53 protein-coding genes and 1 riboswitch (2 of these 54 only partly in view) are annotated in these 57178 nt (G+C 46.1%); of the genes, 30 read left to right on the top strand and 23 right to left on the bottom strand.

Annotated features, from left to right (window positions below; genetic code table 11):
* Positions 1-17, top strand: the 3' portion of a protein-coding gene (locus PKOR_RS13055; protein WP_046311300.1) for a DUF2461 domain-containing protein. Its footprint begins 670 nt before the window's first position; only the last 17 of its 687 coding nucleotides appear in the window; its start codon lies beyond the left edge, outside the window; the stop codon is at positions 15-17.
* Between the two features lie 53 nt (positions 18-70).
* On the opposite strand, the gene PKOR_RS13060 is transcribed toward PKOR_RS13055, so the two are convergent.
* The 3 genes from PKOR_RS13060 to PKOR_RS13070 all read right to left on the bottom strand — a co-directional run bounded on the left by PKOR_RS13060 (position 71) and on the right by PKOR_RS13070 (position 2450).
* Positions 71-1375 (bottom strand): voltage-gated chloride channel family protein, encoded by a 1305-nt coding sequence (locus PKOR_RS13060; protein WP_046311301.1) that lies wholly within the window; start codon positions 1373-1375, stop codon positions 71-73.
* A 44-nt stretch (positions 1376-1419) separates the two neighbouring features.
* A riboswitch (Fluoride riboswitch) is annotated at positions 1420-1484 on the bottom strand.
* Positions 1485-1662: 178 nt separating this feature from the next.
* The gene (locus PKOR_RS13065; RefSeq protein ID WP_046311303.1) at positions 1663-1860 is read right to left on the bottom strand and encodes a hypothetical protein; all 198 of its coding nucleotides are present in this window, start codon (positions 1858-1860) and stop codon (positions 1663-1665) included.
* Between the two features lie 47 nt (positions 1861-1907).
* Positions 1908-2450: a hypothetical protein gene (locus PKOR_RS13070; RefSeq protein ID WP_046311305.1), complete on the bottom strand. Its 543-nt coding sequence runs from the start codon at positions 2448-2450 to the stop codon at positions 1908-1910.
* Between the two features lie 469 nt (positions 2451-2919).
* Here PKOR_RS13070 and PKOR_RS13080 point away from each other — a divergent pair, with 469 nt between their 5' ends.
* Complete coding sequence (locus PKOR_RS13080) at positions 2920-3873, top strand: sugar phosphate isomerase/epimerase family protein (protein WP_046311309.1); 954 nt, start codon at positions 2920-2922, stop codon at positions 3871-3873.
* 64 nt (positions 3874-3937) lie between these two features.
* On the top strand, positions 3938-4723 hold the full coding sequence (locus tag PKOR_RS13085; RefSeq protein ID WP_071843150.1) for an NIPSNAP family protein: 786 nt from the start codon (positions 3938-3940) through the stop codon (positions 4721-4723).
* 285 nt (positions 4724-5008) lie between these two features.
* On the opposite strand, the gene PKOR_RS13090 is transcribed toward PKOR_RS13085, so the two are convergent.
* Complete coding sequence (locus PKOR_RS13090; RefSeq protein WP_046311311.1) at positions 5009-6346, bottom strand: MptA/MptB family glycosyltransferase; 1338 nt, start codon at positions 6344-6346, stop codon at positions 5009-5011.
* 62 nt (positions 6347-6408) lie between these two features.
* A complete protein-coding gene (locus PKOR_RS13095; RefSeq protein ID WP_046311313.1) occupies positions 6409-7101 on the bottom strand; it encodes a glycosyltransferase family 2 protein in 693 nt (230 codons plus the stop codon).
* A 154-nt stretch (positions 7102-7255) separates the two neighbouring features.
* Between PKOR_RS13095 and PKOR_RS13100 the strand changes: the two genes are divergently transcribed.
* On the top strand, positions 7256-7747 hold the full coding sequence (locus PKOR_RS13100) for a peroxiredoxin (protein ID WP_046311315.1): 492 nt from the start codon (positions 7256-7258) through the stop codon (positions 7745-7747).
* A 75-nt stretch (positions 7748-7822) separates the two neighbouring features.
* Here the strand turns inward: PKOR_RS13100 and PKOR_RS13105 are convergent, their stop codons facing one another.
* The 5 genes from PKOR_RS13105 to PKOR_RS13125 form a co-directional block, all read right to left on the bottom strand.
* A complete protein-coding gene (locus PKOR_RS13105) occupies positions 7823-8404 on the bottom strand; it encodes a hypothetical protein (protein WP_046311317.1) in 582 nt (193 codons plus the stop codon).
* A gap of 332 nt (positions 8405-8736) precedes the next feature.
* Positions 8737-8970, bottom strand: a complete 234-nt coding sequence (locus PKOR_RS13110) for a hypothetical protein (protein ID WP_046314461.1) — start codon at positions 8968-8970, stop codon at positions 8737-8739.
* Positions 8971-9247: 277 nt separating this feature from the next.
* On the bottom strand, positions 9248-12877 hold the full coding sequence (locus PKOR_RS13115; protein WP_046311319.1) for a T9SS-dependent M36 family metallopeptidase: 3630 nt from the start codon (positions 12875-12877) through the stop codon (positions 9248-9250).
* A gap of 677 nt (positions 12878-13554) precedes the next feature.
* A complete protein-coding gene (locus PKOR_RS13120) occupies positions 13555-14940 on the bottom strand; it encodes a neutral/alkaline non-lysosomal ceramidase N-terminal domain-containing protein (RefSeq protein ID WP_046311320.1) in 1386 nt (461 codons plus the stop codon).
* A gap of 57 nt (positions 14941-14997) precedes the next feature.
* On the bottom strand, positions 14998-16323 hold the full coding sequence (locus PKOR_RS13125) for a mechanosensitive ion channel family protein (protein WP_046311321.1): 1326 nt from the start codon (positions 16321-16323) through the stop codon (positions 14998-15000).
* A 323-nt stretch (positions 16324-16646) separates the two neighbouring features.
* On the opposite strand from PKOR_RS13125, the gene PKOR_RS13130 reads away from it, so the two are divergent.
* From PKOR_RS13130 to PKOR_RS13145, 4 genes are all read left to right on the top strand, one after another.
* Positions 16647-18911: a Tex family protein gene (locus tag PKOR_RS13130; protein WP_046311323.1), complete on the top strand. Its 2265-nt coding sequence runs from the start codon at positions 16647-16649 to the stop codon at positions 18909-18911.
* Positions 18912-19141: 230 nt separating this feature from the next.
* Complete coding sequence (locus PKOR_RS13135) at positions 19142-19786, top strand: porin family protein (RefSeq protein ID WP_158453774.1); 645 nt, start codon at positions 19142-19144, stop codon at positions 19784-19786.
* Positions 19787-19928: 142 nt separating this feature from the next.
* Entirely contained in the window at positions 19929-20678 is a 750-nt protein-coding gene (locus PKOR_RS13140) for a YgaP-like transmembrane domain (RefSeq protein ID WP_046311325.1), read from the top strand.
* A 44-nt stretch (positions 20679-20722) separates the two neighbouring features.
* Positions 20723-21892, top strand: a complete 1170-nt coding sequence (locus PKOR_RS13145; RefSeq protein ID WP_046311328.1) for a zinc-dependent alcohol dehydrogenase — start codon at positions 20723-20725, stop codon at positions 21890-21892.
* Positions 21893-22002: 110 nt separating this feature from the next.
* Here the strand turns inward: PKOR_RS13145 and PKOR_RS13150 are convergent, their stop codons facing one another.
* Together PKOR_RS13150 and PKOR_RS13155 are read right to left on the bottom strand one after the other, a co-directional pair.
* Entirely contained in the window at positions 22003-22428 is a 426-nt protein-coding gene (locus tag PKOR_RS13150; protein ID WP_046311329.1) for a hypothetical protein, read from the bottom strand.
* Positions 22429-22474: 46 nt separating this feature from the next.
* A complete protein-coding gene (locus PKOR_RS13155; protein ID WP_046311331.1) occupies positions 22475-23878 on the bottom strand; it encodes a high affinity choline transporter 1 in 1404 nt (467 codons plus the stop codon).
* A 199-nt stretch (positions 23879-24077) separates the two neighbouring features.
* Between PKOR_RS13155 and PKOR_RS13160 the strand changes: the two genes are divergently transcribed.
* The 9 genes from PKOR_RS13160 to PKOR_RS13200 all read left to right on the top strand — a co-directional run bounded on the left by PKOR_RS13160 (position 24078) and on the right by PKOR_RS13200 (position 31705).
* The gene (locus tag PKOR_RS13160) at positions 24078-24986 is read left to right on the top strand and encodes a M48 family metalloprotease (protein WP_046311332.1); all 909 of its coding nucleotides are present in this window, start codon (positions 24078-24080) and stop codon (positions 24984-24986) included.
* A gap of 105 nt (positions 24987-25091) precedes the next feature.
* Positions 25092-25814, top strand: coding sequence for a head GIN domain-containing protein (locus PKOR_RS13165; RefSeq protein ID WP_046311333.1), 723 nt, complete (start codon positions 25092-25094; stop codon positions 25812-25814).
* 8 nt (positions 25815-25822) lie between these two features.
* Complete coding sequence (locus PKOR_RS13170) at positions 25823-26407, top strand: hypothetical protein (protein ID WP_046311335.1); 585 nt, start codon at positions 25823-25825, stop codon at positions 26405-26407.
* Between the two features lie 157 nt (positions 26408-26564).
* On the top strand, positions 26565-26768 hold the full coding sequence (locus PKOR_RS13175; protein ID WP_148561687.1) for a hypothetical protein: 204 nt from the start codon (positions 26565-26567) through the stop codon (positions 26766-26768).
* A gap of 118 nt (positions 26769-26886) precedes the next feature.
* Positions 26887-27819 (top strand): M28 family peptidase, encoded by a 933-nt coding sequence (locus PKOR_RS13180; RefSeq protein WP_046311338.1) that lies wholly within the window; start codon positions 26887-26889, stop codon positions 27817-27819.
* Positions 27820-28139: 320 nt separating this feature from the next.
* Complete coding sequence (locus tag PKOR_RS13185; protein WP_084694923.1) at positions 28140-28907, top strand: outer membrane beta-barrel protein; 768 nt, start codon at positions 28140-28142, stop codon at positions 28905-28907.
* A 93-nt stretch (positions 28908-29000) separates the two neighbouring features.
* A complete protein-coding gene (locus tag PKOR_RS13190; RefSeq protein WP_046311340.1) occupies positions 29001-30020 on the top strand; it encodes an SDR family NAD(P)-dependent oxidoreductase in 1020 nt (339 codons plus the stop codon).
* A gap of 90 nt (positions 30021-30110) precedes the next feature.
* Positions 30111-30626, top strand: a complete 516-nt coding sequence (locus PKOR_RS13195) for an NUDIX domain-containing protein (RefSeq protein WP_046311341.1) — start codon at positions 30111-30113, stop codon at positions 30624-30626.
* Positions 30627-30817: 191 nt separating this feature from the next.
* Positions 30818-31705 carry a dienelactone hydrolase family protein gene (locus tag PKOR_RS13200; RefSeq protein WP_046311343.1) on the top strand — a complete coding sequence of 296 codons (888 nt, stop codon included), beginning with the start codon at positions 30818-30820 and terminating at the stop codon, positions 31703-31705.
* Between the two features lie 73 nt (positions 31706-31778).
* On the opposite strand, the gene PKOR_RS13205 is transcribed toward PKOR_RS13200, so the two are convergent.
* Both PKOR_RS13205 and PKOR_RS13210 read right to left on the bottom strand, forming a co-directional pair.
* Positions 31779-32492 (bottom strand): hypothetical protein, encoded by a 714-nt coding sequence (locus PKOR_RS13205; RefSeq protein ID WP_046311345.1) that lies wholly within the window; start codon positions 32490-32492, stop codon positions 31779-31781.
* A gap of 38 nt (positions 32493-32530) precedes the next feature.
* Positions 32531-34396, bottom strand: a complete 1866-nt coding sequence (locus PKOR_RS13210; protein WP_052739131.1) for a glycoside hydrolase family 3 protein — start codon at positions 34394-34396, stop codon at positions 32531-32533.
* A gap of 184 nt (positions 34397-34580) precedes the next feature.
* Here PKOR_RS13210 and PKOR_RS13215 point away from each other — a divergent pair, with 184 nt between their 5' ends.
* From PKOR_RS13215 to PKOR_RS13240, 6 genes are all read left to right on the top strand, one after another.
* Positions 34581-35405: a rhomboid family intramembrane serine protease gene (locus PKOR_RS13215; RefSeq protein ID WP_046311346.1), complete on the top strand. Its 825-nt coding sequence runs from the start codon at positions 34581-34583 to the stop codon at positions 35403-35405.
* Positions 35398-36189, top strand: coding sequence for a TVP38/TMEM64 family protein (locus PKOR_RS13220; protein ID WP_084694792.1), 792 nt, complete (start codon positions 35398-35400; stop codon positions 36187-36189). Before PKOR_RS13215 ends, PKOR_RS13220 begins: the two co-directional genes overlap by 8 nt.
* A 77-nt stretch (positions 36190-36266) precedes the next feature.
* Positions 36267-39440 (top strand): S41 family peptidase, encoded by a 3174-nt coding sequence (locus tag PKOR_RS13225; protein WP_046311348.1) that lies wholly within the window; start codon positions 36267-36269, stop codon positions 39438-39440.
* A gap of 338 nt (positions 39441-39778) precedes the next feature.
* Positions 39779-40279 carry an RlpA-like double-psi beta-barrel domain-containing protein gene (locus PKOR_RS13230; RefSeq protein ID WP_148561688.1) on the top strand — a complete coding sequence of 167 codons (501 nt, stop codon included), beginning with the start codon at positions 39779-39781 and terminating at the stop codon, positions 40277-40279.
* A gap of 84 nt (positions 40280-40363) precedes the next feature.
* Positions 40364-41209: a potassium channel family protein gene (locus PKOR_RS13235; RefSeq protein WP_046311351.1), complete on the top strand. Its 846-nt coding sequence runs from the start codon at positions 40364-40366 to the stop codon at positions 41207-41209.
* Positions 41210-41272: 63 nt separating this feature from the next.
* Complete coding sequence (locus tag PKOR_RS13240) at positions 41273-41836, top strand: HD domain-containing protein (RefSeq protein ID WP_046311353.1); 564 nt, start codon at positions 41273-41275, stop codon at positions 41834-41836.
* Positions 41837-41979: 143 nt separating this feature from the next.
* On the opposite strand, the gene PKOR_RS13245 is transcribed toward PKOR_RS13240, so the two are convergent.
* Positions 41980-42171, bottom strand: a complete 192-nt coding sequence (locus PKOR_RS13245) for a hypothetical protein (protein WP_046311355.1) — start codon at positions 42169-42171, stop codon at positions 41980-41982.
* Positions 42172-42367: 196 nt separating this feature from the next.
* Between PKOR_RS13245 and PKOR_RS13250 the strand changes: the two genes are divergently transcribed.
* Positions 42368-43324, top strand: a complete 957-nt coding sequence (locus PKOR_RS13250; RefSeq protein WP_046311357.1) for a sterol desaturase family protein — start codon at positions 42368-42370, stop codon at positions 43322-43324.
* Positions 43325-43344: 20 nt separating this feature from the next.
* On the opposite strand, the gene PKOR_RS13255 is transcribed toward PKOR_RS13250, so the two are convergent.
* The 3 genes from PKOR_RS13255 to PKOR_RS13265 all read right to left on the bottom strand — a co-directional run bounded on the left by PKOR_RS13255 (position 43345) and on the right by PKOR_RS13265 (position 45600).
* A complete protein-coding gene (locus PKOR_RS13255; protein ID WP_148561689.1) occupies positions 43345-43791 on the bottom strand; it encodes a hypothetical protein in 447 nt (148 codons plus the stop codon).
* 228 nt (positions 43792-44019) lie between these two features.
* Positions 44020-44454, bottom strand: a complete 435-nt coding sequence (locus PKOR_RS13260) for a hypothetical protein (RefSeq protein WP_046311361.1) — start codon at positions 44452-44454, stop codon at positions 44020-44022.
* A 96-nt stretch (positions 44455-44550) separates the two neighbouring features.
* Positions 44551-45600, bottom strand: coding sequence for a nucleoid-associated protein (locus PKOR_RS13265; RefSeq protein WP_046311363.1), 1050 nt, complete (start codon positions 45598-45600; stop codon positions 44551-44553).
* 279 nt (positions 45601-45879) lie between these two features.
* Between PKOR_RS13265 and PKOR_RS13270 the strand changes: the two genes are divergently transcribed.
* Together PKOR_RS13270 and PKOR_RS13275 are read left to right on the top strand one after the other, a co-directional pair.
* Positions 45880-46602, top strand: a complete 723-nt coding sequence (locus tag PKOR_RS13270; protein WP_046311364.1) for a porin family protein — start codon at positions 45880-45882, stop codon at positions 46600-46602.
* A 366-nt stretch (positions 46603-46968) separates the two neighbouring features.
* Positions 46969-47964 carry an alpha/beta fold hydrolase gene (locus tag PKOR_RS13275; protein WP_046311366.1) on the top strand — a complete coding sequence of 332 codons (996 nt, stop codon included), beginning with the start codon at positions 46969-46971 and terminating at the stop codon, positions 47962-47964.
* Between the two features lie 6 nt (positions 47965-47970).
* On the opposite strand, the gene PKOR_RS13280 is transcribed toward PKOR_RS13275, so the two are convergent.
* The gene (locus PKOR_RS13280) at positions 47971-48198 is read right to left on the bottom strand and encodes a hypothetical protein (RefSeq protein ID WP_046311368.1); all 228 of its coding nucleotides are present in this window, start codon (positions 48196-48198) and stop codon (positions 47971-47973) included.
* 150 nt (positions 48199-48348) lie between these two features.
* Between PKOR_RS13280 and PKOR_RS13285 the strand changes: the two genes are divergently transcribed.
* Together PKOR_RS13285 and PKOR_RS13290 are read left to right on the top strand one after the other, a co-directional pair.
* Positions 48349-49086 carry a DUF547 domain-containing protein gene (locus tag PKOR_RS13285; protein WP_052738850.1) on the top strand — a complete coding sequence of 246 codons (738 nt, stop codon included), beginning with the start codon at positions 48349-48351 and terminating at the stop codon, positions 49084-49086.
* Between the two features lie 98 nt (positions 49087-49184).
* On the top strand, positions 49185-49553 hold the full coding sequence (locus PKOR_RS13290) for a hypothetical protein (protein WP_046314469.1): 369 nt from the start codon (positions 49185-49187) through the stop codon (positions 49551-49553).
* A gap of 123 nt (positions 49554-49676) precedes the next feature.
* On the opposite strand, the gene PKOR_RS13295 is transcribed toward PKOR_RS13290, so the two are convergent.
* From PKOR_RS13295 to PKOR_RS23520, 3 genes are all read right to left on the bottom strand, one after another.
* Positions 49677-50054 carry a hypothetical protein gene (locus tag PKOR_RS13295; protein WP_046311369.1) on the bottom strand — a complete coding sequence of 126 codons (378 nt, stop codon included), beginning with the start codon at positions 50052-50054 and terminating at the stop codon, positions 49677-49679.
* A gap of 306 nt (positions 50055-50360) precedes the next feature.
* On the bottom strand, positions 50361-50768 hold the full coding sequence (locus PKOR_RS13300; RefSeq protein ID WP_046311371.1) for a response regulator: 408 nt from the start codon (positions 50766-50768) through the stop codon (positions 50361-50363).
* Positions 50768-54118, bottom strand: a complete 3351-nt coding sequence (locus PKOR_RS23520) for a PAS domain S-box protein (RefSeq protein WP_052738851.1) — start codon at positions 54116-54118, stop codon at positions 50768-50770. Before PKOR_RS23520 ends, PKOR_RS13300 begins: the two co-directional genes overlap by 1 nt.
* A gap of 372 nt (positions 54119-54490) precedes the next feature.
* Between PKOR_RS23520 and PKOR_RS13310 the strand changes: the two genes are divergently transcribed.
* Positions 54491-56725, top strand: a complete 2235-nt coding sequence (locus PKOR_RS13310; protein ID WP_148561808.1) for a heavy metal translocating P-type ATPase — start codon at positions 54491-54493, stop codon at positions 56723-56725.
* Positions 56726-56763: 38 nt separating this feature from the next.
* Positions 56764-56973 (top strand): heavy-metal-associated domain-containing protein, encoded by a 210-nt coding sequence (locus PKOR_RS13315; RefSeq protein WP_046311373.1) that lies wholly within the window; start codon positions 56764-56766, stop codon positions 56971-56973.
* 75 nt (positions 56974-57048) lie between these two features.
* On the opposite strand, the gene PKOR_RS13320 is transcribed toward PKOR_RS13315, so the two are convergent.
* A protein-coding gene (locus PKOR_RS13320; protein WP_046314473.1) for a transmembrane 220 family protein crosses the window boundary here: on the bottom strand, positions 57049-57178 show its 3' end. 230 nt of this gene lie beyond the right edge of the window; 130 of the gene's 360 nt are visible here — the last part of the coding sequence; its start codon lies off the right edge, out of view; it ends in the stop codon at positions 57049-57051.

Here is a 57178-nt window from a genome sequence, read left to right on the forward strand (position 1 = left end):
TGGGAGAGGAGGACTAGCAAGCTGCCAGAATCTCTTTTGCTGATTAAAGAGCTAAAGATGCGTGCTAAGGCTACTTACTGTTAGGTTTAAACTTTATCTCGGAGAGAGGTAGGCCTTTGTGCCTTCCAAAAAGCATGTGTTTGGGGCTGCCTACTATTTGTGAGGAATATATACCCGTATGGCCGGAGAAAAGGTAAGCTGTAATACAGGCTATAGCTATAAATACGCCTCCCTCTATGCCGAAAAGCTCAATGCCCATTATGGTGCAGGCAATGGGTGTGTTGGTGGCTCCTGAGAAAACCGCTACAAAGCCCATTCCGGCTAATAGAGCAATAGGAAGTGGTACAAACCAAGCCAAAGCATTGCCTAAAGTTGCCCCGACAAAAAACAATGGTGTTACCTCGCCTCCTTTAAAACCTGCCCCTAAAGTGAAGGTCGTAAATAGTATCTTCAGCAAGAAGTCATAACTGGGCAGGTCTGCCTGAAAAGCATCTACAATGGTAGGTATCCCTAAGCCGATATATTTTGTCGTGTCCATGGCAAATACCAATGCAGCCAATACGCAGCCACCTACAACTGGGCGCAGCGGTGGGTAGTTAATTTTTGCTTTAAACAAGCTGCTCCAGAAGTGCGCCAGTTTTGAAAACAGTAAGGCTGCTAAACCAAAAATCATTCCTGCAAAGAGCGCCCACAGCAGGTTTACCGGAGTTAGTGCGGGTACAATATCAATTGCATAGTGCGTGTGCGGTACATGCCAAAGGTGTCCTACATAATCGGCAAGTATGGCTGCCAGAAAGCTTGGAATGATGGCGTCAAAACGAATCCGGCCCAGGATGAGAACCTCCAGCGCAAAGATGGCTCCTGCCAGTGGTGTACCGAATACGGAGGCAAAACCGGCACTTATACCTGCTGTAAGCAATACCCTCCTGTCATCTGGGTTCAGACGCAGTAGTTTAGTAACTCTGTCGGCAATAGCACCTCCCACCTGCACAGCAGTACCTTCTCGACCTGCTGAGCCGCCGAATAAATGTGTTAAAATGGTGCCAAACAGCACTAGCGGTGCCATTCGGAAAGGAATAATGTCTTTGGGTCGATGTAGCTCCTCGAGCAGCAGGTTATTGCCTTTAACTACACTGTCTCCCCACAGGTGGTAGAACAAGCCTATAATGAGGCCGCCCAAGGGCAGGAGTGCTATAACCCATACATGGCTCTCGCGCCAGCTGGTGGCCCACTCCAGCGAGTACAGAAAAAAGGCTGAGGCAGATCCTACTAGTATGCCCAAAAATGTGCATATCAACAGCCATTTAAGCAGGTATACCAGTGCGGGGATTTGTTCAATAGAAGCAAGATGCCTTCTAATTTCCTTGAAATTCATTTTACTAAGTATAAGCGATTCTACATTGACCTCTTATCAGAGGCCTTAAAGTAGAAGTCATCAGCTCTGGGTAGAGCGGTTCAAGGCAGACATCATTGCCGTTTGTAGCTGCTAATTTAGTGTATTTTCTGAAAGTGATAAATTTTTATGGCTAGAGCAGATCGTTTAATTGCTCCTTTGGGCTGGTTCATACTTTATCAGAAGAGCTTCGACTCTTAAACTATTAGGTTAGCTATTACCAGATATTCATAAACTTCCTGCGTCATTCAGTAACCTCAATTATTACATCAGTAGTTATCAGCAACCAACTGGTGCCATCCTTCTTCAGAGACACCAAGAATCTTCTCAAAATTGGCATAAGATCTTATAAATTCGGCTAATTTTTGTTTGCCCCATTTATGCACCAAGTATTCGATTATTGTATAACCTACATTGTAGATCTGCTGGCTGTTATTTAGCTGCTGTAGGGAGGGAGAGTTCCTCATGCCATATACTTGTTTACCATGTTAGCTTCGTAACCGCCTACTGCCTCTCAAAGCCATTGAGGATAGTTTGTCGCAAACTGCTCCTCGAAATTCTTATCAAAGCCAGGTGAGTTTGTATTTTCTGCTTTATCCAAAGCTTCCTGAATAAGGATGTTGAGCTGTATGCAGTGCGTAAATTCATGTACTGCTACTTTCTCCATATCCTGAGGAAAGACGCTGTTATACCAAGTCTCGTACTTTAGGTGGAATGCCAAAGGACCACGACTAGTGCCGTTAGCAGTGCTGTTTAATAAGCCAGTTGCATCATTAAATTGTTCCTGAGTAGGATGTATAAAAACAGCTATAGTATCATGTAGAGGGGCTTCTAAAGTGGTTCTGATGCTGGCATAATTGCTTTCAAGCGAACTAGCTATGGCTGCAGCTTCCTCTTTTAGAATTCCTCTGTACAAGATCTTAAAGTAGTTGGTGTGCAGCTCAGTAGGCTCGTCTGTTATTCTTACCTGGCGTATCAGGCAGAAAGAAAGGTATACAAGTGCAAAGCAAGCAACTATTATTAATGTTGCTTTTGATATGCCTCTTAGAATTTTCATCTATCAGACTTTACGATTTTCAATAAAAGTGCCTTCATGTTCATTTTAACTGATGTAAGTGCTCCTAAGTAAGGCAACATGCGGCCAGCGTAATCTTACTTAGTACCATCAGTTCTTAAACGAGGAAAAACCATTTCATCGGGGACAACAGTTTTAACGATACGCTCTGCTGCTTTGTATTCACACTGTTTTTCTGATCCAGGCTATCAAGGGAATATGTTTCTGAGCTTTTGGTATGTATGGTAAAAAGATGAAGCAGAAGAATGTGATTTTTCCCTGCATATTTATCAAGGTACAAAAAAGCCACCATTGGTCAAATCTCTAAAGTCTATTAGCGTCAGATACTTAAATTATATGAGATACATACTTTCCAGAATTTTAAAATGGTTTCTAAGGTACAAGCATACTGTAAAAGTGCTATATTGTATAGCTAACAGCTTGTCATATCCATTCACCTAAGAGATGCATCATGTCTACAAATCGACGCCATTTTTTAAGAAACCTTGGAGGTTTAGCCGCCGGAGTGGCAGGACTCTCTGTTTTTGGTACTGAATCCCTGGCCATGGAGCCGTCAAAGAAATTGTTCTTCAAGATGTCTTTAGCGCAATGGTCGCTCCACAAGGCCTTATTCAGTAAAGAAATTGATACACTTGATTTCCCTGGATTAGCCAAAAACACCTATGGCATTGATACGGTAGAATATGTAAACCAATTCTTTCAGGACAAGGCTAAAGACAAGCAGTACCTTAACCAGTTGCTGTCCCGGTCTAAGGATCATGGTGTAAAGAATAACCTGATCATGATTGATGCTGAGGGTGACATCTGTAACCCAGATAGTAAAGAGCGTTTAACAGCAGTGGAAAACCACTACAAATGGGTTGATGCCGCAAAGTTTCTGGGGTGCCAATCGGTGCGGATAAACATGTTTGGTACAGGACCCAAAGAAGATGTGAGACTTGCCGGTATAGATGGCTTGGGGCGCTTGGCTGAGTATGCTGCGAAAGCTGGCATAAATGTGCTGGCAGAAAACCACGGGGGATACTCCTCTGATGCTGTATGGCTTGCCTCTATCGTAAAGCAGGTTAACATGAAAAACGTAGGTACTCTCCCGGACTTCACGAACTTCTGTATAAAGCGCGAGGGTGAGAACTTTTGGGAAGGCAAGTGTATAGAATCTTATGATCCTTATAAAGGTGTAAAAGAGCTTATGCCGTATGCTATGGGTGTTAGTGCCAAAGCTTTTGAGTTTGATGCCCAAGGCTTTTGTAAGGTAACAGACTACACCAGAATGATGCAGATAATTAAAGACTCCGGCTTTAAAGGTTACATCGGAATTGAATATGAGGGAGACCAGGTAAGCGAAGAAGTGGGTATAAAAAAAACAAAGGCTCTTCTAGAGAAAACCGGCCTTGCTGTAAGTTAAGCTGCTTATATTGCCAGAAGCATTATGAATGCTTTTAACCAGTTTAGAAATACAAATTATACTTATGTCACAAACACGTACGCTAAACCCACGTCACCTAGGACAGATGATCCTGGTTCTTCTATTTTCTTTCATTGTTCTCAGTACTCAGGCTAAACCTAAACAGGAATACTACGAGCTTAGGACTTATACACTTACCTCTCCAGAGCAACGGCAGGGGGTGGAAGCTTACTGGCAAAATGCAGCCATACCTGCCCTTAATAAAATGGGTATAAAAAACGTTGGGGTGTTCAGAGAGATGGAGCCCGGCGAAACGCCTAAATTATATGTTCTGATCCCTTACAAATCTCTTCAGCAGTTTGAGGCAGTACAGAGCAAGTTCTTTCTGGAGCCTGCGCACCAGAAGGCAGGCGACACATATATCAACGCTCCATTTAAGCAACCTGCCTACCAGCGTATAGAAAGCTCACTTATGAAAGCTTTTACACACCTGCCTGAACTGGAGGTACCAGCGAAAAAAGACAGAATTTTTGAGTTGCGTGTCTACGAAAGCCACAGCGAAAAATTTGCCAAGCAAAAGATCAAGATGTTTAACGAAGGAGGTGAAATAGAAATCTTTCGCAAAACAGGTCTGCAGCCTGTCTTCTTCGGTGAAACGCTGGTGGGTACACAGATGCCTAACCTTACTTACATGATAACAGCTCCAAGCATGGAAGCCCACAAGCAGCACTGGAAACAGTTTGGGCAGAGCCCAGAATGGAAGGAGCTAAGCAGCTTACCAGAGTATGCAGACACCGTTTCAGAAATAACAAGTGTGTTCCTGGTGCCAACCAGCTTCTCTCAAATTTAAAATTACATGGGCTGTATCTGTAAAGTATGACCTACAAATTGAACTATGTGCAATGCAGAAAAGGGGCAGCAGTAATGCTGTCTCTTTTCTTTTATGAAGCCGTTGCTTAAAGTTATTTTTCTACTAAAAGCATGTAGTAGTATACTTGTGCAGCCTGCAGTAATTAAGGAAGAGTATGAATGAGCTGGTAGTTAAGCCTGTAGCTTTTGTGGCACCTAAAACCAGTTGCATGTAGTATAAAGATGATGTGTAGAGCGGTTTTGATCTCTAACTATTGAACACTTGTTACCCGTTCAGGTTCGCATGGTGGCGACGCTGTCGGTAGAGGTGTAGTTCTACTAACAGCCAAAGTAAAACCATGGCATACTCCAGTGTTACTAAAAGCAGATCTTCCTGGTAATCAGGGGAGCGGTAGGCAGCATAAGTAAGTATAACCAATCCAGACCAAGTAATCGCAAAGCGGAAGTGACTCATCGCAGTTAGAGCCAGTAAGGTAGTAAGGTACCAGGGGTGCACCGTCGTAGCAAGTAATAGATATATTGTTAGAGCAGTTGCCATATAACCTGCCACCCTTCTTACTGAGCTAAGCTTTATAGCAGAAGCCATACTTAGTATAACCACCAGCGTAATGAGGGATAACAGCGGACCAAGTACAGAAATGGTGTTATAGCCTGCCAACCGGAAGCCAATCCAACGCAATATGTAATAGATGCTGGCGTTAAACTCAAATTTCTGAATGTATAAGTCGAGGCTCTGAAGAATGTTCTGGAGTACGCCTTGGCTTGATAGGGGAGCAGAAAGTATAAACAGTGTCACAAAAACTGCAGCCCCATATAATGTAAAGCGTCGTGCACCAAGCTTGCTTAGCAGGAAGGGTAGAAACATCAGAGGCAGTAGCTTGGTGCCTACAGCCAATCCGAACGCTATTCCAGACCAAACAACCCGCTGGTAGAAGAGTTGGTACAGAGCCAGCAACAGGAAGAAGATTATTAGTGCCTCGAAGTGCAGGTTACCAACAAGTTCTATGATTACCAGAGGGTTTAAGGCATAGAACAGTACGTGTTTTTCTGATAGCCCCATCTTGCGAAGCAGGCGCCAAAGCAATAGTATACTTCCTATTTCAGCGGAAAGGAGAACCAGCCGCATCACTATAATGCTTCCCATTATACTTTGCGGAGATAACTTTGCTGCCAGCCAGTATACCGCCTGTGATACCGGCGGATACACGCTGTAGTAATTGGCAGAATTAAGCTGGCTGAATAACTTTTGCGTAATACCCGACACCTGCGGCGCTTCCGGCTGCATAAAGAAAGTTGGCAAGTATAAGTAAGGGTTGATACCGGCAGCTAAAAGTCGCCCGTCCCAGATAAACCTGAAATAATCGTCTGACAAGGCAGGTCTTGCAAACAGAAAAAGCAGCCTGAAAAGTATGGCTGCGGCCACACCATGCCAAAGGTTAAAACGCAGGTTACAAGTGTACAGGTAAGCTATAAAAACAACTGTGTACAGAACGAGCAGTTGTGTAAAGGCTGTTCGTGGGGTGGCATAGGCCAATATAATATAAGCCACAGCCGATAGGGCTAGCGCTGCATAACCAAGGGTGTTATTTTTTTGCGGAGCCATACTAGCTAGGGCACAACTTAGGCTTCTGTTGTCATAACTTAACCCGATACGGTAAAAACCGCCTACAGGTACTTAAATATAGTCAGGATGATTTTATATCCCGCCATGATTGTACCTTTTACTGTGCCTGAAACTTTAGAAGTGCCAATGCGCTTGCGATAGGAAACAGGTACCTCTGTATACTTTACATTTTTTCTTGCGGCCTTGGCCTGCATTTCTACTGTCCAGCCATAGGTGCGGTCGCGCATACCCAGAGCCAGTAAGGTATCCAGCTTTATTGCCCTGAATGGTCCAAGGTCTGTAAAATGGGCACCGTAGAACAGGCGGAGCAACGTGGTGGCTAGCCAATTACCGAAAACCTGCTGTGGCATCATTGAGCCTCGTGCTCGTTTACCCAATGCCCTGGAGCCGATCACCATATCTGCCTGGTTCTGTAGTATAGGCTGCAACAGCCTTGTTACCTCTTCGGGGTAATCCGAATAATCTCCATCCAAAAATACAATGACATCCGGGCGGGTTTCTGATGGCTTGGCAGCTGCATAGGCTATACCTTTTAGGCAAGCATTTCCATAGCCAGGCCTAGGTTCGTGCAGCACGGTAGCACCTGCGGCAGCGGCAGCTTCTGCAGTGCGGTCGGTGGAGTTGTTGTTCACCACAATCACCTCCTCTACAATATTGCTAGGTATATCGCCCACCACCTGAGAAATGGATTTTTCTTCGTTGTAAGCGGGTATAATTATGTTTACTCGGGCCATAGGTAATATAGGAGCGGCAAAGATGCCCAATTTCCTCTAGACCTCCCTATTAATGCTGTTTTTCTTTGATAATCTGCCCTATACGGCACTACCTTTGCAGTGAACTATTTGCCTGCATGCAGGTTTTTATAATGTTAATACATTCACAACTAGTATGAAAGAGGAAGCCATAAAGGTAGGAGATAAAGTCCCTGATTTTGAACTGGAGCGTCAGGATGGAGGCTTTTTTCGCCTGTATGATCTTTTAAGGGAGAAAAATGTTGTGCTCTACTTTTATCCGAAAGACAGTACTCCTGGCTGTACAAAGCAGGCCTGTGAGTTTCGCGACCAGTACGAAGTTTTCAAAGAGCAAGGTGCTGAGGTGGTAGGTATAAGCTCTGACAGTGTGGAGTCGCACCAGCGTTTTGAGAAAAACTACCGCCTGCCTTTCAAGCTACTTAGCGACAAAGGTGGTCAGATCAGGAAAATGTTTGGTGTGCCGCGCAAGTTGGGTTTGTTACCTGGCCGTGTAACGTACATTATTGACCAGGATGGTATTGTGCGCTATGTTTTCAACTCTATGTCAAAGCCGCTGGAACATGTTAGTATAGCCTTGGAAGTGCTTCGTGAAATCAACAGCGAGCAAAAGCACTACAACAAAGCTTAGTTAGTTTGAAAAGAGAAAACAAAATGGGCAGCCAAAATTACTTTGGCTGCCCATTTTGTTTTCTCTTTAATACTTTTATTTCCTGTTAAATATATCGATCAGCTCAAACCTATTGCCATTGTTCAGCTCCACCATCAGAAATCCTTTTTCCTTGTTGAAGTAAACAGTTTTAGGGTCGTTAGCATTGGTAGTAGATCCCTCCAGAACATAGGCGTTAAACTTTTTATCTCCTACAGATACTTCCTCAGTTGGGTCGTCGTTTGGAGAAATTTCCCAAGCAACGTTGGTACCTATACCCACTTTAATGATGAGCGAATCTGGCTTCTTTAGTATATAAGTAGCCATGAACGGTAACTGTCTCTGCTGGTCCTCAATGATGTTTGTTAGTTGCGTATTGCGCTGCTCAATGCAATCATCTGTTACGGAATAACCATCGCCGGGAAGGCTCTGCACGTAAATGCCTGTGCGGAAGTATGTAACAGTATCACCATCGACAGACAAATTTTTAAATTTAACAGTGTCGCCAGCTCCATATACCAGCCACTGCGAGTCTTCTGGAGTAGGCTCTGTAATGGTTATCTCTCCACAGTTATCGCACGAAGCTAACGCCATTGAGGCAAATATCAGGAGGAAGAATGATTTTACTAATGTCTTCATTGGGTGGTGGAAAAACAGTTAAAGATCGTAATTTTTTGCCAAAGTTTCTCTCTATATCAGACAGAGTACTTTTGAGTATGCAAAGGTTGCATGGCTTCGGCTTTTTTGAACCAACTGATTACTTCCGAAAAATGGTCGTGAGATGCCGCTGGTAGGATAGCTGTTCCTGCCCTTGTAGCTTAATTTAGTTATTTCTGGGATACGCTTTCCTTATCCCTTCCAATCTGTACAAGTAAGGAGAAGGCCAGGCACAGCAAAGCCAGCAAACTTAACTAAGATACAAGATACTTAAAGTTTGCTGGCTTTGCTGCGTTGGTAGGTTATATCGAAGGCTAGCTTCTGATCGGTATTGGCTGTGGTTTCAGCTTAGGTCGTAAAACCAGCCACACAATTGTGCCGAGAATAGTGCCTGAGAAAAATGCGAGTCCCGCGATAACCCACCCATTCAGGCCACGAAGTTCTGCATCATAGTAAACGTATGTCAGGATCAAACCTAGTAGTACCAGGTAGAGCCCGATCATGGTTAAAAAAAGAATATTGGTTATATCGATTGTTGTCGGTTCCATAACACATTGAGCTAAATTGTACATATGCAGCGATGTAACTACCTCTGCTATATTTGTTTAACTCCAACGGTCATTTTATGTTTTTAATTATTTAAAGAAACATATTGCATTAGATGGTATAATGCAATAGAATGATTGTATTGTGTAGTTACATGAGCTGTAGGCAGAACTTACTATAATTGCACAGACTTAGCTTCTCTTCTTCTATAGTTAAACTATAGGCTAATAAAAAAAGCCGCCCTAAGAAGGCGGCTTTTTCCTGTATAACTAATATGAATTACTTCTTAATGATAAGTCTGTGAGTTTCTGTCTGACTTTCAACAGTAACCTTAAAGTAGTAGATACCACCCTTCAACTCATCTATAGGTATGGTTACACCGCTTTGTCCTTCAGTAGCTTCTAACTGCTTATGCAGTACCTGCTGCCCTAAAGTGTTTACTGCCGTTACCTCTACTAACCCCGAGGTATTGTGTGCCAAACGGAGATTTACGGTATGCTGTGCCGGGTTAGGGTAAAGTATAGCTCGGCTAGCCGGAGCAACAATGCTAGATGTCTGCGATGCAGAAAGTGTCTCTGCCTTCAGAACCAAAGTCTCGTTGGTTGCTGTAGCATCACCACCCCACTTAGATGTTACTGATGCAGTGTTTACAACAGTAGTTGGGTTAGAAACAATGTCAACATTGTCTACATACCATCCTGTTGCTCCAGTTAATACATCAGAGCCCATTCTAAAGCGGATTAATACATTCTTACCCGCAAAGCTGCTCAGGTCAACTATAGTTTGGATGTAACCGTTGCTACCACCAGTAAAGGCCGGGCCACTAATAGTGGAGGCATTTTCCAGGGGAATTGTGCTGTTATAGCCATTCTGGATCATCTTATCACCAAGGTTAGCCCATGAAAGACCATTGTTAGTGCTAATTTCTACCACACCACCGTCAAATCCACCTTCGGTAGCATAGCTATGCCAGAAACGAAGAAGAGCATTCTCACCTATTGTTACAGGAGTGGCTATTCTCAGGTATTGGTCGCTAAACTCATTCGGGTCTACTGCGAACCATGATGTTTTACCACTGTACGGATTCTTCGTGCTAAGCTGCCAATCCTTAAGACCGATCAGGTGTGAAGTTTTCCATTTTGAACCTCCATTCTCCATGTCATCCTGGAAGTATATAGTAGTACCGTCACCCTTCTGTACCTTCACTTTAAATGAGCGTGTAATTGTCTCACCCTGCGCCATTTTAACAGGCTTGAACCAAACCACATCGCCCGAAACTTTTGGAGCATCTTTACCAGATTCGGCTACATAAGCTGTGCTGGCTGGAATGGTGCTGCTAACGGCTACGCCACTCATTGAGCTGGCTGTATGGTTCGTTACAGTGATGTTGTAGGTCAATTGGCCTCCGTCAACTACAGGGCTTGGGTTAGCATCGAGCTTGATAGCGAACTGAGGCTCGCAAGACGGTGGCATATCGAATGCTTCGGTTCCATCGGTCAGGTCATTGTTGCTGCCTTGCGTAGCGCTGTAACCTAAACCTCTTTTTGCGAAAGCTCTCCAGATGTAGCATTGGTTGGCACCGCCGTTGTTTATTCTGTCTGCGGCCAAGATTGCATCGCGGGCATCAATGAAGCCAGGGCTACAAGGCTGCAGCTTCAGACCATCTATAATCAATTGTAGGGCTATGTTGTTACCGCCCTTGCCGTTATAAATATCAGGATCGTAACCGTACTCATCTATCAGGCTCCAGGTCATATCCCACAGCATGGTAGCCCAGATAAAACCTACACCGTGTGGTACTGAGATTTCTGCGTTGGAAATGTCACCGTAAGTATAAGGGTTAATGCCCATATCGGTGCTGTAAGGTGCAGGGCGAATGCCATCACCATCAGTGCCTTGAGACTGCACATAGGTGCCAATGCCACGGCGCTGAGGGCCGGTGTCACCAGGACGCATAGTCATGAACAGAGCAAAGTAATCGCTCCAGCCTTCACCACCTTGTTCAGCACCTGATAAACACTGCGTGCTAGGGCCTCCTGTCAGGCGGATTGAGATACCGTGGCCATACTCGTGGGCAATGATGCCGTTGTCCAAGTCACCATCTCGAAGTGGAGGTACGCCTCCCTCACGACGTAGTGAGCCTGCCAGACCTTGAGAAAGAGCAGCTTTTAATTTTTCGCCATCAGCCTTGCTGATCATGATGGCAGGTATAAGTACGGCTGTACCTGTTTCGTCGCCACCCATTGAAATAGGGTCACCATCTACGTTGTTCACGACAATAACGGCGGTAGCGCCAGATGCTTGGGCGTTCAGTGCTTTTTCAATGAAAGAGCACTCCCCACGGTCTACTAGAGCAATGTTACCAGTAATCTGATCCTGGTTGTTGAAAGGCACAGGTACAGAGCCTGCAGGTAGAGCTGGTGTGCCGCTGCAACCATTGGCAGGGTCAGCCATAATGATGCTGCCTGAAACACCTGTTTCACCTACTTGTGGGCCAAATGCAGCCTGTACTGCAGTGTAAGAGCCAGCTACGGAAGAAGGATTTATGATATGGAGCAATTTGGCTGGCAAAGAGGATGTCCAAAGATACATTTGCATGCGGCCAGGTACACCATCCTGCAGAGTAAGGAAGTTAGCGTTGTTGGTACCGCCGCCATCCTGCGCTTCAGCCATCACAGCGTCTAAGCCTTGTCCAACACCTGTAAGGTTTGTTTGCTGAAAGTTTCCGCTTTCTTCGTCAAAGCCATACAGGTAGAAAACGTCATGCATCAGGTTGTTCCAGTAGAACAGGTTTGTTGTGGCAGCCTTCACATAAGTAGTCGGCTCCTGGTTGAGGTCAAGAGGGAAGTCAAAGTTAAGGTTCAGGCCTCCATCAGGGCTGGTACCAGCGTTGGCGCCTGCTCTGTCTTCATAGGCGTGCACGTTATTGCCTTTGGTAATAGTATAGGAAAGCAGGCCGTCGTTGTGCCAGCCCAAAGGAGACGCAGTTGCGTTCTCTTTGCCAGTAACCAAGGTTCTATCACCGTGGCTTGGAGTTTCGAAAGGTACATCATAAATCCTGTATGTACCGCTGGTGGCAACAGTGGCAGCAGCGTTTACTGGAGCGAAGGCTTTGGCCATGATCTCCTGCTGCAGCTTTCTTTTCTCAATAGTAGTTAATGCTGTTGCTCTTTTTGTGGTTGCACTTTGAGAGAAGCTAGCGGTTTCGCCTGGCGCATCCGTTACAGCAGGTTGTCCCCAATTATCATGCACTACTAAGTCTTCTTTTTTCAGTACCTGCCCGTCTGCTGCATCAATATACATGTTCCAGTAACTCTGTCCATCAGTAGGGTAGATGGAAACCTCCCAGGCAAGGCGTACAGTACCATCTGGCATAGGCTGGTATACCAACTTGGCAGGGATGGGAGAGAGTGAAATGCCGCCATCACTAAGTACAACAGCCTTTGCTGCAGCAGGTACCTTGTCGGTTGGGGCTTTGCGCTCTTTTACAGTTAAAGGGGCTTTTACTTGTAGCTTCAGGTGGTTGGCAGCTGCCCTTGCTGCTTGCTCAGGCGAAAGGCCTGCAGCGCTTCCTTTTATGGCAGCACGTAAATTAGGTACAAACCTGTTACCCATATTCACTACGTTGCCATCTTTGTCGATATTAATGTTGATGTTAGCACCAACTACTTCTATGCCCTGAAAGCGCTGGCGAAGGTAAATGTGTGTTACACCGCTTTTTTTACTGGTGTACTGGTCTGTGACTACATAATCTGAAATGTCAGCAGAAGTAAGTTTGTGATCGGCTTTAGTTTGCTCGATGTGCTTTAGTGCGATGTTAAGTGCTGATTGAGCGTTACTGACGCTGGGGAGTGTCAGTAACAGGAAGCTCAGAAGCCACAGTAACCGGCTGGGGGATAAATGTTTCATGAATGTTTAAGGTGTTAAAGGTGTTACATGTACTAGTTTGTTTGTAAGGTTAGTCAGTAGTCTGCGTTAGTGCTTAAAGTCTTCAGTAGTGCCACAAGCATTTAAGCTGAAGGACAGGCCTCCCTGTACAGCCGTAAAGTTGCCCCTGCTGATAATAATGGTGTAAATACGTTGTGGTTTGGAAGTTGGATGTTATAGCAAATGCTGGTTTTAAATGCTAATATAACTAAAAGTAGATAAAGGTTTTCCTTGATTGTCTTCCGGAAAGGTGATATGGGAGCTTCCTTGTACAGCAGATGAGTGTTTAAACTTCATTATGTAGGTGCATGCGAGGGTACATGAGAAGACTTTGTACTTATGTTACCTTACTGCTAGTATAACTTTTTTGTTGTAAAGTTTAAGATTGTTGCTTTTGATTAATTGTGTTTTAACAACAATTGTGCTTTGGTTGAGGAGGTGTTGCGTAGATGATTTAGTTTATATTATTGGATAATATTTAGAAATAAATTTTCCCCCAACGTTGAAGGCTAGAAAGAGGAGGAGTTGCAGGGAGCAAACTGTATCACTTGAGTCAAATTGATAAATGCGACCTAGTATGCATAGCTGCGCCGAGAGCGAGGATAGCGCTCCAGAAATGTTGTATCTACCGCTTGCTTAGTTAATATAGATTCGTAAACCTATGGCTGATGCTGCTGTAATTGGCGCAACATGATTTCAGTTAGATAGCTGCCGCTGTAAGGGCCGAAGAAATTCATGCTACGGGTTTCATACTCATCTAAAGTATAATACTTGTCAGGGGTAATGTAGCCAATATAGCCGCCGTTAAAGCTGGTTACTATAGCATTTTGTCCCTGAGCTTGTGCCTGCTTTGCAAGTTGGGGTACAAACTCGCCGGAATAATCGGCTGGAGCACCTAAGAAAACTACCTCCCCCAGCTGCAAGCTGGTTACATAAGCGGGGTGATCCCCAAAAATCCCATTGAAGAGAAAAGGAGCGAGTCGTAAGCCCTGCGTAATGCGCCATTGAGGCTTTGGCAAGTCCAGTTCTGTTCTGCCATGCCCTATAGTATAAATATACTTTGTTTCAACATGTAGCAGCTCCTCCCGAAGTAGTTTGGCTAAACGCTCGCCTACAGCCTCTGTACTCTCATGCGTGTCTCCATCGAAATATACAGGACTATGGCTGCCTACTGCACCAGCCGAGAAAGAGGCAAACTTAATGCGTTCTTCCAACTCATCAACCAGCACACCAGGATAGTCTCGGGAGAGGCTAGGTGTTTCGGAGGGAAGTATGGTAGCGTGTGCTGAGAAAACAGAAAGTACGGCTGTTGTACCATCCTCTCGCTCAAACTTCAGAAAGCGCAATTCTGTGTCGCGGTTTTGCTGCCGATCAGCATAGTATGGGTTATCTTCATCGTTCAGCAGCCTGTTCTTTACTAAACTAGGCGCGCTAACACTGCCGAAACCTACTTTAGTAGCTTGTAGGTCGCGTCGGGCTAGCTCCATGCTCTGTACAATCTGCTGTGTCAGTCGCTGCACCAGCTCCTCGTCATACTTACCTGTCATAAGCTTGATTCCTAGCTTTTTGCCCCATCCGCCAAAGCTGGTGTGGCTGTGGGTGGCTGTCAGGTACACTTGCTCGGGTTTAAGGTTAAGTTCAGGATATATTTTCTCCAGCTCCTGTAGCACCTGCATCGGTACAATCAACAAATCTAATGCTACATAATAGGCCTCAGTTTTTCCATTGCTAAAAGCAAAGGTGCGTACCCAGGCAGAGTCGTGGACTTCTTCGTAGCTCATACCAAGGCGCTTGCCATAACCTGCCAGGGGAGTGCCTACCGGCGGTGTGATGTTTACTTTTGCCCAACCAACTTTTACCGTGTCGCCCTGGAAGATAGTAACAGGGGTTTCTTCAAGATCATCGATTGTTTCCTCATAATAATCGGTCTCCTGGTATGGGGTGCGGTCGAGGGGGCGGACAACGCAGGCAGTAAGCAGCAACAGAAATGCCAGCACATACAAGTAAGTATAGCGGACGGTAAGTATTGATCTTATCTTGCTCATTTAGATGATTGTGGCGTGCTAGGCTGGTGCTGTGCCCTCTTGTGCAAATATCCTGCCTTAGTTTTGCATTGCCTCTACGGCAGTGTACAGGTTATTTTTGTTTGTACCTTGGTTAGCAAACATCTGGCGCATATCGTCTGCAGCAGGGTATTCAAATACCTCCAGGTCAAAGTATTTTACTGCAGCCAGCAGGTGGTCAAAAATGTCGGCCATTATCTGCTCGTACTTCTCCCAGCGTACATCATTCGTGAACACGTATAGTTCAATGGGCATACCAGTGGTGGTAGGCTCCAGCTGGCGTACCATCATAGTCATGTGCTTGTGCGTAAACTCGTGCTGCGCGATATAGGCATCAATATACTTCCTGAAAGCACCCACATTCGTCATGCTGCGGCCGTTAATAAGCAGGCTTTTATCTATTGATTTCTCCTTGTTATACTTGTCTATTTCGCTTTGCCGCTCCTGCAGATAACTTTTAATTAGCTGAATCTTGCTGAAGCGTTTTACATCCTGCTCAGATAAATACCTTATGCTGGAAATTTTGATGAGTATAGACCGCTTGATGCGACGACCACCTGCGCTCTGCATGCCGCGCCAGTTCTTAAAAGAGTCTGAGATAAGATAATAAGTGGGAATGGTGGTGATGGTTTTATCGAAGTTCTGCACTTTTACTGTGGTCAGGTTAATCTCGATCACATCACCGTCTGCACCATACTTCTCCATGGTGATCCAATCTCCGATACGCACCATATCGTTGGTAGATACCTGGATGCTTGCCACAAAGCCAAGTATGGTATCCTTGAAAACCAGTAAAAGTATAGCTGAGGCTGCACCCATGGCAGTAATAAATGCCCACACTTCTTTGCCTGTAAGCAGCGAGAAGACCAGTAGGCCACCTACAAAGTATAAAAAGATGGAAATGACCTGCAGAAAACTATCCACGGGCTTGTCTCGGAAGAGAGGTGTTGTTTTAAGGTAATCCTTAACAGTGCGCAGGAAAGCTCGGATGACCCAGATGCTGAGGAGTACTGTGTACACATCTGTCAGTGTCCTCAGCGGCTTTATCCAACCCGCGAAATCAGAAAACACGATAGGCAGCGACTGTACCACAATTATAAGCGGGGCAACCTTTGCCAGGTGGTTAAAAATCTTGTTCTGGATGAGTAGGTCATCAAACTGAGTAGACGTTCTAGCAGAAAACCTTTGCATAGCACCTACCAGCAGACGCTTTGTAAAGGCGTGGGCAGCATACACCAGCAGCAGCATCACTATAAAGAGCAGCAGCATGTTCAGGTACACCGCAGAGCTCTGTGGCATGCCAAGTGCAATCAGGTGATTATACGTCCAGTGGTTGATGTGTGAAAAATGATTTGTTGTCTCCATGTTTCAGGGTTAAGGTTGGCAATGGATTGCGGGGCAAAGGTAAGAAATAATGAAAGAGGCAAGTAGCCTATTCGCTTATATGACTTGGTCTTACAGCAGGCGTGGATGCTTATGCTTTTATTTGCGGCCTTTTCACCCGATTAAGTTTTCAGGTTAGGCAATAAGGTTTAAATTTGGCGTTCTGAAAGTCCGCAGTTATACTTTAACAAAGGGCAAAAGCCATTGGAGCAGGAGGGGGAGGAGCATATGCCTTTTCAGAGTTAAGCCTATACTTCCCCCCATTTGCTGCAGTGCATAAGCAGACTATTGTCTTACATCAATATATGGAACCTAATTTAGATCACCTTTTAAAGATAGCCTCTGAGCTATCTATTACCATTAAACAGGTAGAGGCTACCACCAGATTACTTGATGAGGGAGCAACGGTGCCTTTCATTTCCCGCTACCGTAAAGAAGCCACCGGATCGCTTGACGAGGTACAGATTGCCGGTATCCGCGACAGACTGGAGCAGCTTCGTGAGCTGGACAAGCGACGTGAAAGCATCCTGAAGTCTATCCGCGACCAGGAGAAGCTGACGCCGGAGCTGGAGGCCCAGATTATGGCTACCGAAACGATGGCTGTGCTGGAGGATATTTACCTGCCTTACAAACCGAAGCGCCGCACCCGCGCCACCATTGCCCGCGAAAAAGGACTGGAGCCATTGGCAGAGCGCTTGTTTGCCCAGGAGAATTTCGATGTGGAGGCTGAGGCTGCAAACTTCGTTTCGGAAGAAAAAGAGGTAAAAGATGTGAATGAGGCGCTTGCCGGAGCACGCGACATCATGGCCGAGTGGATGAACGAAAATGCCGAAGCACGTGCCACCATGCGTCAGCTATTCGAGAAACAAGGCGTGTTTAAGAGCCGCGTAATTATGGGCAAGGAAGAGGAAGGCCAGAAGTTCAAAGATTACTTTGAATGGGAGGAGCCGATCGAAAAAGCACCGTCGCACCGTGTGCTGGCCATGCGCCGCGGCGAAACTGAAATGGTGCTGATGCTGTCGGCTCAGCCTGACGAAGAAGCTGCGCTGGCGAAACTGGAGGACATGTTTGTGCAGGGCAATAATGCTGCCTCAGAGCAAGTACGTTTGGCTGCCAAAGATTGCTATAAGCGCCTGCTTAAGTTGAGCATGGAGACGGAAGTGCGCCTTAGCTCTAAAAAACGTGCCGATGAAGAGGCCATCCGCGTATTTGCCGATAACCTGCGCCAACTGTTGTTGTCTTCGCCGCTAGGCCAGAAAACTGTATTGGCACTGGACCCTGGCTTTAGAACAGGTGTAAAATCGGTTGTGCTGGACAAGCAGGGCAAGTTGTTGCACAACGAAACTATCTACCCACATACAGGCCAGCACAAAGAGCAGGAGGCAGCGCAGGCAGTACGCTACATGGTAACAAGGTTCGAAGTAGAAGCCATTGCTATTGGTAATGGTACTGCCAGCCGCGAGACAGAAGCTTTCGTGAAAAGCCTGAAGCTGCCAGCCTCTGTAATGGTAGTAATGGTAAACGAAAGCGGTGCCTCTATTTACTCAGCCTCTGAGGTTGCCCGTGAGGAATTCCCTGACCAGGATGTGACAGTACGTGGTGCTGTTTCTATTGGTCGCCGCCTGATGGACCCACTAGCTGAACTGGTGAAGATCGACCCGAAAAGTATAGGTGTTGGCCAGTACCAGCACGATGTGGACCAAACGGCTCTGAAGCATTCTTTGGATGACGTGGTGATGAGCTGCGTGAACGCTGTAGGTGTGGAGGTAAATACAGCCAGTAAGCAATTGTTGACCTACGTTTCTGGTCTTGGGCCTGCGCTGGCACAGAACATTGTAGAGTACCGTAACCAAAACGGCCCGTTCCGTACCCGTACCGAGCTGAAGAAAGTATCCCGCCTGGGCGATAAAGCCTTTGAGCAGGCTGCTGGATTCCTTCGTATCCGCAATGCAGAAAACCCACTCGATGCCTCCGCTGTGCACCCCGAAAGCTACCCGATTGTAGAGCAGATGGCAAAAGACCTGGGCGTAACAGTTAGCGATCTGATGAAGAATGAAGAGCTTCGTAAGAAGATTGACCTAAAGAAATACGTAACCGACACCGTTGGTTTGCCAACCCTACAGGACATCATCAGCGAATTGGCTAAGCCAGGCCGCGACCCACGTGAGACGTTTGAGGCATTCAGTTTTACAGAAGGTGTTAATGAGATCAAAGACCTCCGTGCAGGTATGAAGCTGCCGGGTATCGTGACCAACATTACCGCTTTCGGAGCTTTCGTGGACATCGGAGTACACCAGGACGGTTTGGTACACGTTAGTCACTTGTCTGACCGGTTCGTGAGCAACCCACACGATGTAGTGAAGGTAGGGCAGAAAGTTGAAGTAGCTGTGCTAGAGGTAGACGAAGCCCGCAAGCGTATCTCACTAAGTATGAAAGGTGACCCTGCTGCTGCCAAACCAGCCGGAGGTGGAGGCGGCAACCGCAACAAAGGCGGCCGTAAGGAGCGCGAAGAAGAACCAATGGACGACTTCCAGGCGAAGCTGGCCAAGCTGAAGGGTATGTTTAAGTAAGCTTGGGAAAGTATATAGTATTAAGAAAGCCCCTGCTAGTGTATAGCAGGGGCTTTTTGCGTATCTGAATTCAAAAAATACGAGCACTACAAGTTGCACTTCCTGATGCCTTTTCAAAGGTACTATCACTTGCTACGTCAAAATACAGATTGAATATATTCAATAAGATAACATATAGTTAATATTTCATACAAGCTTTTATATTATATTCGTTATATAAAATGTACTATATGAAAAACAAAATTTTACTAACAGTTGCAGCAGCCCTGGGTTTGGCTTTCGCTGCTGAGGCGCAAACAGTGTCTATCGGTCCTCGTGTGGGTGCTACTTTTGCAAAATTAAACCTGTCAGGTGATGATGAATTCACAGATGAGGTTAAAGATCTGATACAGTCGAAGCCAGGTTTACAGTTTGGCGCTGTTGCTAACGTGATGGTAAACGACTTGTTCTCTGTACAGCCTGAGCTCCTTTATGTTCAGAAAGGCTATCAGATAGAAGAGGGTGGAGTGTCAGCTAAGGAAACAATGAACTACCTGGAGGTACCCGTTCTGGCTAAGATATCCTTTGGATCGGGGCAGGTACAGGGCTTTGTTACAGCTGGTCCTTCTGTAGGCTATTGGCTGAGCGCAAAGAACAAATATGAGTATGACGGTGAGGAAGAAACTGAAGATTACGAGTTTGAGGATGAAGACAATAGAACTGAGTTTGGTGCCAACTTTGGCGTAGGTTTGGCTTATAAGGTTGGAGCTGGAGCTTTAAACCTTGACGTTAGGTATGGTCTAGGGCTTTCTAACCTGTATGATGACTCAGGAGACGATTCCAAAGTGAAGAACAGAGTAGTCGGTGTTTCCCTGGCTTACCTGTTCAGCCTGTAATGCTCTAAAGCAGCTTTGTTGAAGGCGGCTCCTGCACTTGTGGGAGCCGCCTTTTTGCTTTATTAATTCGTGGGTTAACCAATCTTACGGGTAACCGAAGCAACGGCATGAGCGAAGCAGCACGTATCCCCTAGAAAAGCTTATGGATACATACAACCAGAACATGTCGGAGCTGCTGCATACGGAGCATATCTCGCCTCCGGTAAGTGGCACGAGCCACATAAATGTAGGTACGACAGAACGTGTAGCTTCTTTAATTGGCGGTGCCCTTCTTGCCTACTATGGTCTCAAAAGAACCGACAAGGCTGGCTGGTTTTTGGCGGCAACAGGAGGATCTTTGCTGTTCAGGGGGATAACTGGGTATTGCCCCACTAACGAGGCCTTAGGTCGAAATACGGCAGGTGAAAAAGATATTGCCATCGAGATAACACGCAGCCTCACCATAAATAGACCGCGAGCGGAGCTGTATCAGTTCTGGAGAATGTTTGAGAACCTGCCCCGATTTATGCATCATCTCAAAGAGGTGCGGCAGCTTGGTCCTAAGCGTTCGCACTGGGTAGCCAGAATACCAAAAGGTGTGGGCACTGTGGAGTGGGAGGCAGACATCATTGAGGAAGAAACAGACCGCCTCATTGCCTGGCGCTCCTTAGAAGGATCTGATGTAGATAATGCCGGTGAGGTGCGTTTTTTAGATGCTCCTGCTAACAGAGGTACTATAGTACAAGCTACTATTACTTACAGGCCGCCAATCGGGGATGTAGGTGGCGGCATTGCAAAGCTGCTCAACCCTGTCTTTAAACAAATGGTGCTAAACGACCTTCACCGGTTTAAACAGCTCATGGAGTCCGGGGAGGTGGCAACCATTAAGGGGCAGCCTTCCGGGCGGAAGTAAAACAGCCTCTAATACTATCAATTCACATCTAAACAAAGCAAACTATGAAAGCATTATGCTGGAACGGTATAAATGACCTTCGGATAGAGCGCGTGCCAGATCCTTCCATACTTAACCCACGGGATGCCATAGTGCGGGTAACCATGTCGTCGGTGTGTGGCTCTGATCTGCACTTGCTGGATGGCTACGTTCCTACCATGAAAGCCGGAGATATTATAGGTCACGAATTTTTAGGTGAGGTAGTAGAGGTAGGGGCAGATGTGAAGAAGCTGAAAAAAGGTGACCGCGTAGTGGTAGGCTCCATTGTTGGCTGTGGAGGCTGTGAGTTTTGTCAGTCAGACCAATGGTCGCTATGCGATAACTCGAATGCTCAGCCAGAGTATACCGAGAAAGCGTATGGGTATCCTACAGCAGGTATCTTTGGCTACTCCCACGCTTTCGGAGGATATGCCGGCAGCCATGCAGAATACATACGCGTGCCCTTTGCTGAGCTAGGTGCTTTCAAAGTTCCGGAGGATCTGCCTGACGAGGCGCTGGTGTTTGTGAGCGATGCTTTCCCGACCGGTTTTATGGCTGCGGATATGTGTGGCATTGTGCCCGGCGATACAGTGGTAGTATGGGGCTGTGGCGGTGTAGGCCAAATGGCAATACAAAGCGCTTACCTGTTAGGAGCAGAGCGTGTTATTGCCATCGATAGATTTGAGGATCGCCTGGAGAAAGCGAGGCGCTTCGCGAAAGCCGAAGTATTGAATTATGAAAAAGTAGATGTGCTGGAAGCGCTGAAAGAAATGACAGGAGGTCGCGGCCCAGACCGTTGCATCGATGCCGTTGGTATGGAGGCACATACTACAGGTGTTGAACAATACTACGACAGAGCCAAACAAACGCTGCGTATGCAAAGCGAGAGGCCTGCTGTACTACGGCAGGCTATTATGGCCTGCCGCAAAGGTGGCACTGTGTCTATTGTAGGAGTATACGGCGGGCTGATAGATAAATTCCCGATGGGAGCAGCTATGAACAAAGCCCTTACCTTCAGGATGGGGCAGATGTTTGCGCAAAAGTACATCCCCCAGTTACTGGATATAGTAGCAGAAGGCCAGGTCGACCCGAGTTACCTTCTTACACACAAATGGACGCTGGATCAGGGGCCGGAGGGTTATAAGATGTTCAAAGAGAAGACTGATAATTGTATGCGGGTGGTGTTTACACCGTAGACGGAATGAGCAGGAACAAAGGAGAGGGAGTTGCTGTGTTGGTAGCTCCTTTTTTATGAGAAGCAATCAAAGGTATAAAGAAAAAGGAAACTTAGGAGAGGAGTGACAGCTTATAATGTCTTTTCTGTATCCCGAAACCACCTGTAAGCATCCTCTAACCGATCAAAAAACTGCATTTCAAATGGATAGATGGGTCTGGATAAGTCCATCAGGTTTTCAAGGATTAGTTTGCTCAGTACATCATCAGGCACAATAAAAGCCATTTTCTTAAGCCTTGAAGCAGAAGCAAGGCGTGGTACAGTTATCTCGGTGGCCCATATCTGATCTTCTGTGGATATAATACCGCCTGCCTTATTGTTTACCAGCCAGAACTTCAGCTGCATCTCTATAGCAGTTTCTATGGCTGCACTCAATCCCTTCCGGTAGATTCTGGAAGGTACCACTCCCTTTGCCTGTACAACCATGAGTTGCTCAGTTGGCCTGACAAAAATAAGGAATTCAGGCTCGTCTATGATTGTAATCTCTTTTTCTGACATGGAAGCTTAGTGTAGTGTCATAAGATGAGTTATTGTTTTATTAGACTTATCTTACTTGCTGCTGCTGTACTGCTTTTGGTTCTTGTTTGGTACCTAAAAGCTGCCCCAGGAACAAACCTGCTATACTTGCTGCCAATCCATACAACATTGGGTTTACGCTTGTTTCTAAAAATAAGGCTAACAGCCAGACTCCCATGCCTGCCAGCATGGAGGCGATAGCAGCTGCAGAGTTGGTCTTACGCCATAACATACCTGCAACTAAGGGTACAAAAAGGCTCACGAGGCTTAGCGCCGATGACTCACTAACCAGTTCGTATATGTTGCTGCGCATGAGCGCCATACTTAGAGATACCCCGGCCACTAACAGCACACTAACACGGGAAAGCAGCAGGAGCTTTTCATCAGAAATGTTCTTTATGAAAGGTTTCAGCATATTTTCGCTTAATACAGCTGCAGGCGCCAGTATGCCCCCGCTGGCTGTGCTGATAATAGCAGAAATAAGTGCTCCGAAGAACAGCACCTGCACCAGTAAAGAAGAGGAGCGTAAGATAAGGCCAGGTACCAGCAGCTGGGCATCCTCATGCATTAGCTCTGGGTAGAGAAACTTAGCGTATAAAGCCAGTACGAGCGGTATGAAAGCTATTGTTAAGTACAGGAAGCCAGCTCCAATAGAAGAGGCTACTGCCACACGCTCTGAGCGTGCAGCCATCACCCGTTGAAAAACATCCTGTTGAGGAATGGACCCTAAGCCAATAGTTATCCAGAGGCCAAAGTAATTAAGCCAACTTACACTATCCCGCTCCTGCGGCACAAACCGGAAGAAGTTATCGGGTAAGGTGGAACTTATCTGTTGTAGTGGCACCTCCTGCATCAGTTCCCAGGAGATAAAGATGAGGCCGCCAATAATCATCACTGTCTGCACAAAATCAGTGATGGAGACAGACCACATACCGCCCATAAAAGTATAACCGACAACAATCAGGCTGCCGATTACTATTCCAGAAACAGTCGAAATGTTGAACACCTGGTTCATTACAATGCCCAATGCCACCATTTGTGCCGCAATCCACCCGAAGTAGGAAATAATCATGAAGAAGCCGGCAATTTGCTCCGTTAGCCGATTGAATCGAATCCGGTAGTAATCGCCCATGGTTAGGAGATTCATGCGGTAGAGGCGTTTTGCAAAGAACAAACCGACCAGCACGAGGCAGAGTGCTGCTCCAAAAGGGTCTTCAATAACACCTAGCAAACCATGCGAGGCAAATTCCGAAGAGGCACCCAAAAGCGTTTCAGAACCAAACCAGGTAGCAAAAACAACAGCTGTAGATATATAAAAAGGAAGCTGCCGACCTGCCAAAAGAAAGTCTTTCGTATTGTGTACACGTCTGGATGCCCAAAATCCTACCCCAACATTGAAGAGGAGATAAAGCAGCACGAAGAGTATCAGCATGATAGAAGATTTTAACAGCTTACGAGGGCAATTATTCGCTAAACTGTGGGAGTAATGCGGCCTCTGTTACAAATAATTGAGGTTTGAAACGTGCAAATTACAAATTACTGATTTTCTGGCAAAATACTTGCTACTATACTAGTCGTCGCTGAAACAACGTTTTATTGTTGTAGCAGCGATATCCTCAAGAAACAATACTATGCCATACTTCAGAAAACTTACTGTTGCGCTGGGGCTGATATTGGCTCTGGTGTTCGGGCAAGTAGCTACAGCGGCTGCGCCTACTGCCACTACTACAGCCACTACTGGTGCCCGCGACATTGTGCAGGAAATCATTAACGTGGTGGGGCTGAAGCCTCGCTTTGAACTGCGTGCCGCCGATATTGACAATGCCGCTGCAGTGGTGTACAATGGTGAGCGCTACATACTATATAATGAGCGCTTTTTGGCTGCCATCAATAATGCTGTGCATACTGACTGGGCTGGTGTAAGTATACTTGCACACGAGATTGGGCATCATCTTAATGGCCATACCTTAAGCAGAAGCGGCAGTAATCCGGCTGATGAGCTGGAGGCAGACGAGTTCTCTGGTTTTGTATTACGTAAAATGGGGGCTAGCCTGGCCGAAGCACAAGCGGCTATCAACTTGCTGTCGGAAGAGGAAAGTTCTCGCTCGCACCCTGGCCGTAGTTATCGTTTAGCTGCCATCAGCAAAGGCTGGCGCAGTGCTAATGACCAGCTTCTGGCAAGTGCCAAAGGCCCGCAGCCTGACCAGCGTGCTATCGAGCCGACACCTTCGCGCTCGCGTGTGGCACAGCAGCAACCGCAGCAGCGTACTACCACTGCTCGGACAGCATCCTTGGATAGCCGCATGGTACTCTCTAGAGTAGTGTTCAGTAAAGCGCCGCGCGAGCAGTTTTATCTTACTTCGCGCCTGCACCTGGTGCACTTAACCAAAGATGGGCCTAAGGTAATCGGGAAGCTGACAAAAACAGGTAATCCGGATTATCCTTACTACTTTGAGAGCGAATACCTTAAAACAGTGTTTGTATCTGATGAGGGGGTACTTGTAAACAGGCAAGGGCAGCGTGTAGGGCATCTGACCTAACTTATTATATTACTTAGGCAACAGGCCACATCGTTAGTAGCGGTGTGGCCTTTGTATTTTAAAAATTTAATAACTTGCAGGAAACGCCTACAAAACCATAGAACTATGAAAATCCTGAAACTGCCTGCAATGCTGCTGGCCTCGGTGGCACTATTGGCCACTATCACTTCCTGCGATGACGATGGCTTCTGCCTGAAAGGCGAAGGTGACGCAGAAAGCCGTACATTAGAACTTGAACCATTCAGAGGTGTTGATGTAAGTGGCGACACTAAAGTGTACATCCGACGCGGAAGTGGTCAGCAGGTAGAGGTGCGGGGGCAAGGTAATATTCTCGATGAACTGGAAACCGATGTTCAGAATGGTGTTTGGGGTATTGAGTTCGGCCGCTGCCTGCGCAAACATGAGACAGTGGAAGTATACATTACCGTTCCGGAGCTAGACCAGGCGCATGTTGGTGGGTCTGGGGCTGTAACTTTGGAAGATGTGTTTGAGACGCGTAATTTTGAAACCAGTGTGTCCGGGTCGGGGGATATCTTGCTACGCCTTGTGTCAGAGCAGGTGAATGCCCGCATCAGTGGGTCTGGCACAATTCGTGCAGGTGGTATTGCCGAAAACCAGGATATTTCAATTTCTGGATCAGGTAAGTATAGAGCCTTTGATGTGAATAGCCGTGCTGTAGAGGTAAGCGTTTCCGGCTCAGGTGAGGTAGAGGTAAACGTAGATGAGCAGCTAGATGTGGATATTAGCGGAAGTGGCAGAGTGTACTATACTGGTAACCCAAGCGTTAATTCCAGTATCTCAGGTTCTGGGAAGGTAATAAAGAAGTAAAATATAGTATGACCAAAAAGGCAGGAAATTATGCACTGCTGCTGATGCTTCTAGTACTCAGCTTTGCGTGTAAAACCAAAAACGATGTTGATGCTTTTAAAGAAGCAAAGTATGATCTGCAAAGTATAGATCGGATGGAGCTGAATGGCATCGATTTACTGAAGAAAAAACGTCCGCAGGACTTTTCATTTAACGATGCGGCAGTACTATACTCTGCTTTTGCCGACAATGCGCTTAATGCAGTGTCCACCATTGGGCTTAAGGTAGACTTACCAGAGGGCAGCGAAAACCGTACTATGACAGTTACAAAGCTGAAGTGGCAGCTGCTGGTAAATGATGAGCATACGCTAAATGGTTTGGTAAGTGAGCCGGTAGAGCTACGGGACGGCGTAAATAACATTACTATTAGTTCGCCTCTTTCCTTTGCTACTGAATCAGGAGGGCAGCCAGACCTGAACAAGCTTCTGCGCCTTGCAACATTACTAAACAAAGATAGCGCCGACCGCCCTAAGGTAACGTTACAGATAAAGCCCACCATACAAACCTCGGTTGGGCCGTTCGAGTTACCAACTTTCATCAACATAAAGCAATAGGAAAAGCCAGGTAATGCCTGGCTTTTTTATGGAACCATTTCTCTCGTTTTAACCTTATGTAATTGTAACTTTTTAGAGAAGCAGCACGTAGTGGTGCGCTTTTTGCAAGTTTTGTGTCTATAGATATTTCACTTTAAAAGTATTTCGCATGATGAACATGGAGTACGAAGTTCTGAGAGATAAAAACCTGTCTGTTTTGGCAGCATCTGTAAAAGCTTTTATGCAATTGGGGTGGAAACCAACAGGAAAGATTGTGGAAAATAAGGGCGACTTTGCGCTGAAGATGGAGCGAGCCGTTGAACAGCGCTGGCAACGACCAATCGGGCAGCGCAGCTGGGTGGCGTGGCCTTCGTATAACTAAAAATTAAGCATTTGGCAGATAAAGCTTTGTCTGCTACCTTAGAGCATGTTTAAACTCTTCTTGCGGATGGTGCCGCTTTTAAGAAGAATTTGAGCATGCTCTACTTATTTTAAGACTAATGAAGAAAACACTCGCGCTGGCATTTGTACTTGCCACACCACTTTTGAGCATAGCTCAAAGTAGTAAACCTGATGCAAAACTTTTGCTGCAAGATATAAAAGTACTTTCTGCCGATTCTATGCAAGGGCGCCTGAGCGGTACCAAAGGTAGTGAAAAGGCGCAGGCTTACATTCTAAGGCGTTTTAAGGAGGTGGGGCTTAAGCCGTTCAACGGCAACTACAAACAACACTTTAGTATTGATACAAAGCGGGCACAGGTGCCAGAGGCGACGAACCTTGTTGGCTACATTCCCGGAAAATCTGACAAGGCCATTGTTATCACAGCGCATTATGATCATGTAGGGGAGCGTGAGGGTAATATTTATAATGGTGCCGATGACAATGCCTCAGGGGTAGGAGCTTTACTGGCAGCGGCAGCTCATTTTTCTAAGCATCCACCTAAACATACTTTGATTTTTGCCGCCCTGGATGGTGAAGAACTAGGCTTGCAAGGCGCTAAGGCTTTTCTGGAGCAGCCGCCAGTGCCTGTACAAAATATCCTGCTCAACATTAACATGGACATGCTGAGCATCAACAACAAAGGGGAACTATATGCCAGCGGAACCTACCATTACCCGCAGTTGAAGCCTTACCTGGAAAAAGTAAAACCGCGCAAAAAAGCGAAACTGATGTTGGGCCACGATCGCCCGGAGCAGGGGCAGGACGACTGGACCGGTCAATCAGATCATTTCAGGTTTCATGAGCGGGGCATACCGTATGTATATTTCGGAGTAGAAGACCACCCGCACTACCACAAGCCTACTGATGATTTTGAGAATGTGAATACTGTTTTCTACCCCGATGCGGCTGCTCTTGTCATAGACTTTTTAGAGATTGCAGATAGCAGCCTACAGCGTATCTCGGTGCAGAAAAAGTCTGCCGCTCAGAGATAGATTAAAGTAGCATGTTACCTAATTGATTTTGTTGCTTGGGAGTAATGGGTTGATAATAAGGTATATATAAATATGCTTTATTTTGTACTATAACTAATTTAATATTCCGATATATTTATTCTAAAACCACCATCTTTCTTGTAGATAAATCGTAGAGTAGAAGAGGCTGTTAAAACTCAATAGTCACACTTCCTGGGCTGAATTTGAGGCGTTGCTTTACTTAAACTTTGCTTCCCTCAGAGCTTTTCCTGCCACACTGAAAGTATAACTGTTTTTGAGAGCAACTGCCTGTTAATCCGATGTTAAACCTGTCTATAACTATGAACAGGAAATCATACTCTTTGCTCATATTCTTTTCTATACTCTTACTCAACCCTTGGAGGGATGTGCTGGCGCAACAGTACCGTTATAAGGCGAACAGCAAAAGCAGTTTGGTGCTGGAGCGAGGCTGGGTAATACTAGTTGGCGGAGGCGTAGCAGCAGTTAGAAGCGATATTTGTGGCAGCTGGGGCTGTAATGACTTTGGCCCGAATGTGAGTGTGGGTGGCCTTTACAAGTTCTCCCCATACTTTGGCGTGAGCGGTACGATCGACTACGTAAAGTTGGGTGCTGTGGAGAAAAATCCTGAGGCACCCCTTAATGTAGCATTTGAATCGGAAGTGATTGAGGTAGCTGCCTCTGCTGTGATAAACCTGATGGATAGCTACGCCGGCTCCGGAAACTATCGGGCCAAACGTAAACGTTTTGCAGTGCCATACTTCAGGATAGGGCTTGGTGCAGTTTATTACACTCCTACATCCTTCCCCCGCGACCGCAGTCTGGATGACTCACAGGTTACTTATGATCCGGAAAGAAACTACCCAGCTATTGCAGCTGTGTTACCTGTTGGTGGAGGTATCCGCTTTTACATTAACGACGAGTTTAGTATTGCTCCTGAGCTTTCTTACCGCGTTACTAGCACAGACTATTTAGATAACATTGGACCAGTGCTGGCCAACGGTGCCAGAAAGGATGAATACGCTGTGGTATCAGTAAAGCTGCAGTACACCCCTGTGCTGAAGAATAAGATTTTCTCTAAGAAACAGTAAAGCACCAGCTATACTTAACCCATATTTTCTACTGTCGTAGAGGTAAAGGCAAGTACATAAACGTATTTGCCTTTATTCTTTATCTCCATACACATGAAAACAGACAACAGGAATACCCTCTTCTGGTTAGCAGCCGGGGCAGGAGCATTGATAGCAGCACGGGCAATAAGCAGAAAACTAACAGCCTATGATTTTAATGGTAAGACTGTATTGATAACCGGAGGCAGTCGTGGCTTAGGTTTAGTAATGGCACGGCAACTGGCGAAGGAGGGGGCCAGGTTGGTACTATGTGCACGTGATGAGAATGAGTTGGAAAATGCGCGCATGGAATTGGCAGGGAATGGCGCTGAGGTACTGGTACAGAAATGCGATGTAACAGATCAGCAGCAGGTGAATGATATGATTACCAACGTGCAGAACGAGTTCAGCCCGATTGATGTGCTCATCAACAATGCAGGCATGATAAACGCTGGTCCAGTGGCTGAAATGACTGTTCAGGAGTTTGAGGAGGTAATGAAAGTACATTTTTGGGGAGCAGTTTATACTACGCTAGCTGTTTTACCAGCTATGAAAGCGCGTGGCGGAGGCCGTATACTTAATGTCTCCTCAATTGGCGGCAAAATAGGGGTGCCGCACCTGGTACCTTACAGTGCCAGTAAGTTTGCTCTGGTTGGTTTGTCAGAGGGGCTAAGGGCCGAGCTAAGTAAGTATGACATTTTCGTTACTACTGCCACACCTGGCTTGATGCAAACCGGCAGCCCGAAGCATGCTATCATTAAAGGGCAGCACAAGAAAGAGTACTCACTGTTCAAGATCATGGACTCTAACCCGTTTACCTCCACTACAGCCGAAGACTCTGCCAGCACCATGTTAAATGCTCTACGGCACGGTGATGCGCAGGTAACGACCACGTTTCTGGCTAACTTAGGTGTGTTGCTGCACAGGTTGTCGCCTGCGTTGATGACTGACGTACTCGCCTTAGTGAATGCTGTGTTGCCAGGAGAAGGCGGTATCGGTAAAGGAAGAGCTACAGGTGCCGAAAGTGAAACGCCGCTGTCAGAGTCGGGCTTAACCGGGCGTACGCAGAAGGCCGCCATCAAAAATAATGAGTAATAATTCTTAGACTTGTATGCTGTGTAGCAACCTACGCTTGCTAAGTGCACAGACTATATCTTCACCCTGACGCCTGAAAAGGTCATACTTATGAACATCAAAAACAGAGAGAAAGCCTACGACGGCTACTTTAAGATCTATAAACTAACTGTTGAGCAAGAGGGCCACACTTTTACCCGTGAGCAGTTTGACCGTGGCGATGCCGTGGCAGCATTGGTATTTGATACAGATAAGCAGCAGTACATTCTTACCAGGCAATTTCGTGTAGGTTCAGAGTCCGAACTAGTTGAGGTAGTGGCTGGCATGGTAGACAAGGGCGAGCAGCCCGAGGAAAGTATAAAACGTGAGATTGAGGAGGAAACAGGCTACCATGTAGATAAGCTGGAACACCTGCACACTTTCTATTCGTCGCCGGGAGGAACCACTGAGCGGGTAATGCTATACTACGCGGAGGTAACGAAGCAAAATGGAGCCGGTGGTGGCAATGAACACGAGCATGAGTTTATAGAAATTGTGCATTTGACACCTGCTGAACTGGATGCCCTTGAAACACCTGATGCTAAAACCATTATAGCGCAGCAGTGGGCAAAGCTCAACCGGAGGTAATCTGAGAACATAGCTTAGCTACCAATTTTTCTCTCACAGAGAAGTAAGAACGCTAACATATTCTCTGGAAGTAGCAAAACCCAATACTTCCAAAGTACGAATGCCTTTAACATCCTAAAAAGATTTCCGATTGATAGCAAAATATCAACTAGTAAATAGCTATATTCAAGAAGTAAAACAGGCTAAACAACATGAAGGAAATCAGAAAGGAAGACATCAAACAAGAAGTGTTTGATCTTTACGATGACTATGCTCATAACCGAGTAAGCAGGCGTGAGTTCGTGCAAAAGCTATCGGCTTATGCCGTAGGAGGGCTTACCATGGCATCACTGATGAGCTTTCTTATGCCCGATTACCAAGGTGCTGTTCAGGTCAAAGCTGATGACCCACGTATAAAATCTCAGTACATCAACTACCAGTCTCCAAAGGGAGGCGGAACGATAAAGGCTTTGCTGTCCATGCCTGCAGATGCAGAAAAGAATCTAGGTGGCATAGTGGTTGTGCATGAGAACCGGGGATTGAACCCGCACATAGAAGATGTTGCCAGAAGAGCTGCTCTCGCTGGATTCATTTCGCTTGCCCCTGATGCTTTAACGCCTTTAGGTGGCTACCCGGGCAACGACGATGACGGGCGCGCACTGCAAAGCAAACGCGACAGAGAGGAGATGCTAGAGGATTTTATAGCGGCTTACGATTACCTGAAAGCTCATAAAAACTGTAATGGCAAAGTAGGTGTGGTAGGTTTTTGCTTTGGAGGTTGGATCTCTAACATGATGGCCGTACGCATTCCGGATTTGAAAGCAGCCGTGCCCTTTTATGGCGGGCAGCCGGCGAGCGAAGACGTTCCCAACATAAATGCACCTTTGCTCCTGCACTTTGCAGAATTAGATACGCGTGTTAATGAGGGTTGGCCAGCCTACGAAGAAGCGCTAAAGGAGCACAATAAAGAGTACACAGCCTTTATGTATGAAGGTACCAATCATGGCTTTCACAACGATACCACGCCTCGGTATGATAAGGTTGCGGCAGAGCTTGCCTGGAAACGCACCATTGATTTCTTCAACAAGAAGTTGAAGTAAACTCGGGAAGAGCTTGATACTTGGGTTAAGGTGTGACTGCCCCTAGCGTTTAAGGGCGATAAAGATTATCACCCTATTCCGCTACATTGCGGAACATGTCTTTTGTGTCGGCGGCACCTTCCAGTGTCAGGTATTCTGCTTGCAGGGTGCGGATTTTAAGGTTATCTGCTGTGCTGATCTGCTCCTCTAGCTGGCGGCGGCGCTGGTTTAGCTGTCCGTATACATGGTCAACATAATCCCATTCGTTCTGAGACCAGTTTTGGCGCTTTGTGCGTACAGTGCCCATAAATGTAAGGTATGCCTCGCGCAGTTGAGATGCCTGTAGCTGATCAAGATTATCGTATTCGCGCAGTAACTGCTCCTGCCACTCAGCTATCTTATTCGCATCGAGCGGTTGCTGCATTCGGCGCTCCTGGCGCTCTTCCCATTGCTTATACCGGCCCTGCAGGTCGCGAAACTCTTGCTTAGATTTAGTAGAAAGGCTGTCGAAGCGATTTTCCAATTGGGCATTGCGGCGGCGAAGCTCTTCTTTAACTTCAGGCCATTCTCGCCTTATGGCCGTATCGCCCTTCTCTGCCTGTCTGTTTAACCAGCCTCTGAATTCCTCTAACTCCTGCTCAGCAGTCTGTCCGGAGCGTACTACTTTGGCAGTGTCATCGTCAGCGGTGTTCACCACAACTTCTCTGCTGTCTTCTACCTCCCGGCGACCGTCACAGCTCCAGATAGTAGTTAGAAGACACAGTACGAAAGTATATTGCAGTGTATGGCGGTGCTTATTCATCAGCATGTTTCTACGGACTTAGTTTGTGCTAACTACTACGAAACTTACTGCGTCGGGATACCATTGGGACCTGCAATGAAAGATTTGTTTAGCCGTATACCGTCTCCGTAAGTAAAATGCTTGTTAACGGTTACTGCCAAGCGGCCACGAGCAGGTATTCTGCCGAAAATTAGCTCTGCAGCAGCAGCCTGCGCATGAAAGTAGCCCTGATATGCGAGCAGCAGCGCCTGGCTTTCCTCAATCTCTGGAAACTGGTTTAGAGTATAAGCATTGTTGAAAAGTGTGATAACCGCCTTATTAGATTTTGCTAGCTGCTGCACTAACCTGGCAGCCTCTTCGGAGTAGCCTAAGCTGTTGCTTGGCCGGATAGACGGGCCATAAAGCGCTACCAGCACCACATCATACTTTTTCAGTTTCTTCCAGAGTTTCTTGGCTTCCTTACTGTTTGCCTTGCGTGAGATGTAGAAGTCGTCGGTTTCTTCTGTTAATTGCTTTACTTGCCGTTGAAATGCAGTAACCCGGGTGGCACCAATAGAAACAGTGGCAATAGACATGCGCTTGGTCGGGCGCAGCGGAAGCATTCTCTTTTTGTTGTTAAGTAAAGTTATGGCACCCTCTGCAATGCGCTTATTTATAAGGTCTGCCATTGGAGGGTTCAGGTCCTCGTAAAGATTTTCGAGAGGTATAGGCTTATACTTATCCAGCCCCAGCCACTGCTTGGCAGCCAGAACCCGCTTACATCGCCTGTCAATCTCCTCCTGCGTCAGGTCGCCGTTTTCAATAGCTTCTTTTATTGCATTGATAGCTTTAGGTACGCTATTGAGTCGTTCCAGCACATCATTGCCTGCTATCAGGGCTCGTGCCTCAGCCTCACCGGGTTCAAAGTATTTCGTTACCCCTTTCATTACCATGGCATCTGTAAAAATCAAACCTTTATAGTTGAGCTGCTTTTTCAGCAAACCTGTAACGATGGGCTCAGAAAGGGTAGAAGGTACATTAGGCGTAGGGTCTAGCTGCGGAATATGCATATGGGCCACCATCATTCCTCCTAGGCCCTGGTTTATCAACTCCTGGAAAGGATACAACTCCAAAGTGTCGAGGCGATGCCGTTGGAAAGGTATCACAGGCAGGTCGTAATGGGAATCTACATCTGTATCACCGTGGCCCGGAAAGTGCTTTGCTACTGCCAATATGCCGCCATCCTGCATACCACGCATGTAAGCCATGCTTTTGGCAGCCACATCATACTTGTTCTCGCCAAAAGAACGGTAGCCTATGATAGGGTTGTTAGGGTTATTATTGATATCGGCCACTGGTGCAAAATTGATATGCATGCCCAGCCGTTTAAACTCCTGTGCTACCTCTACACCCATACGGTAGATAAGGGTATCCTCCGAAAGTGCTCCCAACATCTGCTGCGAGGGGTATTCTACCGTAGAATCTAAGCGCATGCCTACGCCTGTCTCAGCATCCATAGATATCCAGAGTGGTACTTTAGAAGCTGCCTGGTACTCATTTGTAAGCTCGGCCTGGCGTGTAGGGGTACCCTGAAAAAAGATGATGCCGCCAACCTTGTACTGCTTTATAAGGCGCATCACATCTGCCTCATACTTGGGACCTTTATTTGAGAAAGCTTCAATAATAATGAGCTGCGCAATCCGCTCCTCCGGGGTAAGGGTGTTAAACAAAGAGTCAACCCAATAGGAAGAGCTATCTTCGAGGGCAGCGATGATAGAGGAAGGCCGGTCATAAGACACGCGCTCTACCGGGTAGAACTGCCGCTGCTGCTCACTGTAACTTTGCCGCTGTGCATCCGAGCCTTCACAGGCCCATAATGCTATAACCAGCAGTGGGAGAAGCCAGAAATTGAAGAGCTTCCGAAAATTTGCAAGATGTGTAATCCGTTGCATGTTAGTTCTATAACGCACCGCTTTACCCTTTCTTGCCCTGGCTGGTGCCTCCAAGGAGGTGCTATAGGCCGACGCGTGTGGCCCTTTCAGCGGTTCTTTACGTTAAAATGTGCCTATCAGATAATGGATTTTGATCCTGTTTTTGTTCATTTTGGCTTACCTTTAAAGAAACACATACTCGTTTATGTCGATTTTCACCCCTAGAAACCATGTGAATACCTTAGCCGATGACGCTCCACATTTTGGCTATAGCTTTTTGCCTGGCCTTTTGTTTGTAGCGCTCATGTGGCTGGTTAGCCTGCTTAGCTACCTAACAGGTGCCGATCTGGGATTTCTGGGTATCATGCCCCGTAGTTTCTTAGGTCTGGTAGGGGTGTTTTTCGGGCCGCTTATACATGGAGGCCTGCTGCACTTACTCTCCAACACCTTCCCGCTGGTCTTGTTATCTGGGCTTATACTTTATATGCACCGGAAAGTGGCCTTACGAGTTATTGTGCTGGTGTATGTGCTGAGCGGGGTGCTTACCTGGCTTATTGGCCGACAGGCTTACCACATTGGGGCAAGCGGTGTGGTATATGGTTTAGCTGGCTTCCTGCTCTTTAACGGATTCTTAAGGCAAAACCGTGGTGCTATGGCCGTGTCTTTGGCCGTGCTGTTTCTGTACAGTGGCTTGTTCTACGGCCTTTTTCCGGGAGAAGAGCGTGTGTCGTGGGAGGGGCATGTGGCAGGGCTGGTGAGTGGTTTAGTGGCTGCCATAGCCTATGGTGACGGCAATGCCACAGACGATAGAGTGAAGCCTATAGAGCCAGATGTAGTGCAGCGGCATGTAAGCAGTACAGTAGGGCCACATTACCGGCACATGCTCATCAGTTACAGCGTGCAGCCAGACAGCCCTGAAACCAGGTACACTTATACTTTTGATGCCAAGACCATCTCAGCTAAAATGCCAACTCAGGTAGCGGTGACTTCGTCTAAAGAAATGACAAAGTCACGCGCAAAATATGAGTGATCATAATAAGAATATACAACAACACCATCAAGGGGTAAAGGATAAGCATCATCCTGAAAACTCGCACTCTAAGCAGCACAACGCTGACCATCAGCAAGAGGAAGATGTGAAGCAGAGTAAGTGGCCTTTATTTGTAACAGCCATACTTATTGCTGCTTTGGTAGGTTCATACTTTGTATTTCCTGGCTTTCAGGAGGAAGTGAACAAGGGCTGGCAAGTGCTTACAAGTGGCGAAGAAAAACGCATCTCGCAATGGGTTAGCCAGTTTGGATTCTGGGGACCTTTTTTTATTGTGATAGCTATGGTCGCCCAGATGTTTCTGCTCGTGATAAACGTGGTGGCGCTGATGCTGGTAGCCATTATCGCTTATGGGCCTTTTTGGGGCTCAGTAATTGCGGTAAGCGCAGTGGCAGTAGCCTCTACCATTGGTTACTGGATAGGGCGCAGTATAGGCGAAGCCGGTGTAAGTAAGTTAATCGGTCAGAAGTCGGAGCAGAAGGTTGCCGGCTTTATGGATCATTATGGTGTTTGGGCTGTTATCATTGCACGTATATCTCCTTTCCTGTCTAACGATGCCGTCAGCTTTGTGGCAGGTCTGGCAGGCATGGGTTACTTCAGGTTTATAGGGGCAACGCTAACTGGCATTATACCGCTTACCATACTACTTGCCTGGCTGGGAGAGAACAACGAGCGTCTCAAGAACGGACTTATCTGGGTATCCGCTGTCAGCTTGGCAATATTCATTGGCTACGTCAGCTATCAAAAGTACATCAAGAAAAAGTAGACTATACCTATAGTCACAGGTTTGTATTTAGGCAGAATATTGGTTTATTTAAATGTTCTAACACAATATCTGACCTGATGAATAAGAAGACCTTACTTACGCTACTTTTGGGCGTAAGCTGCACCTTTGCTTTTGCGCAACAGCAAGAGGTATATTTTGCCACCAACCCAAGTATAACTCCCAACGCAGAGAACATAATTTTTAGCTACGAAGGCGACATTTGGCAAGTATCGGTCAACGGTGGTACAGCCGCTCGCCTTACAGGTATGGAGGGTAACGAAACGCGCCCAAAAGTATCGCCAGACGGTAAATGGATTGCTTTTACAGCCACACAGTATGGCAACCAGGATGTGTACGTAATGCCAGTCGGTGGCGGCGAAATAAAGCAGCTTACCTTTCACGAAGGTGCTGATGAGGTGGAATCCTGGAGCTGGGACTCTAATACTATTTACTTTACCTCAGACCGATACAATCGCTATGCGTCTTATAAAGTTAGTCGTGAGGGAGGTACGCCACACCGTATGTTCCCGCATTACTTCCAGACGGTGCACAATGTGGCCGAACACCCAACTAGTGGCGAAATCTTCTTTGATGAGAGCTGGGAGAGCAAAACCTTTGTACAGCGCAAAGGCTACAAAGGCGCCTATAACCCTGATGTGCAGTCTTACAACCTGAAGACCGGCGAGTATAAGCACTATACTGATTATGAGGGTAAGGACTTCTGGATAACAATAGACAGCAAAGGTAATTTATACTTTGTTTCAGACGAGGCTAACGGAGAGTATAACCTCTATACCTTCCGGGATGGTAAAAAGACACAACTAACCAGCTTCGATACTTCGGTAAAGTGGCCACAGGTAAGCGCCAACGGAGAAAAAGTTGTTTTTGAAAAAGACTACCAACTGCATGTATACGATGTAGCCTCTGGCAAAACACAGAAGGTACAGGTAAATGCCATCAGCAACAACACACTTGAGAAGGCAAAAGACTTCAAAGTAGCTGGCCATATCACCAATTTTGATGTGTCGGCAGACAACAAGAAACTGGCCTTTGTATCGAGGGGCAGGCTGTTTGTATCGGATGTAAAGGGTAAGTATGTGCGTGAGCTGCCAACCAAGGCTACAGAAAGCGTGCGCGAGGTAAAATGGCTGGCTGATAACAAGCGCGTACTGTATAGCCAGAGTGTAAACGGCTATTACAATTGGTTTGTGATAGCAGCAGATGGTAGCTCACCAGAAAAGCAGCTGACCAATGAACAGCAGAATAGCCGTGATCTGGTGCTAAGCAAAGACCGCAGCCAAGGCGTGTACTATAGTGGCCGTAACCAGGTGAAGCTTATTGACCTGACGATGCTTAAGACCAAAACACTGGTTGAGGACGAGCTTTGGGGCTTCCAGAACTCTACTCCGGGATTTTCTCCCGACGGTCAGTATGTAGTATTTACAGCACACCGCAACTTCGAGGAAGACATCTTTATTCATCAGGTAGCGACCGGAAAAACCTATAACCTCACCAATACAGGTGTTTCGGAGAGAGACCCATTCTGGTCACCAGACGGTAAGTACATCTACTTTACCACCGACCGCACCAGCCCAAGCTACCCGTACGGCATGAAGGACCCGGACCTGTACCGCTTGGCGCTGCACAAGGTTGAAGAGCCATACCGCTCTGATAAATATAACGAGCTCTTTAAGGAGGAGCCAAAGGCTGAGGAAAAGAAAGACAGCAAGGGCAAAAAAGGTAGCAAGGAGAACGTAGTAGAAAAGCCAGCACCAGTCATAACCTTAGACCTTGCTGATTTGCAGGACCGTTGGGAGCGTGTCGCCGAGAGCTTCGGCAGCCAGGGCAGTCCTTACGTGTTGCAAAAGGACGATAAAACCACTGTTCTCTTTGCCTCTGACCATGTAGATGGCAAAAGCAACATCTGGAAGTATACCACCAGCCCATTTGAAGAAGCCAAAACTGAGAAAATAGAAGGGGCCGCGACAAGGTCGGTTAACTTAGCCACGGCAGATGGCACGCACTACATGCTGGTAGGCGGCAACATCAGCACCCTAAGCCTGGATAAGAATAAACTGGAGAAGGTAGAAATCGACCATACCTTCCACAAAAACCTGAAAGAGGAGTTTAACCAGATGTTCTACGAGGTATGGGCAGGGATGGAGGAAAACTTCTATGACGAAAGCTTCCATGATGTGGACTGGGTGAAAAAGAAAGAAACTTACGCCAAGCTGCTTCCTTACCTGGGCAACCGTAACGATCTGCGCATACTGCTTAACGACTTGCTCGGTGAACTGAACTCATCGCACCTGGGCTTTACCTCTACTGGCTCTGAGGAGCAGTCTTACTACAAAACCCGCTCGCTGGCTACAGGTTTGCTGTTTGAAGAAGACAAGCCTTACCAGGTGAAAGAGGTAGTTCGCAAAGGTGTACTGGACGTGCAGAATAGACAGGTGCAACCAGGCGATGTGCTGGTGAAAGTTAATGGCCAGGCCGTAGACCAGCGCACAAACCGGGAGTCATACTTCGTGAAGCCATCCCTGCAGGAGGAAGTGGAGCTGACATTTGCCCGTGGCGGGAAACAGTTTGCTGTAAAAGTGCACCCAGAGAGCTACACCAACCAACGCACCGATCTGTACGATCAGTGGGTAGATCACAACCAGAAGTATGTAGACGATGCATCAGGTAAAAAGATAGCCTATGTACACATGAAGGACATGAGTGGCAGCTCTCTGGAGAAGTTCCTGATTGAAATGACCTCTGAGGCTTACCAGCGTGAAGCCCTTATTCTGGACCTCCGTTACAATACCGGTGGCAACGTGCATGATGATGTGCTGCGGTTCCTGGCGCAGAAGCCATACCTTCAGTGGAAGTACCGCGGCGGATCTTTGACTAACCAGCCAAACTTTACGCCTTCTGCTGGTCAAATTGTGCTGCTGATAAATGAGCAGACACTTAGCGACGGCGAAATGACAGCCACAGGCTTCAGACAGCTGGGATTAGGTAAAATCATTGGTACTGACACCTACCGCTGGATTATCTTCACCTCTGGCAAGTCACTGGTTGATGGGTCTTTTTTCCGCCTGCCGTCGTGGGGCTGCTATACTTTGGATGGCAAAAACATAGAGAAAACAGGCGTAGAGCCGGATATCTATATCAAAACCACTTTCAAGGATAGACTAGAAAATAAAGACCCGCAGTTGGAGCGTGCTGTGCAGGAAATACTAACTACTGCACAAGTAAAGCGCTAGCTTATAAGTAGAATCATTATCGTAAATACTTAGAAGAGACAGGCTGTTTCTACAGCCTGTCTCTTCTGTTTTACAAGGAAAAATTTTAAATATAGGGGCTAAAACCTGAAGCAGCAATCGGCTTAAGGATAGCTTACTGATCAGCCTGCTAACCAAGTATATTACTAATTTTTAATATTAATATTTATATTAAAAATTAGTAAAATTATAATGCAGGTGATTTTCCATTAAAAAGCCCTTCCCAATATTTTAAACCTAGTAAGCAAAACCATTCCCAGAAACTGTCGTTTAAGCCTGTTATTATTTAGGAAATCGATGTTTCACGAAAAGGACTGCTTATGTTTAGAGTTAAATTACTCGCAGCCATGTTCTATGTCATCATAGCTATGGCTGAGGAATTTTCCTCATTAAAGGCTGAATCTCCCGCTACGAAAGTCGAAGAACAACCTCTTGATTGGGAACCCTTAGAAACCAGTCAACCTGCCACTAGTACCGAATCTAACCACACGCTTACTGTATCTGCCTCCATATACCACCCCGAGCCTAACCAAACCGACGCTACACCCTACATTACGGCAGATGGCTCCCGCATCAACAAGAAAGATCCCAAAAAGCACCGCTGGATTGCCGTATCGCGCGACCTGCACAGCAAGTGGGGCGGCAATGTCGAGTTTGGAGACTCGCTTTGGGTAACGGGCATCTCCGATGAACTGGATGGCCTGTATGTAGTGCGGGATGTGATGAACCGCCGCATGCGAAACAAAATCGACATACTTGTTGGTAAAGACGATCCCATTATGGGCCGCTGGGACAATGTGCAGATCGCTAAGGTAGAGTAAGCTGCCAAACGAAGTACCAATATGCCCGTACCCTATGCAGAAAAGAAGGTGCTACCACTAGTGTAGTGACTATAACAATCCTGTATGGGTAAAAAGAACGTGCGAAAGGGGGCTGAAAAGCGCCTGCTTGACAGGGAACGCTATGAACTACTTAACAGGCTGCAGGATGCCTTGGAACTGCCAATGGTGGTGTTGGGCCTGATATGGCTGGTACTGTTGGTGGTGGAGTTTATATGGACGCTAAACCCGGTGCTGGCGCTCATCAGCAACATCATCTGGATCCTGTTTATACTTGACTTCATCGTCAAGTTTATACTTGCGCCACAGAAGCTGGCTTTTCTGCGCCGCAACGTCATCACCACAATCTCACTGGCTGTTCCTGCACTTCGCCTGCTCCGCATAACCCGTGCCTTTAGGTTAATCAGTACAGTTCGGGCTGCACGGGGGCTGAGGCTGGTAAAAGTGGTTGGCTCCATTAACCGAGGCATGCGAAGCTTGGGCAAAGCTATGAAGCGGCGTGCTTTTGGTTATGTTCTGGCGCTGACAGTGGTGGTTATAGCGGCAGGCTCGGCAGGCATGTATGCTTTTGAGAATACCTATGGCCTGAAGACCTTTGGTGACGCTTTATGGTGGACGGTGATGCTGCTCACCTCTATAGGTAGCGACTATTTTCCGGTTACACCCGAAGGGCGCATTTTGTGCCTGTTGCTGGCTTTATACGGTTTTGCCGTGTTTGGCTACTTTACAGCTACGCTAGCCACTTTCTTTATAGACCGCGATGCTGCCAGCCAGGAGGCTGAAATGGCCGGAGCACGTCAGGTAAAGGCTTTGCAACACGAGATTCAGATGCTTCGGGCAGAAATGCAGGCTGTACTGCAGCAAAAGAGAGGTGGAGCAGATGCTGCTAATCCTAAACCTCCTGAAGTATAAGTATAGCTTTGGTAGCTGCTGTATATTCGCTATTTTAGGTTTTCCTACTAAAGTTTACCAGAGATGATAACATACAAAGAAGCGAAAACCATACTACACAGCATGACCAAGGGCGATAGCCTTCTACGCCATGCCCGCACCGTAGAACTAGTAATGCGAGCTTATGCAGCTAAACTAGGCGAGAACGAGGAGCAGTGGGGGATAACAGGTCTACTGCATGATGCCGACTACGAAGCTTATCCAGACCAGCACCCTAACGTAATTGTGAACCAGTTGCGTGAGCGAGGGGAGGAGGAGATTGCCTATGCAATTTCGGCTCATTATACAAAGTGGGGCGTGCCTTGCAATTCGCTGCTGGACAAAGCGCTGCTTGCCTGTGATGAGATTACCGGGTTTGTTGTAGCCTGTGCGCAGGTACGCCCAACCCGATTGCAGGGGCTGGAGGCAAAATCGGTAGTGAAAAAACTGGGGCAAAAGAGTTTTGCCGCCTCCGTAGACCGTGAAGAGGTGAGGCTAGGTGCTGAAATGTTCGGTGTAGACATGAAAGAGCACATCAGCTTTATTATTGAAGTACTGCAGCAGCACCAGCAAGAGCTACAACTGCAGCCGCAGGAAGCACAAGCTTAAACTAAAACAACAGCATTTGAGTAGAAGCGGCAGCCACAAGTAAAGTGGCTGCCTTTTTTATTACCCGTTCTAGACTACAGAACACATCCTTGGTGATAGAGCTAGTCCAGAGGACGAACTAAAAGCACCTAACTAATAAATAGCTACAGGGTATAGTCTCTTAAGATCTCGAAGCCTTCTTTATCATCACGTGCTTCTACTACCTCATCTATAACGAACTGCACTTCCTGCTCTGTCCAGTTTTCTTTTTCGGCAGCTTTTACAAAAATATCCAGGGCCGCAAATCGGGAGCCTTGTGAGGGTAAAGTGGCTTTAACTTTCTTTCGAATACGCATAGTTTAGTCTTTCCACAAAACTACGAAACCTGTATGAATAGGTGCTGGCTAATCAGGCAGAAGCATCCACTAAACAAACTGTTGTCATAACTTTTACTTAAAGAGCATATACACGGTAACTGCTCTTTAAGCTTAACCATTTAGTACCGTGGGCCGTTGAATTAGCTCGATGTGAAAGCATCCGAACTATACCCGCATGGAGAAAGAGCTATATACTTTTGATGAGCTAAAAAAGCTGGATGAGCTGACTATCATGCAGTATGCTATCCCGGTTATTGTGCTGTCGGTAGTGGGGGAGTGGCTGTATGGCATTTACAAAAAACGAGATACCTACCATAAGACAGAGTTTATATCTGCACTAACCATTGGAGCAGTAAATACCCTGCTGAGCGCTTTGCTGAAAGTATGGCTGTTTGGGATGGCCCTGGCTATTTATAATATGGTGCCATGGGCAATACCAAGGGGATGGCTGAGCTTTGTTATCTGCTTTGTAGCCATCGACTTTTGCCGCTATTGGGCCCACAGAGTGGCACATGAACAGCGGTTTTGGTGGGCAACACATGTTACGCACCATTCTTCGGAACGCATGAACTTCTCTGTCTCCTTCCGCACCGGCTGGACACAGCATATTAAGTTTATCTTCTTCCTGCCAGTGCCGTTTTTAGGGATAGATCCCTTTACGTTCTTCGTATGCCATCAGGTAGCGGTGCTGTATCAGTTCTTTGTACACACGGAGTTGATCAGGAAGCTTCCCAAGCCTATCGAGTATATTTTTGTAACACCTTCACACCACCGTGTGCACCATGGGTCTAATCCAGGTTATATTGATAAGAACTATGGTTCTACCTTTATTATCTGGGATCGCATGTTCAATACTTTTGAGCCGGAGCGTGAGCAGGTAAAGTATGGCCTTACCAAGCCAGTGACCTCATTTAATCCGGTGTACCTGGTCTTTCATGAGTGGGTGGATATTTGGGAGGACATGAAGCATGCAACGTCCCTGAAGGAGAAATTCAAGATACTTTTTCTACCCCCAGGGGCAGTGGTGACAGAGCACCAGCGACAACAGCAGGCAGTGGAGCAAACGGTGCATGCTCGTACTGCGCTTGAGCCTGAACTTAGCCATAAGGCTGGCACAATGGAGGTTGGTTAGGCATTGCCCCAGCAGCGCGCTTACTCCTCCTCGTTGAGGAGCCAGTGCAAGGCGCTTTCCTCATCTACAAATGTCTCAAACTGCAATACACGTGCCTCCGGCGTCTCAGTATCCAGCTTGCATTTCAGGTGCATTGAGTTCAGGTGCAGCATAGAGCCGGCGTCCTCCAGCCGGGCATACTTTAGTAGGGTAGAGTCCTTCATAGCAGGAATAACATTGGAGATAAGCCAGCTGGCATCTTTCAGGTTCAGGTGGTGTATCGACCTGACATCTGTCAGGAGGTACTTGAGCTTATAAGTGTTGATGATGTCGAGTATGCTTAGGTATTTTGCGTGCAGCGCATCAGCTTCCAGATGCTTCCTGCACTTAACATAAAGTATAGAGTTTGTTATGTCTACTTCTATCTTGTATCGCTCATTGTCTTGTAGAACAACTTTCTTTTCCTGCTCCGATTCCATCGTACCCAAACGTAATACTGTTCATGTGTGAGAGGCTAAAAGGTGCTGGTTTATATATGTTTATAATCCGTAATCAGTTGATTAAGAGTTATGAACTTGTCTTAAGATGAGGGCAGAAACAGTATTTGAGGGGACAAGCACACAAATTTGTTTAGCGAACGATATTGAAGGGTATAGAAAAATTGTACCACTACAAGGCCAAAAAAGAAAAGCATGGCTTTTGGCCATGCTTTCATATTAGTAGCTTTCCTGGTTAAGCGGACTTTGCTGCCTTGCTGCAGGGTTACTCTGTGCCTCACGTGGTACTCCCATCTTTTCCTCTCGCCGCTGCTGGTACTGCTGGAACTGCTGGGGCGTTAGCACATCCTTCAGTTGCGATAGGCGTGTTTGGCTAATCATATCCATCTGGCTTACCAGCTTCTTCGGGTTGTTTTTATACTTCTCCCGAGCCTTCTCGGCATGTTGTAAGCTGGTTAGGTTGATAGCGTAAACCTTCTGCGTTTGCTGAGGCGTAAGACGCAGGTTCTTCGTAAAACCAGCTGTGATGGCCTCTGCTCGCTGCTCCAGGCTTGGTTGAGCTTGTGTTGTTTTAGAACTAGGTGCAGCCTGCCCTAAAGCAAAAGCTGCAGGAGCGGTAACTGCCAAAGCAATAGCAACAACTATCTTCTTCATATATCTTCTTTTTCTAACCTGTAATAGCAGGCAATTATTGTTCCGGTTTTTCTGAACCTGGCTATTTTAACAAAGCCTTACTGGCTATAGTTTCGGTTAGCTTTCGTTATAAAAGTATACTTTATAAAAGTGCATGCCACGCTCCTGGTCAAATCCACGCTCAACATACTGCTCGCTCTGCTCCGGGTTATAGCCACTAAACTTGATCTCTATCTGCGTATCCAGCTTTATAAAGTTTCGGAACTTGCGTTTCATATTGCGCACCGTATTCTTGTTGATGGCAAAATCGGTGAAGCCTTCTATATCACGCTCCTCGGCAAAGTTCTGGCTATACTGCATAAAGCGCTCCTTTGTCTCGGGCTCATCAATTACGCTGCTGGTAAACTCCTCCAGGTCAAAGGTCTCACTCTTCGAGAAGTAATCGACAGACCGGCTGATAAAGTCTACTTGTGCCTTTTTGCTCTCGGTGCGGGCAAACACTTCCTCTGAAAAATCCTTGCACAGGTTCAGAACGGTTTTAGTGCTGTAGTTAGTATCCTGAAGCTCGGTCACGTTCAGGAAATCATCTTTCCAGAAAGCAGCATCGTAGCCATTAACATCTACCAGTTTTACCCTAAAGCCATCTTCTGCTTGTGTGTTAAAAATCATACACCCTTTGTCCACGCCTTTCAGGTTTACACCAAAATGGTAGTTTACATTCAGATCATCCTCCTCATCCTGAAAGGTCAAGAAAGTATCTTTGTTCTCAGACTTGAATATACCTATGGCATCCACCACCTCATTTTCCATTACACAGCCCTCAAAGTGCACTACGTATAGTTCTCCGCTCTTCACTTTCGGGTGATCCGACTGCTCATAGAGGTGGTTTAGTATGTGTACAGAATATTCATGGAATTTCTGTGGCTCAGTAAAAATCAGAGCCGAATAGGCAAACATTTCATTCAGGGCCAGGTCTGAAGTATGGGTAAAGCGGAAGAACTCTTCCTGCTTGAACGGCGACAGAAAGTAGTTTACCAACAGGTCGTATAGCTGCTCATCGTGCAGGTCCACCAGCTCTCTTGAGGCTACTACACCTTCTTCTTTCGACTTATTCCCCACCCTATGCACGGCCAGCTGCCTCAGGCGTACCTGTGTTCTGTCTTTCATCTCTTTTGCATTCTGTTTGAGCCGCAAAGCTAAGCAATTACCTGTTTTTTGCCGGCCATAGTTTGGCTTTACTTGCTTTCGTATTAGCTGCTAATTTTTAGGTATAAGCATGTGGTATACTTTTGTGTAAATTTTATTTGATTGATTATCAGAGTGTTGTTGATGGTTTGGGTATTCGTGATTTGATGTGCAAACTTTTCTGGCACGGTTTTTCCATTCTGCTGAATCGAGCGGCGCGGCTTACATAAATGTTTAGGGGACAACATCAACAAGACTATCATGAAGAAGATATTTTTACTTATAGCTGTAGCAATTGGCCTTGCAGCGGCCAGTGCAGAGGCACAGCAAAAGCCTGTGCGTTACAGCACTCAGAATAGCTATAACAGCATTTCTAACCAGCCGCGCTTTGGCATCAGAGCTGGTTTGAACTTGGCAGATTGGGATGGAGAGACTATGCAGAGTGTGGAGGACCTGGTGGATATGTCTGCTGGTAGTGTAAGCAGAGAAATGCGAAAAGGCTTCCATGTTGGAGGATATGTGAGTATACCAATAGGTCCAGGCTTTGAGATTGAGCCAGGGCTGCAGTACTCTCAGAAAGGTACCGTACTACGAGGCAAGATCCCGATGGAAAAGGCCGACTTTATGAATGCAAACGTGACATTAACGAATAAAGCAGAGTACCTGGACCTGCCGGTGCTGGCAAAGGTGTACGTAGGTGAAGGCTTTCACATTTTTGTAGGTCCTCAGGTATCTTACCTGCTTTCTAATAAGGTAGCCGCGGAGGCTGGGGCTTTTGGCTATAAAGCGCTGAACCAGGAGTGGGATATGAACAGCGGTTTCCGTGAGCTGGATGTAGCTGTTTCCGGTGGTCTGGGATACAGATTTGCCAATGGCTTTAACATTAGCGCAGGCTATGATTATGGTGTAAACCCAATCGATAGCAAAGGCAACTTTGAGACATACAATCGTGTGGTGAAGGCTTCGGTAGGTTTCTCGTTCTAGTAATTGGAAAGTTAAGTGTTTGTGATTTACATACAGCCCACTGCATTCGCAGTGGTTTTTTTTTGTTACTCCACTTTATAATCCTCTAACCGGCTAGTTTTTATAACTTTCACTGATCTGCTCCTGCCGTGCCTGGAGTTTTATATTAACGCAGCAGTGAAGATATATCCAGTTATCTTGACTTTAGCCCAAGCTGCTAACATTTTTGAATACAGCTGGTTTATCTTAGCAAAGCGGATTGGCTCTTAAGCATCTAAATATGCTTATTAACAAGTAAGTTTTATCGTAAAGCAGCCACTCTTGCTGCCGAACCAAGTTGTATGATTTATAGTAAAGCCTAATATTATTAAAACTAGAGAAGAGCTGATGAAAAATATAAATATGCTATTGCTATGCTTCTTACTAGTATGGCAAGTTAAGGCGCAGCAAGTGCCTAATTCTCTTAATGCCACGCTGGAAGGTTATAAGTACCCATATGAGGTGAAATATTTTGAGGCTGAAATGGAAGGCCAGAAGTATAAAATGGCCTACATGGATGTTGCTCCTGCCAAACAGGTTCAGAACCCACAGACAGTTATACTGTTGCATGGGAAAAATTTTATGGGAGCCTACTGGCGTCAAACCATACAATTTCTATCAGAAAATGGATTCCGGGTAATTGTGCCGGACCAGGTAGGCTTTGGTAAGTCAGAAAAACCAGAGGTATACTATACATTTCATCAGTTGGCGCAGAACATGCAGCAATTCTTAAAGCAGTTAGGTGTGCAACAGGTAGCGGTGGTAGGACATTCTATGGGTGGCATGCTGGCTACCCGCTTTGCCCTGATGTACCCCGAAATGACAAGAAAGTTGGTGTTGGAGAACCCTATAGGGCTAGAGGACTATCGACTGTTCGTACCCTACAAAAGCGTGCAGGAGCAATACCAGGCAGAGCAGAAACAGACAGCGCAGGCTATCCGAAACTATCACCAGACTTATTATACTTCCTGGAAGCCTGCCTACGATGAGTGGGTACAGGTGCCTGCAGCGCAAATCAACCACACTGATTACCCTAAAGTAGCTAAAGCATCAGCCTTAACTTATGCCATGATCTATCAGCAGCCGGTGGTGTATGAGTTTGAGAAAGTGCAAGCACCAACCTTAGTAGTAATAGGGCAGGAGGACCGAACTATTGTGGGCAAGGGCTATATACAGGATAAGCAGAAGCTGCAGGAGTATGGGCAATATCCGCAACTGGGCAAACGCACTGCGGAGGCTATACCTAATGCACAGTTAGTGGAACTGCAGCAGGTGGGACACATCCCGCACCTGGAGGCTACGCAGGAGTTTCACAAAGAGCTACTGCGCTTCCTGAAACAGTAGCAACTCTTAATGATGGTGGTGATGGTCGTGATCTTCAGGCTTGCTGTTGTAGTTAGCAATGGTGCCGAGAGTAAAAAACACAAGCCAGCAGAGGTATAAGGCATTAAAGTTTTCCACGGTTTTGCCTAAAAGCAGCAGAATCAGGTTGGCTACAATGGTCATAACAAGGCCTGTGGTGGCAACAAACTGGTAGGAATTCATCTCCCGTGGGTCGTATATTTTGGATAGCTTCATGTGGCTTATGTTTATTTCTCTCAATTGCTAACGCTCATAGAGCAATAGAGGTGCCATAAATCTGATTTTGGGCAAAGATACGAGAAGGGCGCATACTTATTTCTTACTGTTGCCAGAGCCAGGTAACATATTTTCCACAACTGATCACTTATGTTAAAATCACTCCTGTACTTATTACTGCCCTGTTTTTTTGTGCTTCTGCTAACTGAGCCAGCGCCTGCTCAAGAAGCGAAGACAGATTTCTATACTTTACTATCGAGTCTGTTGCAGCGGCATGTGCAACAGGGGCAGGTAAATTATAAAAGCCTGCAACAGGATAAAAACAAGCTGCAGCAACTAGTAAAGCAAATAGCCAATTATAACCTGAAAGGAGCTGGTGAGGCTGAGGTAAAAGCCTTCTACTTAAATGCCTATAACCTACTGGTCTTGCAGCAAGTGCTGGAGAACTATCCGCTAAAATCGGTAATGGATGTGGAGGGTTTCTTTGATAAGAAGAAGCATTTGGTGGCAGGGCAAAGCCTAACCCTGAATGAGCTGGAGAAGCAAAAACTAATGAAGCCCTTTCAGGATGCTCGCCTGCACTTCGCTCTGGTTTGTGCGGCAAAGTCGTGCCCGCCGCTGCTAAACCAAGCTTACACACCCGATAGAGTAGAGAAGCAGCTACAAGAGCAGACAGTCCGAACCCTACAAAGCAGTGAGTTTATCAGAGTACAACCTGCTTCGAAGCGTGTGCTGGTCTCGGAGATTTTCAGCTGGTATAAGGATGATTTCTTGAGAGAGGCACCAAGTATTGCTGGCTACATTAACCGGTACCGAAAGACTGCTCTACCTGCTCGTTATTCCTTAGGCTATTATAATTATGATTGGAAGCTAAATGATGTTAAGTAGATTCTTTGGTTGGTTTATTATGTAAACTAAAATGGTGTGCAATCAAACAAGTGCTAGTGTACAGCGTATACCATGCTATAACTAACAGACTTGATACCATGAATAAGGAAGAAGATAAAAAGAAAGCACCATCAGAAGAAAAGAATATTCACAGCGATTATAATGACCGCATGACCATGGGTAACAATCCGGATACCTCAGCTAAGCGCAACATAGGTCCAGATGGGTATACTGAGCGTGCCGGCCAGAAAGATAAGCTGAAGAACCTGCACATTGGTGGTGATGAGACTACAGGTTATGGAGCCAATGACCCAAATAGCCATGAGTCTACTGCCCAGGGGCCAGGCTTTGAGTATGAAGGCAGCGATACTGCCATGGATGATAGTGTTTCAGGCATTAGAAGGGGAGAGCAGCCGCTGAACGAAGACAAGAAAAGACCTGATGATGCTGACTACAGCCAGAGATAAGGAATACCATGTATGCTATAAAAAGGAAGGGGAGCCAAATTGGCTCCCCTTCCTTTTTATATTCCGTTCGATGAAGGCCAGCAGGTGTGCTGGCCTTCATCATCTTGGTGAGTTCCGGATTGGTTACTCTTTTCCAGCAGCTACAAAACGTGCTTGCGAAGGTTGGTGCTCTTTGTAGTTAGCGTAAGCCTGCAGCTGGTTAGGATTCAAGAATGCAGTTACCTTCTCATCATAAGCCATAGCTAGCTCCTCTAGCTTCTGATCTAACATCTCAGCATTGTTGCTGAAGGTGCGTACTAACTCTTCTGTCAGAGCAATGCGTTCACGATTAAGCTCCTTAAGCTTTATATAGCCCAATTCGTTTAAACGTAGTTCATTAGCCATGGCGCGGGTGATTTTTGTACAGTGTTCCTCTGCTTCCCGGCTTAAAGTATAAGTAGACTGAGCAAAGGCAGATACGCTGATTAGAAATGCAGCAGCAAGAAGTAAAAGATTTTTCATGAGGTTTGTATTCTAGGGTTTGAAAACGTGTTAAAATAACGCTAATGGATAGAGACTATATAACTATATAGCTCCCAAGTGTTATTTACCCTTACGCACCTCTTTTTTAATATGTTGTGTCATCTAGTTATTTTTTATAACTAGATATTATATGTGTTAAATAGTTTATTTAAAAATTAATATCTAAGTATATATCGTTTTGCTAGACTTTAATACGGATGTTTCTGGAAAGGGATAAGGCTATAAATCAAAAAAGCCACTGCATTACAGTGGCTAAATTTATTTACCAGGTGGAGGTGTAACAGCTTAAGAAACGAAATCTTCCCGGATGATACTAAGAATTTCAGGAGAGAGTGGTTTGGAAAAGAAATCTTTCACTTCTGCATGACCTTTGGCACAAATAATATCTTCTCTGTCTACGGCAGATGAAAGCATAAACAGGCTGCATTTACTTGTAATGTTCTCTGGCAGTTTTCTATACTCTTCTAAAAACCTCCAGCCATCCATGCCGGGCATGTTTATATCCAGAAAGATCAGCTCAGGAAATTCCTCAGGAGCATCTTCTGCTGATTTTTTCAGGTTTGCAAGGGCATCTTCTGCCCATTCATAGCTTACTACTGTATCGGCAAATTTTTCACTTTTGATGATCGTCTCACAAACGAAGTTGTTGATTTGATCATCATCTATTAAGATCACTTTCTTAAATGTGTTCATTACTTAAGCTTGTGTTTCAGGTAGACCTTGAATGTTGTGCCTACACCCACCTGACTTTCTACTTCAATTTTACCTCCTAATAGCTCAACCTGAGTTTTAACTAGATGCAAGCCTAAACCTCTGCCCTCTATGTGGTGGTGGAAGCGCTTGTAGAGACCGAAGAGCTTCCCTTTTTCCTTGGACAGGTCGATACCAAGACCATTGTCAGCAATTGCGATGCAAATATAATCGTTTTGTTTAGAACTCTTTACACAAATATGCGGCTTCCTTTCAGAAGATTTATACTTGATCGCATTTGTGATAAGATTTAGCAAAATACTGTGTATGTAGCTCCTCAGGGATACTATATATGGTGTTTCGCTAAAGTCAAAGTCTATACTTACATCAGCCTTTTCTATCTCCATGGAGATGCTCCTGAGTATATCCTGTAACAGATCTTCAAAAGAAACATGCTCAAAAGTGTCCAAAAATTGTCCCCGAATTGTAAGGATATCATTTAGGTCACGAATAGTGCTGTCTAAGTGTTGCGCTGATTTTGCTAAATTCTCGATTACGCGCTGGTTTATTGCTGCATCCGGCTGGTTACGGTTGTAGACAGATGTTAAACCTAAAATGTTTGCAATTGGTGCCCGTAAATTATGAGAAACTATGTATGCAAATTGCTGCAGGTTCTGGTTCTGCATCTGCAGCTGCTCTGTCAGGACTATACGCTTCGCCTCAATCATCTTCCGCTCTGTTACGTCGGCGGCTGAACTGTCTATCCTAACCACTCTGCCCTTCTCATCTAGCTTAGGCGACATACGGAGCGTTAGCCACTTGATAGCTCCCTCACGGGTAATTATGCGTACCTCGTGCTGCATTCTTTGCCCAGCCAGTAGCTCATTTGTAAGTTTATAGTTTAAAAGCTCGATGTCTTCCTGGTGGATTATCTTAGGCCATAGGTTATCCTGCATAAACTCTTCTTCTGCGTAACCAGTAATCTCCCTGCACTGCGGGCTTACATAGAAGATCTGTAAGTTAGGTTTAGCAGAAAAAATTACCTCCGGAATATTTTCAAGCGTAGACTGGAAGCGGTTCTTAGCTTCTATTATCTCGCTTTCCTTTTGTTTTCTGTCTGTTATGTCTTGGGTGGTGCCTAAGATCTTTGTTATTTTCCCCTCGTTGTTGCAAAGCGGTTCTATGATGTGGTGCAAATGCTTTACTGTACCATCGGCAAGAAAAATTCTGTGCTCGGATACGACGTGTTCTTTGGTCTCGATGGCACGGTGATATAACTGCAGTACCCGCTCCCTATCGTCATCGTGGAGGAAAGCAGCTAGGCTGTTGAAGGTAGGGTTAAAGCTTCTAGGTGTGAGTCCATATATCGCATACATGTTATCGGACATGGTGAGTATATCCCGGCTTAGGTCATGCTCCCAGCTACCTATTTTAGCCAAGTTCTGCGCCCTACTTAGTTTGGCCTCACTCTCTTTTATGGCCGTAAGCACATTTCGCTGCTCTGTGATGTTGAGAATGTTCAGAGCAACTGCTATTGTCTCTTTATCTTGTGTAAGAACCGGCCTGAAAGTTGTCTCAAACCAAAGCTCTCCAACCGCTTCCTCGTATTTGATTGTTTCACCACCCAGGGCCTTAGCGTGGTTATTTATTAGCGCCTGTTTACGGTCTTCAGCTGTAAAGTCCAGTATACTCTGTCCTACGGTAAGTTCGCGCATTTGCAGCTCTTTTACCTCACTAGCCGCCACCGCATTGAAAAGAATGATCTTTAAGTCTTTATCGAGAAGGTAAATAGCCTGTGGAGAACTGTCGAGCAGGGCACGTAGGTTGGCTTCACTGGCAATCAACCTGGCTTCCGCTTCTTTCTGTTCTGTTATGTCTATCAACGTACCGTTATAAATCCGCACATTACCCTTTTTCGTTGATGGTAAACCATGGCCTTGTATCCAAATCCACTTGTTGAGCGCCTTGTTCCAGACCTTTATATCCCGCATCCAGGGCGTAAAGGTTTGTGTCGAGGCGACAATACTTTGCAGCACCTCCTCCAGCTCATTTGGGTCCATGGCATCGAAAATCAGATTTGGATTGCGATATACCTCCTCTGGCGTTATACCATATAATTTGAAAACACCATCGCTTATAAAAGGAAGGGTCATATTCTGCTGCTCATCTATCTGGAACTGGTATACTGCTCCCGGTATGCTGGAGCTTACCTCGCGCAGCTGCTTTTCCCTTCTCTCAAGCCGCTCAATAAACTCTTCGCGCTCCTGTATATTTTCAGAAGCAACTAGCCTTGGAAACATATCGCCGCGCTCCGGCAGCGCATGAGATTTTAACCTTACTTTGAAGGTGGTGCCGTCTTTTCTTCTGTGGGTGAAGTCCTTACTGGATGCATCAGAGTGTTTATCCATTTGCTTGATGCGCTGAAGGAACAGTTGCTTTTCTTGAGGAGGCCTGATATCTAGTACAGTCATGTTCAGAAACTCTTCCCGGCTGAACCCATACTCCTGCTCGCTTGCCTCATTCACATCCAGCACCTTAAACGTATGCTGGTCATAGACCAGCATTGGTATCGGGTTCTGGTTAAAAAGCCTTTTATACTGTTCTTCTCTTTCCAGTAGCGACTTCTGTAATTGCTCACGCTCTGCAATCTCATTGCTCAGCATCTCGTTCTCCTGGTTCAGGCGCTTAGAGATCTTATGAAATGCAAATGCCGCTGAGATTATACAGATGGCAGCTAAGATGAGCATAAAAGCATACTCATCAGTTATACTGGTGAAAACAGGAAAAAACTCATTGGTTCGTTCCCTTGCCGAGGTTGTTAGCTCATGGCTCAGATTTATCAGGTTTGCCTGGTGGCGGGTGTAAAAAGGCACCAGGTGCTCCCTTGTATAGGCCGTTGCCGCATCTCTTTGCCGATTGTCTGTGATCCAGAGAAGAGAGTCTACATGGGCGTGGTAGTTTTCCAGGTCCTGATCTATGTTATGCAGAGCATGTGACTGTTCTGTCTCATACATTAAGTTGTGTAATTCACTTAAGATCGCTTCGCTGCTTCTGTAAGCATGGCCTAACTCTTGGCGTATACGATCCTTTTCTGCTGCTTCCTGAGCATAGGTATAAGTTCTTATCAAGCTCTGCGTATGCTCCTTATTTTCCAGAAGCTTATTTACTAACTCCAGCCGCTTGTATGCCCGCAGCATGTTAGTACTGTACTTCTCCTGTACTTCTTCAGACCTGATGTAGAAGTACAAGCAAACCAGTCCCAGGGCCACCACCATGCTCAGGAATGATATGCCTACATTCCGGATGATGCGTTTATGCTCTTGCCGGCGCTTTGGGTGCTTCTCTAGCAGCATTTACTAAGTAGAGTATTTATTGGCAGGTAAGCCCACCGAATTATATGTTAAGTAGCTTGTATAAACAATATGCAATTAATGACACAGCATTTTGCATTGATAAATATATATAGGGTTGCAAGGATTACAATGCCTTGTGCTTAATTGCTCAAATAAGTCAAGTTTTTTCCTGCTATGTTTTAACATCTATAGCATTAACATATAGTTGTAAGTATATGTACGTACTTTAAAAAATGTACAATTCATTTTTACAGCTAGTCCTGTCAGTGTTAGTATAAATAGCCATTAAATCTTGTAAGCCTTTACATGAATTCTGTAACACCTGAGCGCAGTATGGGGCGTATCTTTGTAATAGATAAAACAATGAAAGAAATGGCAACAGTAAAAGATAAAAAGTTCACTAAAGCCACCTTTCCGGTAGAGGGTATGACCTGTGCCTCCTGTGCCAACAGCATACAGAGTATGTTACGGACACGTGAGGGGGTGGCAGAGGCAGACGTGAATTTTGCCGGTAAGACCCTGCAAGTGGCCTATGATGAGAGAGAGGTAAGTCCAGCTCAGTTGCGCGAAACGGTGCAGGAGATTGGCTTTGATATACTTATTGAAGAAAAAACACAGGAGGAGCTGGAGGAAAGACAGGCTCAAGCCCTGGCTAAGCTAAAGCGGAAGACTATTATAGCAGGTGTGCTGGCTCTGCCGGTGTTTGTGCTGGGCATGTTTTTCCATAGTGCCTTTGCTTGGGGTAATTGGGCCATGCTTATACTTACAGCCCCGGTTCTGCTGTGGGCAGGGCAACGCTTCTTTGTGGGCGCATGGCTACAGGCTAAGCATTTTAGAGCGAATATGGATACGTTGGTTGCCCTTAGTACAGGTATCGCCTTTGTGTTTAGTGTATTTAATACAGTTTACCCGGAGTTCTTCATAAGCAGAGGTTTGATGCCACATGTATACTATGAGGCGGTAGCTGTGATCATTGCCTTTATACTTTTGGGTAAATACCTGGAGGAAAACGCCAAAGACCGTAGCTCTTCGGCCATCAAAAAGCTTATGGGGCTACAGCCTAAGACGGTGCGTGTACTGCGAGGCAACACAGAAATGAAGCTGAAGGTAGAGGAAGTACAGCTAGGAGACAGGGTGGTACTACTGCCTGGTGAGCGTGTACCAGTAGATGGTGAAGTGGCCGCCGGTTCAACCTATGTGGATGAGAGCATGCTGAGCGGTGAGCCACTGCCGGTACAAAAGAATCCTGGAGATACGCTTTATGCTGGTACCATCAACCAGAAAGGCAGTGTGCAGCTGGTAGCTCAGAAAACCGGTGGCGAAACCATGCTGGCTCATATTATCCGGTTGGTGCAGGAGGCGCAGGGTAGTAAGGCACCTGTACAGAAACTGGTAGACAAAATCGCTGGTATATTTGTGCCGGTAGTGCTTGTTATCGCTCTCCTTACTCTCGCTGCATGGCTAGTTTTTGGTGGTGAGGCTTATCTGACAGAGGCTTTGTTATCTACCATCTCAGTATTAGTTATTGCCTGCCCTTGTGCATTAGGTTTGGCGACACCAACAGCCATAATGGTAGGTGTGGGCAGAGGTGCAGAGAATGGCATTTTGATTAAAGATGCCGAGAGCCTGGAGCACGCGCATAAGGTAAATGCAGTTATACTTGACAAGACTGGCACTATTACCTTAGGTAAGCCTTCTGTAACAGATGTGGTGTGGGCGCAGGATATGGCAGCAAAAGAGCAGCTAGAGACACTGTTTTTTTCTATGGAGGCTCAATCAGAGCATCCAATCGCACAGGCTATCTATAACTTCTACAAAGAAAAAGGACAGCAGGCCACACCACTTGATTCGTTCAATAGCCTGACTGGCTTGGGTATAGAAGCAACTTATAATGGCGAACGCTACTTAGCAGGTAACGAAAAGCTGCTACGCCAGCAAGGTGTGGCTTTACCTGAGCACCTGTTGCAGGCAGCAAGGCAATTGCAGGAGGATGCTAAAACTGCCATCTTCTTTGCCGATGGAGCACAAGCGCTGGCTGTGTTTGCAGTAAGCGACCCAATCAAGCCAGCCGCAGCTGAAGGTATAAAGGCCATGCAGGAGGCAGGACTGGAGATATACATGCTTACCGGCGATAACCGGCAAACTGCCGAAGCCGTGGCCCGGCAGGTAGCGGTGGCGCATTATCAGGCAGAGTTACTACCAACAGACAAGGCTGACTTTGTGAAGAAGCTTCAGGCTGAAGGGAAGGTGGTAGCTATGGTGGGAGATGGTATCAACGATGCCCAGGCGCTTGCCACAGCCGATGTAAGTATAGCCATGGGGCAGGGAACAGACGTTGCCATGGAGGTAGCAGGCATTACGTTGATGCGTTCAGACCTGACACAGGTAGCCAAAGCTGTTAAGCTGTCGCGGGCAACAGTGCAGACTATACACCAGAACCTGTTTTGGGCATTCTTTTATAATGTGATATGTATACCTGTGGCTGCTGGCGTGCTTTTCCCTTTCACAGGGTTCCTGCTCAGCCCAATGGTTGCAGGTGCTGCTATGGCATTAAGCTCTGTGTCTGTTGTAGCAAACAGCCTCCGCCTCAGAGCAAAGAATATTTAAGTGTAAATTATATGTTAAATAGATAAATTGAATTGATTATGGAAACCTATAAGTTTAAAACCAATATCAACTGTGGTAACTGTGTGCGTGCTGTAACTCCTCATCTGAATAAATTGGAAGGAGTACAGGAGTGGAAAGTAGACACAGAAAATCCAGACAAGGTGCTGGAGGTTAAAGCTGATGCTGCTGATGCTCAAACTATTAAAAGTACTGTAGAGAAAGCAGGTTTTCAGGCAGAGCAACTGTAAGAAAGCTCAGTTTACCGTTTAACAAAAGGGCTACTTGGCTTTGGTCAGGTAGCCCTTTTTATTTTTGTCTTGCTGTTACCTGGTAACGCGACTACTGCCAATTCTTTTGAAAAGAGCAAGGGTAGAAAACACTACAGTACCCATGAATAAACCTAAGGACTCCCGTGCTTCTTCAATATTTTTGATGTCTCCGCCACCAATGCTG

Source organism: Pontibacter korlensis (assembly GCF_000973725.1).
GTDB classification, from domain to species: Bacteria; Bacteroidota; Bacteroidia; order Cytophagales; family Hymenobacteraceae; genus Pontibacter; species Pontibacter korlensis.

What these genes read in the sequence shown, in the direction of transcription:
- PKOR_RS13060 (WP_046311301.1), bottom strand. Translation starts at nt 1,375, where the DNA reads ATGAATTTCAAGGAAATTAGAAGGCATCTTGCTTCTATTGAACAAATC.
- PKOR_RS13065 (WP_046311303.1), bottom strand. Translation starts at nt 1,860, where the DNA reads ATGAGGAACTCTCCCTCCCTACAGCAGCTAAATAACAGCCAGCAGATC.
- PKOR_RS13070 (WP_046311305.1), bottom strand. Translation starts at nt 2,450, where the DNA reads ATGAAAATTCTAAGAGGCATATCAAAAGCAACATTAATAATAGTTGCT.
- PKOR_RS13080 (WP_046311309.1), top strand. Translation starts at nt 2,920, where the DNA reads ATGTCTACAAATCGACGCCATTTTTTAAGAAACCTTGGAGGTTTAGCC.
- PKOR_RS13085 (WP_071843150.1), top strand. Translation starts at nt 3,938, where the DNA reads ATGTCACAAACACGTACGCTAAACCCACGTCACCTAGGACAGATGATC.
- PKOR_RS13090 (WP_046311311.1), bottom strand. Translation starts at nt 6,346, where the DNA reads ATGGCTCCGCAAAAAAATAACACCCTTGGTTATGCAGCGCTAGCCCTA.
- PKOR_RS13095 (WP_046311313.1), bottom strand. Translation starts at nt 7,101, where the DNA reads ATGGCCCGAGTAAACATAATTATACCCGCTTACAACGAAGAAAAATCC.
- PKOR_RS13100 (WP_046311315.1), top strand. Translation starts at nt 7,256, where the DNA reads ATGAAAGAGGAAGCCATAAAGGTAGGAGATAAAGTCCCTGATTTTGAA.
- PKOR_RS13105 (WP_046311317.1), bottom strand. Translation starts at nt 8,404, where the DNA reads ATGAAGACATTAGTAAAATCATTCTTCCTCCTGATATTTGCCTCAATG.
- PKOR_RS13110 (WP_046314461.1), bottom strand. Translation starts at nt 8,970, where the DNA reads ATGGAACCGACAACAATCGATATAACCAATATTCTTTTTTTAACCATG.
- PKOR_RS13115 (WP_046311319.1), bottom strand. Translation starts at nt 12,877, where the DNA reads ATGAAACATTTATCCCCCAGCCGGTTACTGTGGCTTCTGAGCTTCCTG.
- PKOR_RS13120 (WP_046311320.1), bottom strand. Translation starts at nt 14,940, where the DNA reads ATGAGCAAGATAAGATCAATACTTACCGTCCGCTATACTTACTTGTAT.
- PKOR_RS13125 (WP_046311321.1), bottom strand. Translation starts at nt 16,323, where the DNA reads ATGGAGACAACAAATCATTTTTCACACATCAACCACTGGACGTATAAT.
- PKOR_RS13130 (WP_046311323.1), top strand. Translation starts at nt 16,647, where the DNA reads ATGGAACCTAATTTAGATCACCTTTTAAAGATAGCCTCTGAGCTATCT.
- PKOR_RS13135 (WP_158453774.1), top strand. Translation starts at nt 19,142, where the DNA reads ATGAAAAACAAAATTTTACTAACAGTTGCAGCAGCCCTGGGTTTGGCT.
- PKOR_RS13140 (WP_046311325.1), top strand. Translation starts at nt 19,929, where the DNA reads ATGGATACATACAACCAGAACATGTCGGAGCTGCTGCATACGGAGCAT.
- PKOR_RS13145 (WP_046311328.1), top strand. Translation starts at nt 20,723, where the DNA reads ATGAAAGCATTATGCTGGAACGGTATAAATGACCTTCGGATAGAGCGC.
- PKOR_RS13150 (WP_046311329.1), bottom strand. Translation starts at nt 22,428, where the DNA reads ATGTCAGAAAAAGAGATTACAATCATAGACGAGCCTGAATTCCTTATT.
- PKOR_RS13155 (WP_046311331.1), bottom strand. Translation starts at nt 23,878, where the DNA reads ATGCTGATACTCTTCGTGCTGCTTTATCTCCTCTTCAATGTTGGGGTA.
- PKOR_RS13160 (WP_046311332.1), top strand. Translation starts at nt 24,078, where the DNA reads ATGCCATACTTCAGAAAACTTACTGTTGCGCTGGGGCTGATATTGGCT.
- PKOR_RS13165 (WP_046311333.1), top strand. Translation starts at nt 25,092, where the DNA reads ATGAAAATCCTGAAACTGCCTGCAATGCTGCTGGCCTCGGTGGCACTA.
- PKOR_RS13170 (WP_046311335.1), top strand. Translation starts at nt 25,823, where the DNA reads ATGACCAAAAAGGCAGGAAATTATGCACTGCTGCTGATGCTTCTAGTA.
- PKOR_RS13175 (WP_148561687.1), top strand. Translation starts at nt 26,565, where the DNA reads ATGGAGTACGAAGTTCTGAGAGATAAAAACCTGTCTGTTTTGGCAGCA.
- PKOR_RS13180 (WP_046311338.1), top strand. Translation starts at nt 26,887, where the DNA reads ATGAAGAAAACACTCGCGCTGGCATTTGTACTTGCCACACCACTTTTG.
- PKOR_RS13185 (WP_084694923.1), top strand. Translation starts at nt 28,140, where the DNA reads ATGAACAGGAAATCATACTCTTTGCTCATATTCTTTTCTATACTCTTA.
- PKOR_RS13190 (WP_046311340.1), top strand. Translation starts at nt 29,001, where the DNA reads ATGAAAACAGACAACAGGAATACCCTCTTCTGGTTAGCAGCCGGGGCA.
- PKOR_RS13195 (WP_046311341.1), top strand. Translation starts at nt 30,111, where the DNA reads ATGAACATCAAAAACAGAGAGAAAGCCTACGACGGCTACTTTAAGATC.
- PKOR_RS13200 (WP_046311343.1), top strand. Translation starts at nt 30,818, where the DNA reads ATGAAGGAAATCAGAAAGGAAGACATCAAACAAGAAGTGTTTGATCTT.
- PKOR_RS13205 (WP_046311345.1), bottom strand. Translation starts at nt 32,492, where the DNA reads ATGCTGATGAATAAGCACCGCCATACACTGCAATATACTTTCGTACTG.
- PKOR_RS13210 (WP_052739131.1), bottom strand. Translation starts at nt 34,396, where the DNA reads ATGCAACGGATTACACATCTTGCAAATTTTCGGAAGCTCTTCAATTTC.
- PKOR_RS13215 (WP_046311346.1), top strand. Translation starts at nt 34,581, where the DNA reads ATGTCGATTTTCACCCCTAGAAACCATGTGAATACCTTAGCCGATGAC.
- PKOR_RS13220 (WP_084694792.1), top strand. Translation starts at nt 35,398, where the DNA reads ATGAGTGATCATAATAAGAATATACAACAACACCATCAAGGGGTAAAG.
- PKOR_RS13225 (WP_046311348.1), top strand. Translation starts at nt 36,267, where the DNA reads ATGAATAAGAAGACCTTACTTACGCTACTTTTGGGCGTAAGCTGCACC.
- PKOR_RS13230 (WP_148561688.1), top strand. Translation starts at nt 39,779, where the DNA reads ATGTTTAGAGTTAAATTACTCGCAGCCATGTTCTATGTCATCATAGCT.
- PKOR_RS13235 (WP_046311351.1), top strand. Translation starts at nt 40,364, where the DNA reads ATGGGTAAAAAGAACGTGCGAAAGGGGGCTGAAAAGCGCCTGCTTGAC.
- PKOR_RS13240 (WP_046311353.1), top strand. Translation starts at nt 41,273, where the DNA reads ATGATAACATACAAAGAAGCGAAAACCATACTACACAGCATGACCAAG.
- PKOR_RS13245 (WP_046311355.1), bottom strand. Translation starts at nt 42,171, where the DNA reads ATGCGTATTCGAAAGAAAGTTAAAGCCACTTTACCCTCACAAGGCTCC.
- PKOR_RS13250 (WP_046311357.1), top strand. Translation starts at nt 42,368, where the DNA reads ATGGAGAAAGAGCTATATACTTTTGATGAGCTAAAAAAGCTGGATGAG.
- PKOR_RS13260 (WP_046311361.1), bottom strand. Translation starts at nt 44,454, where the DNA reads ATGAAGAAGATAGTTGTTGCTATTGCTTTGGCAGTTACCGCTCCTGCA.
- PKOR_RS13265 (WP_046311363.1), bottom strand. Translation starts at nt 45,600, where the DNA reads ATGAAAGACAGAACACAGGTACGCCTGAGGCAGCTGGCCGTGCATAGG.
- PKOR_RS13270 (WP_046311364.1), top strand. Translation starts at nt 45,880, where the DNA reads ATGAAGAAGATATTTTTACTTATAGCTGTAGCAATTGGCCTTGCAGCG.
- PKOR_RS13275 (WP_046311366.1), top strand. Translation starts at nt 46,969, where the DNA reads ATGAAAAATATAAATATGCTATTGCTATGCTTCTTACTAGTATGGCAA.
- PKOR_RS13280 (WP_046311368.1), bottom strand. Translation starts at nt 48,198, where the DNA reads ATGAAGCTATCCAAAATATACGACCCACGGGAGATGAATTCCTACCAG.
- PKOR_RS13285 (WP_052738850.1), top strand. Translation starts at nt 48,349, where the DNA reads ATGTTAAAATCACTCCTGTACTTATTACTGCCCTGTTTTTTTGTGCTT.
- PKOR_RS13290 (WP_046314469.1), top strand. Translation starts at nt 49,185, where the DNA reads ATGAATAAGGAAGAAGATAAAAAGAAAGCACCATCAGAAGAAAAGAAT.
- PKOR_RS13295 (WP_046311369.1), bottom strand. Translation starts at nt 50,054, where the DNA reads ATGAAAAATCTTTTACTTCTTGCTGCTGCATTTCTAATCAGCGTATCT.
- PKOR_RS13300 (WP_046311371.1), bottom strand. Translation starts at nt 50,768, where the DNA reads ATGAACACATTTAAGAAAGTGATCTTAATAGATGATGATCAAATCAAC.
- PKOR_RS23520 (WP_052738851.1), bottom strand. Translation starts at nt 54,118, where the DNA reads ATGCTGCTAGAGAAGCACCCAAAGCGCCGGCAAGAGCATAAACGCATC.
- PKOR_RS13310 (WP_148561808.1), top strand. Translation starts at nt 54,491, where the DNA reads ATGGCAACAGTAAAAGATAAAAAGTTCACTAAAGCCACCTTTCCGGTA.
- PKOR_RS13315 (WP_046311373.1), top strand. Translation starts at nt 56,764, where the DNA reads ATGGAAACCTATAAGTTTAAAACCAATATCAACTGTGGTAACTGTGTG.